The sequence below is a fragment of the Nocardia iowensis genome, from assembly GCF_019222765.1.
GTDB classification, from domain to species: Bacteria; Actinomycetota; Actinomycetes; order Mycobacteriales; family Mycobacteriaceae; genus Nocardia; species Nocardia iowensis.
In genome coordinates this window covers 3,666,660-3,724,330 of sequence record NZ_CP078145.1, presented here as the reverse complement: position 1 = coordinate 3,724,330, position 57,671 = coordinate 3,666,660, and the positions used below count along the sequence as shown (strand labels likewise).

Genomic DNA, 57,671 nt, shown 5'->3' with positions numbered 1-57,671 from the left:
GATACCGGATCGGCGACCGCCGCATCGTGACCGCTCTCAATCTTTCGCCGCCTTTTACCGACAGCGGAGAGAATCTCATTCTCTGCCGATCCGGCACCGGCGGCGGTGCATACCCGGTCATCGCGAGCAGGGACGCTGAAGGAAACCTCACCGGCCTGCACATCGATTTCGCGATCGTGGGGCCTGTCGATCGGAAACAATGGTGGAAGGGTCGACACAGCCATTGAAATCCGCCCATAGCGCCGACCCCCCCGGCTTCGCCCATTCCGGAACTCGGAGCCGGCTGGCGCACCGAATGCGGGGGCGGTCTAGTTCACGAAGTCGGTGACGTCGGTGATCCGCAAACGTTCACCCATTTCGAGAGTCCTTCGGCGAATAGTTGACGCTTCCAGATCGGTACTTCATGCTTGATCCGCTCCACCAACGCCAGACAGGTGGCGAAGGCCTCGGCACGATGCGGCGCAGCGACCGCTACTACGATCGCGACATCGCCGATTCGCAGACCTCCCACGCGATGCAGCGCAGCCACGGGCAGGCCCGAGACGTCGGCGACCTCGCCGCAGATGTTGCGTAGGAACCGCTCGGCTTCAGGGTGGGCCGTATATTCGAGCGCCGAAACCGCCTGTCCGCCGTCGTGGTCGCGAACTCTGCCGGTGAACACCACGGCCGCACCGAAGTGCGATCCGATCACCGCGGACTCGACCTCAGCAGGATCGAGCGGCCGGGTACTGATCCGGCTGAGCCGAGCGTCTGCGCGCGTCGATGTCATGTCCTGTTTCCTCCGAGATTGATTCGGCGACAAGTTCTTTCGTGATCAGCTGCGCCGCAGTCATGGTGGCGCCCGGGGTTGACCGGCTTCACCATGTCCTGCGTGGTCAGACCAGCGATGGCGACCGCTGTCGGCGCCTCCATCTCGACGTCGGTGGGGTCCTTTGGACTTTGCCGCCGCCTCGACGCTGATGGTGGCCTCGATGAAGCCGAACTTCACGCGCACCGACGACAGTGCCTGCTGGTGGCACAGTGGGAACGACAGCTCAGGCGTCTTCTTGGCCGCAGCGATTCCGGCTATACGCGCGGTCGACAACACGTCCCCCTTCGGCATGTCGTCAGTGCGCATCAATGACAACACCTCGGCGGTCGTCTGCAATTCATTTGCGGCGATTGCCATCCGCGCGATGTTGGTATGCGAAAAAGCCATTTCGTTAGCGTAGTCCCGAGAAGAACCGTTCCCAGCGATGGCAATTCGTTGTGGAGTCGAGCGCCCGCACAAAACAAACCCAGCCCTCGACCGGAGGGGATCGACCGAGGGCTGGCGCTTGCATCGGATTTCGAATGCGAGCTCCACACTACCCAAACTCCGATTCCGCACAACTCCCAATGGCGGGAAACCGGACGCACGACCAACGCTACCCGGACTCGTTCGCTAGACTTTCCCCTGGAAAGGTGCAGTCATGTCGGAAATCAACAAGGACATAGCACGAATTCCCTTCGAAGTGTGGAACTCCGGCGAACTCGAGCGACTCGACTCGGTCGTCGCCATAGGCGCGGTGCACCACGATCCATACGATCCCAATGGGGCCGAGGGCCTGGTCGGCCTGAAGAAATCGATTGCGGCCAACCGCGCCCGATACCCGGACCTGCACATCGACATCGATGACCAGGTCGCCGATGCCGACCGCGTTGCAACCCGCTGGACCGCCCGAATGACTGTCGACGGCAAGCCTGCGACGATGAGGGGTATCACCCTCGAACACATCCACGACGGCAAGATCGTCGAAACCTGGCGCAGCATCGACATGCTTGGCTTTCTCCAGCAGCTCGGCCAGTTCCACCAGCCATGACATGCCCTTTCCAGCTACCCCCCGACGATGAGATTCGCGGTGACTGAGCCGTCAGGCTGTTTGTCACCATGCACGACGATGAAGTCGCCAACGGACACATTGCGCACCGCTTTCGCGCCAGGTACGAGAACCACAGTGTCAGAATTGGTGCGCACAACGGAGACTGCACCGAGGAGGCCTTGGACTGTGAGTGTGGCGCCGTCGTTCGTCAGGACCTTGCCTGTGGCCAGCCCCCGGTTGACCTGAGTAGCCGACGCGCTGGCCGGAACGTGGTCGGTCAGCTCACTTGACGATGCGGATTCAAAAACCCGAATTACGATCAGCGCCAACACGATCCCTACAGCGACGCCCAGCAACACGCCCGCGCTCAGCCGGAGCAGACCGTTAGATCCGCGTGGCGGAGCGGGCACGGAAGGTGGCGGCTCCGAGCCGGGTTGCCGGAAATCGTGCTCGGGTTCACTGTGCCCACTCGCGGCACCTCCCAATAGGCGATCCGGACTGTTCATCGGGCGTTCCTCGATGGCCACTCACCGAGGCGTTCAGGAACCGCTTCCGGTTGACAACGGGCCCAGCCACGTTCCCCACCACGGCACACACCACCCGCCGTGACCGTGGCGGCCATGCCCGCCGCCGTGAAATCCACGATGCCAGCCTCCGTGACCGTGACGACCGTGGATCGCGTCGCTCCGATCAACGTCGGTGATCGCCGGTTCCCATACCACCGGTTCGGCAGAGGCGGGGACAGCGTCGGCGATGGGCGCCAGCAACAACGCGGATACCACAGCGACACACGCAGTCACAGGCCGGACATGGGCGTTGACCTTCTGTTGACCCATCGGAACTTCCTCGTCTGTGCGGATCAGCCAAGTCAGCCCCACGAGGGGCTCACCGATGCGCAAGCAGAACGCACCGGCAGTTAACGTACCACTGTTTAACGGCGCACTCAACAGGTAGATAGGCATCGCAGTCGACTCGTTGGTCCCCGCGCGTCAACGATTCCGGCGCGATAGTGGAGGCTCTTCCCGCGTCTGGGAAGCAAAGTGATCCACTCGTCTCCGGCAAGCGAGGTAGTGTCCGCGATCGAGCATTCCCGATTCAACTGGAGGGCGTGAGAACGTCACGATACGGAACGACAAGTGTATGAGTTCGGCAGCATCTCGGTTGGCCCGCCCTCATCAGACCAACCGGAGGTGTGTCGGTATTGCTCCGGCAGGCATACCGACCGACGTCGTTCCCATCGTGGCCCCATCCCGGGCTACGTGTCCGCTACTACCGTAGCCCGGGATGGTTTCACGCCGCGCCGTCACCACCAGACCCACGGCGGGGCCAGACGATCTCGGGTTGTCCATCCGAGACACCGCGCCGACGGCGGGACTGCCGACAAGTCCGCCATTCCTGATGAGCTCATCAATATCTTGCATACGGAGAAACCCGCTATGGCACCACGAGTTTCGCTACAACGAATGGCAACACACAGGGGCCTGTTCCTCACGATCTTCATAGGAGGGCTGGTGATCGCGCTGACGGCGGTAGCGATCGTCTTCGTGATGCACCGCCCGTCCGGGCACGCGGGGGCTACTGCGTGCCCAGACGATGCCGAGGCGGGACGCCCGGGCTGGACATTCTCCGGTACCGATCCGGACGCGGCGTACGACCAGCATCCGTTCGTCGGCAACGGCTATCTCGGACTGCGCGTACCGCCACACGGCGCAGGGTATCTTGCGACCGGCGAGCCGAGCGGATGGCCGCTGTACACGCCCAGATATGACGGCGCTTTCGTGGCCGGCCTCTTCGGCCGCTCCGCTGGTCTCGCCGATGATCGTGAAGTGACCGCAGCCATCCCGAACTGGTCAGGCCTGACGGTCCGCGTCGGGAATGAAACGTACTCCCCCGCAACACCCTCCGTGCAGCTCGCCAACTTCGCCCAGACCGTTCATCTGCGCTGCGGCCTAGTACGCACGACACTCACTTGGACCACACCCAACGGCAGGACCACCGATCTCGTTTACGAGGTACTGACCGATCGCTCCGATCAACACGTCGGCGCAGTACGCCTAACGGTGGTGCCGCGATGGTCAGGTGAAATCGTGCTGACCGACGTGCTCGACGGCGCGGGGGCTCGCCGATTGGTTCATGCAGACAGCGGCGACCGCGGCGACGGCGCCGTCGGAGTGGATTTCCGCACCGAGGGCACCGAAATCGCCGGGACGGTGGCGTCCATATTCGCCACACCATCTCCTGTGGCACAACAGGTCTCATCAGCCCACGATCTGAGCGTCAGTAGCGAAGTGCGCCTTGAAGTACAGGCCGACAGCAGTTACGAGGTGACGAAGTACGTCGGCGTCGACACCGCGCTCACCGCAGCGGATCCGACGACAGCAGCGCTCGACGCTGCGCGACGAGCGGCCGACCGAGGCTGGTCGTCGCTCTTGGCCGACACCAGCGCCGCGTGGCGGATGCTCTGGCACGGCGATATCGAGTTACCACAGCAGACCGAGCTGCAGACCTGGGCGCGGGGCTCGCTCTATTCGCTCTACTCGGCAACGAATTCTCAACAGGACAACAGCATTTCACCCGCCGGGCTCAGCAGCGACAACTATGCGGGCGCAGTTTTCTGGGACGCAGACGTCTGGATGTTCCCCGCGCTCGTGCAATTGGCGCCGCAGCTGGCGAAATCCATAGTGGAATACCGGTACAAGACCCTGCCTGCCGCACGATCCAACGCCCAACGACTCGGGTTGCGTGGCGCCTTCTATCCATGGACCAGCACCAGCCGCGGCGAGCTCGCGGAGTGCCACAGCTGGGATCCACCACACTGCCTGACCCAGATCCATCTACAGGGCGACGTCTCCCTCGCGGCCTGGCAGTACTACGTGGCCACCGGCGACGCGGTACACCTGCGATCCCGCGTCTGGCCGATCATGCAGAGTGTCGCCGAATTCTGGGCATCCCGAGTGACACAGAACCCCGACAGTACCTACTCGATCGCGAACGTCGCAGGTCCCGACGAGTACAGCAACGGGGTCACCGACGCCGTCTACACCAATGCGGTAGCGGCCCTGGCGTTACGCAATGCCGCCCGTGCCGCCGCCGTCCTCGGCGAACGGCCGCCTGCAGAGTGGACAACTATCGCTGACCGGCTGCGGATCCCGTTCGACCCTCAGCGCAATATCTTCTTGCAGTACGACGGATATCCGGGCACACCGATCAAACAGGCGGACACAGTCCTGCTGATCTATCCACTGGAATGGCCCATGTCTCGGGAAGTCGCCGCTAACGTCTTGGAGTTCTACGCGGAACGAACCGATCCCGACGGCCCGGCGATGACCGACTCGGTACACGCCATCGATGCCGCCGCTATCGGGACGCCGGGCTGTGCCACCGGCACCTACCTCCAGCGGTCAGTCCGACCATTCATTCGCGGTCCGTTCTGGCAATTCGCCGAAGCCCGCGGCGAGAAGGCTGGGGCCAAGGACCCGCTGGCCGGAGCGCCCGCGTTCACATTCGCCACCGCCGCAGGCGGATTCCTTCAGACATTCACCAACGGGCTACTCGGCCTGCGGCTGCGGGACGACCACATCCGCATCGATCCGACGCTGCCGCCGACGCTGAAAGCGGGCCTGACCATCCGTGGCATCCAGTGGCAGGGACGAACATTCGACGCCCAAATCGGTCCGGACCGAACACAGATAACTGTCACAAAAGGGCCGTCGATGCGGTTCGAAACATCCACCGGAACCCATTCTGCCGGTCCGGACCAACCGTCGTTTACCGTCAGCACTCGCCGTGCCGACCTGGAGCCTTCCGACAACATCGCCCGCTGCGCACTGGTATCCGCCAGCTCCGAGGAACCAGGGCGATACGCTGACGCTGCGGTCGATGGCAGCCTCGGCACCAGCTGGGCACCAAACGGCGTGCAGGGCAGCGTGACCGTCGATCTCGGCGTGGATGCGCGCATCGGCCGGATTGTCCCGCAATGGACCGACGACACGCCGCCATCCCTCACCGTCCTCGCCTCGTCCGACGAACAGAACTGGACCATGATCACCCTGGATTCTGCTGGTGCGCCGACAGATCCGATTTCTGCCCGCTATCTCCGACTCGACGTAACCGGTTCAGATCCCGCGGCGCACCCCGGTGTACGCGAACTCGAGGTCTTCCGCCGGTAGTGGCCGGACCGGACCTCTCAGCGGGTACGTGCCTGATCGACGGCGACCGCCCACGTGCCTCGCCCTGCGGACCGCGTTGCCGCGCTGTGCCGATGAGGGGTCGACGCAAAAACAGGCCGAGCGGCCTTCCCAGCACCGGGACTGCAGACTGAACATCCCTCATTGGAGAGACGACCATTGGTTTGAATCCCACGCGCTCGGCACCAGGACGCCCGGGAGCGCTGGGACGAGGTCGGCGCAAGAACGTTTGCGTGGACTCAAACATCTAAGGAACAGCGGCCAACTTCGAATCGATAGTCGGCCGCCAACTCGGTTTGCAACCACTGCGGCCATCCCGCCGTAGTTTGGCCCGAACACGTCCGGTCAGCGAATAGACGATATCGAAGTCGCTCTATACCGCCAAAGTGTTCAAGCACGGGTTTTCCGCCCCAGACACCCAGAAGTCAGGTGGCGGAAGACCCGCCAACCTGCCGACCACCAGGAGCCGTCATGACCACGTCAAGGCCCACGATCCCAACGGCACCGGGGGCGGTGCCGGTACTGGGACACGTCGTCACGATGCTCCGAAATCCGTTGCAATTCCTCGGAACCTTGCCTGAGCACGGCGATCTGGTACGGCTGCGGTTAGGTCCGGTCGACGTCGTGGTGGTGTGCGACCCCGGACTCACCCAGCAGGTCCTGCGTGACGACCGCACCTTCGACAAGGGCGGCGTCCTCGACAATCGGGCGCGCGAACTGCTCGGCGACGGCATCGCCACCTGCCCGCACAGCAGACATCGGAAATCGCGGCGTCTTATGCAACCCAGCTTCCACTCCTCCCGGCTCCCTGAATACGCGAACGTTATGACTGAACGCGTAGCGGGCTTCACCGACACCTGGTGTGACGGGCAAGACTTGGACGTGCTTCCAGAGATGATGCTGCTCACCGCTGGAATCACCATGGAGACTATGTTCGGCGCCGTGCTTCCCGCGGCGCAGCTACGACGCGCCTTGGACGATCTCGAACAGCTCGTGGTGGGAATTTATCTGCGGACGGTCATACCCGGCTTCCCCAAATTACCGCTGCCGATCAACCGGCGATACAATAGAGCGCGCGCGCACCTACGGCAAGTATTCAGCGAGATTGTCGCCGTCCGTCGCTCCGAAGAACACCCTGGTTCGGATCTACTCTCGATGCTTTCGTCGCTGGACGGCGAGAACGCCATGAGCGACACCGAACTCACCGACCAGGCCTTGATCTTCTTCCTTGCTGGTTCCGAAACCGCGGCTTCCGTTCTTGCATGGGCGCTACACGTGATCGCCGCCGATCGGCGACTCGAGGAGCGAATACACGACGAGGTCGACCGCATCCCAGGCGGCCGGCCAGCACGCTTCGAAGATCTACCGAACCTGAGATTGGTCAGCAGTGTGGTAACCGAGACCCTCCGGCTCTATCCGCCCGTCTGGATCACAACGAGGACGACAGCTGAGGACACCAAACTCGGCGGGAAAGCCGTACCCGCGGGCACGACCATCGTCTACAGCCCCTACATTATTCACCGACGACCTGAGCTCTATGAGGACCCAGAGCTTTTCACCCCCGATCGCTGGGGAACCTCCGGCGAGTTACCTCCGCACGGAGAAGGATTCACCGCCTTCGGTGGCGGAGCCCGCAAGTGCATAGGCGACCAGTTCGGAATGATCGAGGCCACTCTCGCGCTGGCCATCATCACGGCCCGCTGGCGCCTGACCGAGATCCAGGGCCGTAACGTCCGTCCCTCTCTCGGACTGGCGTTCACCCCCAGGGACCTACATATGCGCGTCTTCGCTCGTCAACCAAGATCCGCCTCGTCGGCGGGCCCGACCACCCGTGAGCGCTGACCGCTGTTCCCCTCGGTTTCGGGCTGCACATATCAGCGGAGGTGCGAAATGTCTTGTGCCACCATCGTTCGACGGGATTGATTTACGATGAGCCACAGCTTCGACGGGATTTATCGTCATCCGGGCGTCATGTGTGGGACAGTAGCGATCCGTGTGGGACGCACGATCTGCTATCGCTGCGGATGGTACGTCGGGCAGGTGTCAACAACCACTATCGACGTCGCCGCGCTCAACGGCACTCCACGAACAGACACTGTGCCGTCCGAGGCGAGGGTGAGCATGCCGCAGTAGGCATTTCCGTCTACGACCATGATGACCGAGGACGGTTTGGCAGGCGACTGCTGCTCGTCGACGAACACGACCGAGATCGCCGCCACGCCGAACGCCAGCACCGCTATCGCTCCGAAGAAGATAGACCAATACAGCCGTCGTTGGATCCAGTCCGTCTCTTCGCCGTCCGCGTCGCCCGACGAAGCCGCGCCGATGGCTGATCCTGCCAGAGTCGCCGCCACGAATGCGGCGGCCACAGCGACCGCAACATCTATCTGCACAAAGGTTTTCGTACCGCTGGTCAGCTCATCGAGACCGACGACAACGGGAAAGAGTGTTACGGCACCGAGGATCCCGGGGACAACGACCACCAGCGCGGCCCACTTCGCGGCGCATCGCTGTGCCGAGCAAAGCTGGACGTCGCCGTGGTTGTGCGGCACGGGATCTCCGTTCTCGTCGAAAAGGGTCCACCCCCGGGTTCCGTGTGGGGCCGTTGGAACCCGGGGGTGGGATTTCACGAGCCCCGAGCTGTCCTCTGCGTGATTGCCCTACACGCTCACAAGCGATGACCAGAGGGATGAGGTTTGGGAGGCCATCTGGTCGATGCGATGGACAGGACGGCTACTCGTGAAGATTTGCAGCGGATTTTGGTCGGGGACAACGATACTCGGATAACAGCCGGACATCCTCGTCCGAAGCTTCCCACTACCGGGAATCAGTGCAACACATTGCTGCCGCGGTGATCTGGGCCACCAACGGGGCAAAGCGTCCACACGGCCGGTTCCGACAGCGATTTCGATGGTCGCGAAGCCCGCAGAACCCTTCTCGACCTGCGTTCGTTCAATCTACAGTCCTGTGCGGCCGGGCGATTCGTCGGACGACTGCCGTCGCACCGACGGCAGGAGATCGTTGGATAGCAAGTACTCACATAAATTTGATCGAGGAAATCCTGTCGTTCCAACTGGGGAAGAAGTTGATTTTCAGGTTGTTCCTCCGCTCGCCGGACCATATCCTGATGAAATCGCCTTGACATCCGGGTTGATCATAAACATACGCATCGGCGCTTCCGTTGTTGTTGAGCGATGAGGCCTTGTTGTCGAAAACTCCCATGTCGTAGCACTGCCCAATCGGGCTGGTGTCGCGATAGGCGGCCATATACCCTTCGTAGTTGATGTGCTCATAAAGGCAGAACCGTCCCGAGTCACACGTGGCCCCCTGGGTTCCACGAGGCTCAGGACTCGGATCGGTGACAGTGGGCGGTGGAACAGTTTTCGACGGTGGCGCGGCAGCAACTGGGGCGCTTGCGCCCAATACGAGCGCCAGCATGACGGCCGACCATCCGGGGATTTTCAATGTGGACACTCCTAGATAGATCTTCGGTTCGTTCTCGCCGAAACGCTTGATCCAACCTATATACACTCAACTGATGAGCCGTTGGCTAGCGTAACATCGATGGAGTCACGACGTCCGAATTCGCATCTCGAACAACCCGTTACGCACTGCCGTCCGATCGGGACGCGGAACGGCGCCGCCAGCGTGCTTCGACAGAGACGTATGCCTAACGGTTGCAGCGGCCCCGAACGAATCCCCGGATCGAGCGAGGGTGGAGCGAGCTGTCTCGGGATGGGTCGGTGCGGTAGGCGGAAGGGCCGACAGCGCTTCCGTCCATATCGGTAGCTCGTTCGGCTGATTCGTCTGTTTTTGCTGGGGATGGATAGTCTCAGTCTGTACCTGCCGATAGTCCCCGTGAACGTAATACGTCGCTGACAGCAACAACCGCGTGGCCGCGCACCCCCGTATGCGAGCCGAGCGTCACCGGGTTCAAGGAGGTACGTTCGGCGACCGTGGCCGGATCGCACGTCGGCCAGGTCGCGAGTTCCTCCGGCAACGGTGGCCATGACGTGGGCGGCCAGCTGGGGGCTTCGGCCGGATGCGGCGGGCCGATTTCGTCGCGGCCGAGCTCTCCTTCTGCAAAAAGCCTTGTCAGCTCGCCATTTTCAGCCAGTGCCCAGCCATCGAGCCCGTAGTCGGACCCATACCAACAGGCGGTGCCGAACCGACGGCTCAGGTGGCAAAGAAATGTCCGCAGCGGTTCAGACGAGTTGCCGATGCCTGGCAGTGGGTACCCGAAAACCAATGTCCAGCCATCCAACTCGGGGCTGAAGTAGGTGACTGAAGCGCTGCCGGGCGACCAAGCGCCGATCAATTCGATACCGCGGCGCATGGTAACGGACCTGGCGTCCACCATGCCGAAGGCTTGTGCCAGAGCATCCTGATTTCCAGTGGATACCGCGTACCACTCGCTGATTTCAACTGGCTCCGGTGTCTCGTCGCGGAGCATTGCTCAGTACCTCGGATCGGCCGTCATGGAAATCACGACCAACAGTCTGTTCCAACATCGCTGTCCTTCGGCACGGCCCCACCACCAGCTCTGGGAAGATGCCCATCCGAGTAGACCCCACCAGCCAGACCGGTGACGTGAGAGACCAAGCAAACCCCGACCGCTATCTATGCGCTCGCGCCAGCAAATGGCTTGGCGGCAACGGAACTCGAGGAGGAAGCTGGCGTAAGGGGCGTCCACATCGACTTTTCACGAGCCGAGTGCCTTCGCGCAGGTTACACACCGGATACACGAGAAACAGACAACGCGTGGATGGAAAGCACAGTATTGCACTACCACATGAACCCCTACGAGGCCGCTAACATCCGGATTCAATCAGGCAGGTCATGGCAGTTGCGGAAGTGGTAGCCACCACGGCTGGGATCTGCTAAGCGTGAGCGACTTCAGCCTACTGCCGCAGCCGTGCGGCTGCCTCACGCACGGATTGCCCGTGGTTGCTGAATAGATTCGCGTAAAGTTGCTCGTTAACGTGCGCAAATTCTGCTCGTACCGCATCGCTGCCTGCTTGCTGTTTCCCATGCCTGTTCGCCCGGATCGACCTTGCCGCCGGGCAGGGCCCACTCGCCGGTGTCGCCGCGTTGGATGAGTAGAACTTCCAGATCGCCGTCGTCGTTGTACCTGGTAACGAGCGGATCGGCTGCCTGCGTCGGACCCCAACGATTCAGCATTCCGCGCCCACGTAGACCAGTTCTACCGCGCGGGTTCAACGGATACCCTTCCGCCTCTCGTTGCACTTCCGGCACTTCTAGGCTGAAAAATCTTTCGATCTCCCGAGGATCAGCGGGGTCTGGCTGGTCCCCTTCTTCACGGAATCGGGTGCTACCTCGCGGCATGTCGACAAACGGAGGGTTATAGCCGGGAAAATCAACGGTCCAAGAAACCTTCTCCGGTGGAACCGGAAAGCGTCGAAGGTTCTCGATCCCTAGTTCTACTTTCGCCATCGCAACGCGTTTCTTATTGATGGTCGGATCCGGAAGCTGCGCCACACCTGCTTTTCGGCCGGGCCGTGCCCCCGGGCACGGATGGTGGACGCGACTTGCTCATCAGCATCTTGGTGTAGCGCCTTTCCTCGCCTCAGTTCGCGAGCGTTGTCCCGCATTGGGCGGGCCGCCGATTCGGCCGCTTGACGCAGCAACTTGTCCACCTCGTCGGTGATCCGCCGCAGAAGGCGAGTGAGTTCTCCGAATATGGTGATAGCTCCTTCCAATACGGCGAACGTCAGTGCGTCAACGGGTGGGTGTGGCGGCTTATTGCGGCCAGGCGGGTACGAGTCGGCGTCGGCTCATCGATATTGCCGCCGAAGGAGAGTCGGTCGACTATCACGGCGCAAAGCCAAGGCGCGGCCAGCGTTTCATCGCATCCACTTCATGCTACGGAGATCCGTCCGCTGGGTGGTGGCATTGGGCCGTCCGTGATCAATAGCCGGCAGTGGCACTCGTGCGATGTTCCCCTTGATGGGAAGCTGGCATCCTCAGGCAAGCGGAAGTTACGGCCGGCCGAGCCTGCATGCCTATCCAAGCCTCCCGAACAACTGGACATCGCGAAGTTCGCGGTGGGCCACGCCCGTGGAGGAGACGGGATCGCAGAAGAGGCATCGTTCTACGCTGCGAAGCAAGGTGTTAAGGCATGGCACCAGCTGGTGCGCCTGAACGGAGCGGACAGTCGATCGTGTCCGCCGAAACACCACTTTGCCATGGTGACGCCCCAGTTCACCGATATCGATTCCGGAGAACCTAGAGATGACATCCGAAGAGTTCGATCCACCGAAAAGACCGACCATCGTTTCAGTCATTATTCCCGTCTTCAACGGGTTGCCCGAACTGGACGAGCAACTCCAGGGTCTGGCTGAACAGGACTACCCCGAACCGTACGAGGTACTCGTCAGCGACAACGGCTCCACCGACGGGCTTCATGACCATATCGTTGACCACCCGCTTACCACAGTGTTACGGCTGCGCTACGTCGACAGCTCCGCCAAGCGGGGCGCACCTTACGCACGTAACAATGCTGCGCGAACAGCTGGCGGCGACTTCCTGGCCTTCGTCGATCAAGATGATCGAGTACATCCCGGCTGGCTCAGCGCACTCGTACGGACCGCTGCCGACTACGATGCGGTCGGGGGCGCCATCGAAGTAGACACGCTCAACACCCCGGAGGTTGCGACTTGGCGCCCGATACCGGCACCGACTGCTGGATTCCCGACCCATTATCTGCCCTACGCGCACGGCAACAACACCAGCTATTGGCGTACCGCATTCGAGCAGATCGGCGGCTACGACGAGAGTCTGGTCCTCGCCGGCGATGACGTCGATATCACTTGGCGCCTGCAGCAAGCCGGCCTTCGTTTCGGGCACGCACCCGACGCCCTGGTCGCGTACCGGCTGCGCACGAACTGTCGCGACATCTGGCGTCAGGCAATCAATTACGGTCGGGGAGCCACCGAGGTCTACGTCAGACACCGCAGCCGCGGTTGCCCCCGTCTCCCATTCCAAGACACCCTCCTGTCGCTCGAAATTGTGTTGCTACACAATCCGTTTCTCCCGCTCGCCAAAAATCGGGTTCCACGCGGTCTGTGGACCCTGCATGCAGGTGTCGCGATTGGCCGTTGGCGAGAAAGTCTCCGGCAACGCGTCTTCTACGGGTAACTGGCGCTGCGACACTAATCAGTGAGGACAGGAGGTAGCGGTTGATACCTCGGCAGCTCAATTACGTAGGCGCCACGGCGGTTTCAGCCCCATGGGTCGTGCGCATGATCGTTCGAGGTAGCGCGGCCTGGACAATCGGGCCCACGGTTAACGCGTAGAGCAGCGTGCCCACCCCGACTGTACCCCCGAGCAGAAATCCACCCGCCAGCACCGTCACCTCTATCATGGTTCGCACCCGACGCAACGACATCCCCAAGATTGGCGACAAACCGGTCATCAAGCCGTCGCGGGGTCCGGGTCCGAGGCGTGCGCCCACGTAGATCGCAATCGAAAGACCGTTGAGAAGGACACCGCTGACCAGAAACAGGATGCGCAGCAGTAACGCCGCGGGCGGATCGATGATCATCAGCGTGATGTCCGCAGCTACGCCGACGACGATAACGTTGGCGAGGGTTCCGATACCGGGTTTCTGCCGCATCGGAATCCATACGATCAACAACACCGCACCAACGATGATCGTGACCAATCCGTAGCTCGCTCCCGTCTTGTCGGACAGACCCTCCTGAAACGAGCCCCACGGACTCATACCGAGCTCGGCGCGAAGTAGAATGGCCATGCTTGCGCCGTAGAGGGTCAGGCCCGTGAGGAGCTGCGACAACCTGCGTACCGGCTGGATTGTGATTGGCAGGACGGTCAGCGGAATGTTGTTCTTGATCATGGTATGCTTTCCAACATTGCACAGCTAGCTTTTTCAGGAGCGCGAGAGAACTGCGTCCAGGACAAGTTTCCCCGCTTGAGAGTAACCGCCAGGCCTTCATACTCCGGGCTCGTCTCGGTAAAGTCGTCGCGGTAGTGGGCACCACGAGACTCTCTACGCAGCAATGCCGCTTCGACAATTACCCGTGAGACCAGCAGAAGGTTACGGAGATCCAGATACTCCTCTACCTGCTTGGCGGCGCGCGCCCCAGTCGAGAACTTCAAGCGATCGCAGCGTCTCTCGAACCGGGCGATGGCATCGAGCATGTTCCGGAGGCCAGACTCGGTTCGCACTGGCCCCGCATTCCGATACATTCTCCTACCCAGTTCGTGGATCACGACGGATGGGAATTCTCCTGTCGGACAGGACCTCACGCTGAGCGGCTGGACCGCCTCGATTGGATAGCTTCCGTACCGACGCCCGTGTGTATCCACGTACCGTGCGGCACTGGCTCCCGCTACTCTGCCGAACACCAGCGCTTCTGCTAAACCGTTGCCGCCCAGCCGGTTCGCACCATGAACGCCTCCTGCGGTCTCCCCGGCAGCGAAGAGACCGTTGATGGTCGTCGCTCCCTCGGCTCCGATGCGCAGTCCACCCATGAGGAAGTGCGCTGTCGGGCGAACCCGCAGCACCGGGGTCCGGGCAAGATCGTAACCGGCCTGCGATACACGTTCGTCCATCGCCGGATATCTCTCATGAATAATGCCACGACATGCGCTGACGTCGAGATCGACACCCTGCTCGCCGAACGCCGCACCTCTGAGCATTTCGCGGAATATTCCGCGGGAGACGATGTCTCTGGTCGCCATCTCCCCGCGCACGTCGTACTGGAACATGAAGCGCTCACCGGCGTGGTTGCGCAAAGTAGCGCCGTCGAAGCGCAGCGCCTCTTCCACAAGGCTCCCATCGAATGGAGGCACGCCAGACACGATGCCTGTGGGGTGGAACTGAACGAACTCCATGTCGACCACTTCCGCGCCCGCGCGCAGACCTAGCGCGATGCCGTCACAGGTCTTGTCCGCAGACGCTGCGGAAGGTAAGTACATACTGGCCCCGCCACCGTCTGCAAGCACGACCGCGTCGCCCCGGACACGATGCGTTTGGAGAGTGTCGACTGAAACGACGACGAGCCCTTCGACTTTTCCGCTGTCGTCAGACAACAGCTCGGTCGCGCGCAGCCCCGTGAGAACAGCGACCCGCCCGGTGGCTACATGTTCGAAAAGCCGACGAGTCAGGGCGCTCTGGATATGAAATCCCAGCCGATCCCCTAAGTGGACCGCTCTGGGCCGACCACACCCGCCAAAGGGGCGGGTGACAAACCGGCCATCTGCATCCTTCTCGAACGGAACTCCTAAACCTTCGAGCCAGGGAACCAACTCCACAGCTCCTTGGCACAACGTCTCCACGAGTGCGACATCGTTAGCCCCGGCCCCGCCCGCGATCGTATCTCTGACGTGGTCGGCAATCCTGTCGTCCGGAGACACGGCGGCATTGAATGCATGTGTCTTCCAGGTACATCCGCCATGTGACCTCCACCGGTATTCTGAATCCCGATAGAGCGCCTTCGTTACAACGATGACGTCTGCCCCTGTGTCGGCCGCTTCCACAGCCGCAGCGAGTCCGGCGCCACCGGAACCCGCGACGATCACTCTGCTCATCACCAGCTACCTCACTACCCATCGAGTCTGGTGTGTCCCCAGTATTGGGAATCAGGGGATATAGCCAGATGAAGGGTTCAGTGAGGCCTCGATGGAAGCGGTCGGTGGGTGTCGCCTGTATTGCCAGCAACCGTGTTGGCAGGGGGTTGTCCCGCGGTGCTCCCGTCAGTAGGAACATGGCGGCCGACCGCGCTCAGTAGGCTAGGGGATCACTGAAAGGCGGACCACCAATGTGTTTCACTATGCTGATTTTCTCAGCCGCATCATTCGGATAACACGATGCACGTCGACCTCGGAAGGCTTCGGACGCTAGCAATGTGGGTGCTGCTGGACAGCGACGACATGGAAGCACTTGGACCGGTGGCCGCAGGGCTACGTGAACAATTGGCGACCGAGTTGTCCGGATCCAGGCTCGCGTTCCAGCTCAGGACGTTGCTCAACCAAATGGACAATAGGATCGAGAATCGCGCTGACAACTTGGCCGACTTCGGACATGCGCTGTCCGCTCTGGCGGACGAATACGAGCGGGCTGATCATGAGAGCGCCAGTCGACTACAGCGCAACACCGACATGCTGGAGAACCGATGAAGGCCAACTCTACCGACTGCGTCGGCTGAGATCCCGCCAACTCAGGTTCGCTCAGCCAGACGGTGCGTTGCACCCACCGTGTCGGCGTGAAGCGATCGTCGGTGGGGAAACCAAAGACAATCGACTGCCCGCGGCTGGTATACCCAAGGGCGGCGGACCAGCGGTGGGGGCCCACACCGTCGCGAATCGTCACGGTCCAGCGTATTTCACGGCGGACTCACCGCTATACGCCGCAGTGTCGCCTCGTCGTGGACCCGTTCGGGAACACCCTCGACGACCAGATCCAGTCCATCGTGCCGAGTCGATATCGCGCAGTTCGCGTCAACCGTCAGATTGCGGCGCTTGCAGGTGGCGGCCTGGCTGCGAAATGCAACCTCGCGTTCATCCACGCCGAGTACGGGTACGAGGTGCGGGTGTCATCCGCGCCCGTCGTCGCAAGCCGTTAGGTGTCGGCGCCTGCGAGGCGCGCCGTCGCTTCGGCCCAAGGGGTCACCAAACTCCTGCAAGTACCTGTCGAGGTCAATCAGGCGAGCGATCCGGCGCACTCGCCCGGCCACCTGCTCTGCCACGACGGTGCCATAGTCCTGCCCCACCACGATCACACTGCGAGAAGTCGGACTCCGACGTTACGGCCTGTGGCGTCGGCTCAGTCCAGCGAAATTGTCAGTCCCCCGTGTCCTGGGGTGCCAACCGTCCACTGTTCTAGCGCGAGTCGCCACCATGCGTCCTCGTCCAGGGCCGGGCTATCCCACGAGATCAGTCTCGCTTGGATGGTTTCGAGTGTGGTGATGATGTCCCTGCATGCCAGCAGCCGATTCAGGTGGCTGTACTTGCCCGGTCGCGGAATACGCCGGAACAGCTGCTGCACGGTGGGTACGAACAGGTCGAAATACCCTGCAAAGGCAGCGAATCGAGTGATATCGGTGTTCACGAAAATCGGATTCATCGGTGCCGCGTCGTAGTCGGAGATGGCCCACAATCGGTGGTCGAGGCGATCGATGCCGAAGGTCCATCCGGCATAGTGGCGCATAAATGCCAGGTAGGTGTGATCACCCAGAGACACGGCGGCGAGCAGTTCGCTGCCTGTCAGCATCCGGTAGTCTTGGCCAGCGAATCGCAGCGCCGTCGGCAACCCGACATCTGTCAAGAACTCCGCGGTACTGCCATTGAGATCCCGGACTCGGTTTAAAGGGATCGGCACGAGCCGGTCCTGCCACAGTTCCCGCGCCGCCGCGGTCGGTGTATCGACGTGCGTATCGACCATCCCGGCAGCCTAACCAACGGTGCTTCCCCCCAGACTGATTCCTACCTCCACGGTTGAGAAAGCCGCTGGCCTTGTAGTCAGCCCCGCGACCAGAGCGGCATCGACGAGGCCGGGCTGCTATCGGCGTCCGGCCGTGCCGAGGGCTTCGCCACATGCGGGCGCTGTAAGCGTGAGCAAGCAGGTGCTTGTCTGGAAGCGCCGAATGTTCACCGAAGGTCCCTCGGCATGCGTTAACCCGTGCGGCTAGCTCGTGCTATACCAGCTTGGTGAAGAAGTCGCGGATGTCGGCGAGCAGAATATCGGGAACCTCATAGGCGGCCCAGTGGCCCCCCTGCTCGTATTCGTTCCACTGCACGATATTGGCGTGGTCACGCTCGGCGAACTTGCGGGGCGGTCGATAGTCGTAGCCGAACGAAGCCAGCCCGATCGGAACCGTCGTCCGCTCGGACGGCAGGGGGGCGTGGTGGTTTTCGAAGTAGAACCGCGCCGAGGAAGCCGAGGTGTTGGTGAACCAGTAGATCGCGACATTGGTGAGCAGGTCGTCGGGTGCCACCGAGGCGAGCAACTGTGCACTCCACGCCAATTGACCTACCGGCGAATCCGACAGCGCGTGGGCCAGCGTCTGCGGTTGTGCGCGCTGGGCGAAATCGTGGATGGAATGCTCCAGGAATTTCTGCCCGAACTGCAGGCCCGCGAGTTCCTGTTCTGTCAGGCCCTCGAACTCGCCTGGATCTCCTTTGGGGAACGAGAAGATCTGGGTGACGTGCACCCCGAGCACTCTCTCCCCAGCGAGCCGTCCCATCTCGGGTGAGACTATGGCGCCGCCATCGTTGCCGTGCACTCCGTACCGCTCGTAGCCCAACCGCCGCATCAGTTCGGTGAACGCCGCCGCTATACGCCTGGCACCCCAGCCGGTGTCGTGGGTAGCCCCAGAGAAGGCGAACCCCGGGTAGGAAGGGATTACGACATGGAACTGGTCAGTGAGTCCCTCGACGAGGCCGAGGAATTCGACGAAGGAGCTCGGCCAACCATGAGTGAGCATCAGGGCTGTCGCATCCGGGTTCGCCGACCGGACGTGCACGAAATGGATACTCTGCCCGTCGATTTCGGTGACGTACTGGGGGTAATCGTTGAGCATTTGCTCACGTGCCCGCCAATCGAATTCATCGCGCCAGCGCTCGACCAGCGGTCGTACGAACGACAGCGGGACGCCGTACTCCCAGCCGGGCGGAATCGGGATACCGACATCTAGGGTGCCAGCGAACTTTTCGGGTGGGATCTCGTTGACCAGTCGGGCATGGGACAAGCGATAGGCGAGGTCGTCAAGGTCGTGCTGAGGGATCTCGATTCGGAACGGTCGGATGTCGTTCATGATTCTCCTTCTTCTCATCGTCGGCAAGAGCCGGTGGTTGAGCGGCGAGAGGTGCCGATTTCAGCGGATGTGCCGACCCTTCGTCCACCCTTCACGTTGATCAGCCCGCGATCGCGAAAGGGATGTAGCGCTTTCTGCGTGAATGGCAGCGGAAGATTCAGTGCGGCCGTGATGTGCCCGTAGGCGATACGGTGTCGCCGCAAGATAACCGGATGGCTCCGGACGGGTTCGGCCACGCCTGCGTCCAGCAACGCCACGACTTCGCCATCGGCGCGGACGAAACTGTCGGCGGGCGCACCGTTGCGTGATTCGCCTCCTTGGACGATCGCATTGAAACCATCAGCGGTCGGCACGAATGTGGACGTTACGCGGAACAATCAACCGATCTATCCCCAACGATGGGGAAGGTTCGGCTCGCCGGTACCTCACGGGCACTGATGGAAACGACATGGTGACAAAGCGATTCATCGAGGTGGTGATCTCGGACCGATCGATGAGGCACTTCAGCCAATGCATCGAGCCGGCCACACGGGAGTGGTCGACCAGCAGTTGATGAGCTCGGAGGCAGCACGTGGCCGCCCCCGGCAACGTCGCCAGGACAACCTCCACCACCACGTGGAAGCCGGCGGTGCGCACGATCATCCACGCTGTCGCAGGTTGCGCGGACGGTTCTCGGCTTCGTGCCGTACCTGAGCCACCAGTTCCGCAGGAATGTGGCGGACTATGTGCGACCGCGAGGCGACCGACAGCTTCTGACGGATGGTGCTGACTTGTGCGTCCACGGTTCTTACCGAACTGCCCCGGCGAGCGGCGATCGCACTATTGGGCCAATTGGCAGCGACCAGGACCGCGACATCGCGTTCGGCTGCGGACAGTCGGTGCCACCGGTCCTCGATCTCGACGAGTTCCCGATCGACGGTCACCGAACCGAGTACGTAGCGCGGCAGGTCGTCGTGCTCAGGGCGCAGCTGGGAACCACGTATCGCGGCGGCAACGGTTTCCGCCTCACCCAGCACAGCGTTCGTGGCCTCGATGATCGGCCGCATCTGGGCCGTGATCATGGGAACGCGGTCGAACTCGATGCCGAGCGCACGGTAGCGGGCGGCGAAGCCTGCGCCGATATGCACGATCTCCCTAGCGATCGCGGTCAGTTCGGCCGGGTTGGCACCCGCCGCCTGTCGATCGGTGAGCTTGCGGCCCAACGCTATGAGATACGCGCCCATTGCGGAGTTCGTTGTCCAGACATCGCCGGTCGGGTAGCTGCGCGCGACCGCGTCGCGCGCGATCTCCTGCGCTTCTTCGGGCTGACCGTGGTTCGCCAAGGCAATCGCGCGCGCGATCTCGGCCCAAGAGATGGCCCACACCGAACCCGAAGCCAGCACGGACTCCAGCTGGTGCCGGGTCACGTCGAGAGCTTGTTCCGCGGAGCCCAGGTACGCGCAAGCGAAGGCGATGAACAGTTGACTGCGCTCAGCACCGCTCCCCTCGCCCGCGGCGGCAAACTTCCGCTGGGCACGAGCGAACACTGTCATCGAGCGCAGGTCCATATGAATCAGCAAAAGTTCGAGGGCCCACGTGCATTCGACGTCGGGTGGCAAGCCGATATCCACTTCGGGATTGACGCGCCACCCTCGGCGGGCGTCGTCCTCGGAAAGCCAGGCTGTGGCGCAATCGTCGAGGAGCTGGGCCGCATATGCCTGCCTGCCCTGCCACAGCGCGCTCCACGCGATGAGTGCCATCGCCTTGACCCGGAGTCCCGTCGGCGCGGGTTGTGCCCCGCCTGTCGTCCGCAGAGCGTGCTCGGTGAGTCTAATCATCGCCCGGTGTGCACCCTGGACGAACGGGACGTGCAGCGACATCAGCGCGACCGCGATCTCGAGACCAATGACCGCTTCGTCGGGATCGTCGAGGCTTTGTTCGATAGCGAGCAGTACATTGTCGAAGGCAGGTCTGGCCCATCTCAGCCACTCGTCCGGTGACTGGTCCCAGAGGGCGCCTCCGGCGGTGACCTTGTCGCGGTAGTACCGGCGGTGCCTGTTCGCCAGCGTCCGGGCTTCGGATACGCCACCGAGGCTGCGCTCCCGCAGTCGTTCCCACGCGAACAGCCGCACACTTTCCTGCAGATAGAACCGTACCGTGGTCGTGGTCAGGTGAACTGCGACCAGCGAGCGTTCCACCAGGCGCTCGAGCAGCGGTTCGATTTCGTCCGGCATCAGCCCGCCGCCCGCGCACACGGCGGAGACCGCTTCCAGCTCGGCGCCGTTATGGTGCGGGTCTTCGGTATCCGTTTCGAAGCCTGCAGCGAACACCGCCATCCGATCCAGCAGCAGCCGTTCGGGCTCCGGGCACAAATCGTAGGACCACGCGATAACGTCCCGGACGCTGCGGTGGCGCTCATCGACTCCGGCCCGCGCACCGTAAGACCACCGCAACCGGCGGTCGTCCGCGCCTCCGGTCAGCTCACCCAGCACCCCGGCGGGCGGTCGGTGCAGCAACCGCGCGGCGGCCAGCTGCAGGAACAGTGGATTGTGGTCGACGTGACGGCAGATCTCCTTGGCAATTGCGAGCTGTTCTGGATCGTCCAGTATCGGTCGGCCGGTGAGTTCGGCGCGATGCCGGAACAACGCCAGCGAATCACCGGGCGGCAACGCCGCGACGAGGACAACCTGTTCGTCCATCCAACCGATCGGCTCGCGACTGGCCGCAAGGATCGTCAATCCCGGCACGACCTCGAGTAGTTTCGTAACCAATGCGAAGGCACCCGTGAGCACATGCTCGCAGTTGTCGAGCACCAGCACAGTCGGTCCCGGATCGCTGGCACCGAAAGTGTCCACCAGCACGTCCCATGCCGATCGGCCCGCGACATCGATCCTGGCGACCGACCGCACCACCTCCTCCAACACGTCGTCGGGCCGGCGCAGCCGAGCCAAACGCGCCCAGAACACGGGGCGCTGCTGTTGCGCCCGGAAGCGACGCATCGCTTCGGCGGCCAGCCTCGTCTTACCAATGCCGCCAGGCCCGACCAGAGTAATCAGACGAGTGGTACCGGACAATAATGCGCTGATCCGTGCCAACTCCGCGTTTCGACCGACGAATTCATCCGTCGGTGTCGGCAGTCCATCGCCACGGCGCGATTCCGCAGTGGGCATGACATGTAAGCTAGTCCACTCTCCGGCGATTCGCATGATGCTTGCCGAACAACTCGGTCCGAGTCACGCACGGATGACGATTCGGACGCACAGTGCTCGACCACCGGCTTTGATGTCCATCCGACGGCCGCGGTGCCGCGGACTGACCGCGTCATACGCGCATTGGCGGCGCGGGCAGCTCCTGTCACGAATCCGCGCTATCCCTAGTAACTCCCGGGGACATTGAGGCCAGCAACCTTGCGGGTTCGGTTACGCCGAACGTCATGCCTTCGTACTCCACACCCCCCGATACCGCTCCGCAATCGTGCAGGACGCGCATGCGAGGCGCGGAATTCGACTCCCAACCTAAACTGCAAGTCGTGGATGTACCCAACGAAGTACATTTACACTTCCACGTCGAGACGTTGATGCCTCGATATAATTCGCTCACACATCGAGATGTGCCGATCGTCCATCTCAGCGAAAAAACATCCTGTCGCGGGTGTAGTGACCGGTGAGGGTGCTGAACCCGAACAATCTGCGATAAATGCGGCTGCGCGCGCCTTGCTCACTGCCGGGTGAAATATTGCGCACCTGGTAGCAATACCCCAGCGGAGGTCGACGACCATCGACCGGATCGGGTACTCGGCACCGGGATGCCGTCGATGCACGGTATGTATCCGATCGGCTCCGAGCCGGCCAAGCCACCGAATGCCGCAGCGGGGATGGCGGCCCCCGCCTTGCCACCGATGCGGCAACCGACTGCGCCGCGGCTAAAGCCGACAGCTACGTCAATGGTCGCGCCGACCCGCAAGGTAGTAGCTAGGCGAGCGTAAGCAGCTGCCCTACGCCTTGCGAACGGATCCTCCGGGGACCACCAGAGCGGCCGGAAGGCTGCGTGGGTGAGATCGAACTGCGGCGTTAGTACCGCCCTCCGGTGGTCGATTTCGGTGGCTACCGGGAAGACAAATTCATCGACCCGGAACCACAGTGCCGCACGGGCAAGCAGATTATCGGCGGCGTCTCTGACGGCGAAGAAACCATTTGCCAACGCCATGGATCCACTGTCGGTTCGGATTGTGACCGATTCCGCGGAGACGTCGAGGGTGTATTCGACGGTATTCGGTACTGACATTTCGCGCACGGAAGTGCCTTCGATCAAGAGTGGCCGTCCAGGTAATTCTCGTGCCATATCCATCATTCAGCCCTCCTCTGCCTCGGGCCCAGCCTGCCGGTTGACACACTGGAGCCGATCTTCATTCACCGCTCATAGCTTGAACCCCACAGATGCCAGGCACTTCCCAATGTTAGGAATACCTCTACTTCGGGCCTGACTCGCAGCGCCGGATTGCCGCCCAAGACAGTCCAGACCCTCGGAACACGGCGAGTCCGGGCGGTCCGGTCTACGCGACATCGGCGCGAGTTGCGAAGCGCCCGATGCCCGCCATATACCTATTGGCCAATCCTCAGAGCCACCCAAGCTTTCCTGTGCACCTTGGCCACGTTTGGAGTTCGGATTTGACGACACCACCGCCCGAGAGTCACCCGGTTCCGCATCACGAGTCGCCCGTCGAGGTCGACGACCACCTAGTCTCGATGTATTCCCCCGAGTTCGCTGCGGACCCGCATCGCGCCTACCACGAGATGCGAGACCGCTACGGTTCGGTCGCTCCGGTTGAGCTCGCGCCGGGCATACCCGCGACGCTCGTGATCGGATACCGCGACGCGGTGCGGATTCTCCACGATCCCGAGCATTTCCCCGCTGACCCCCGTACCTGGCAGCGGACCGTCGCGTTCGATTGCCCGGTACTACCGATTCTGGAGTGGCGTCCGAACGCATTGCGCAGCGCCGGATTGGAGCACGTCCGGTACCGAGAGGTTATTTCTGCCAGCATCAATAAGGTCGATCTACACGCCCTGCACGCCACTGTGGAGGAGATCGCCGTTCCGCTGATCAACTCCTTCAGTGGGTCGGGTGCGGCCGACCTGGTCAGCCAATACGCCTTTCCCCTCTCCTTCGACGCGGTCAACGCCATGCTCGGGTGCCCGCCCGAAATCGGTCAGCAGGTGGCGGTCGCGACAGCCGCGATCTTCGAGGGAATAGATGCCGACAAGGGCAACGCTATGCTGACCGAAGCTCTGATGGAGCTGATCACCTGCAAACGAGCCACTCCTGGCGATGACGTCACAACCCGATTGCTACAGCACCCCACCAAACTCAGCGATGCCGAATTGCTTCATCAGTTGGTCATCCTCTACGGCGCAGGGATCGAGCCGCAGCAGAATCTGATCGTCAACACACTACGGCTGATGCTCACCGACGATCGATTCGCCGGCGATATCCTCGGTGGCAGCCTGTCGACCCGCGACGCCCTCGATGAGGTGCTGTTCACCGATCCACCGATGGCGAACTTCTGCGTCACCTATCCACGGCAACCGATTCTGCTGAATGACATTTGGCTACCGGCGCACGAACCGGTCGTGATCAGCATGGCCGCCTGCAACAACGATCCCGCGATCAACGCAGGCACGCACACCGGCAATCGATCGCATCTTGCGTGGGGCGCCGGGCCACACGCCTGCCCCGCCCAGTCCGCAGCATATTTGATCGCCCAGGACGCGATCGACCAACTTCTCGACGTCCTGCCCGACATGCGACTCGCCGTCGGTGACCACGAATTGGTTTGGCGGCCGGGCCCTTTCCATCGGGCACTAGCGACTCTGCCTGTTACCTTCCCCGTCCAGTCTGCGACCGACAGCGCAGCGATCACTTCACCTGACCCGGGAACTGTTACATAGGTGCCCAGATCATCCGAGTCGGTGGTGCGCCGTGGCTGAAGCTCGGCGCGTATATTCGAAGGTCAGCCAGCCGCCGTGTCCGGTGCGTAGCCCGCCCAGCGAGTACATGCCCCCAGGCGGGCCACTTCCCATACACCCAGGAACGCCGCCACGTCCACAGGGAACACTCACCGTTACCTGTGCGAACGCCCACGCCCGGCACACCACTCGGATAACTGTATTGTTGCCGCGCCGCCGCATGGGATCCCCTTTACGGCAGCCGCATTCCTCAATTGCATGGGTTCGGCAGGGTCTCCGCTCCCGCTCTTTCACCCGCGCGTCCCATACCGGGCATTTGTAGGACCAAGCGCCGAGGATCCGCACACGAGCTAAAACCCACTCGCACACTCGTCTTCTAGCAGGAGTGTTGGCGACAAGCCATGGACGCGTCGGCGGCCTGTTCGGTCCGTCCGCGCTGCCGCGCCGACGGCACCCATTGCCTTCCGACGTCAGAGCGGTTGATGCCGCTCGGCTTGCTCGCCGAAGTATCGGGTCGACCGTCTGGACATGAATGACAGCACCTCGCCGAGCGCGTTGCAGCGCTGCTGGTCGGGTGTCCACAACCACAGTTCTCGCGGCCTCAGGCTTGCGCCACGCATCAACTTCCCACGAAAACGCCCATCAGACAGAGCAATGTGAGGGTGGGACCGGTCCGTTGGATGAGCCAACCGGCGATGGCCGGTCCTATCAAACGTCACCACGGACACGATGGCCTGTAGCAGCCCAATTCCGCGCGTCAAATCCGATCTCGGGATGAATCCCGAGATCATCATTTGGTAGGCGACGTCGGAGAAGGTAGTAGCCGAGCCGATCAGCAATGCAATCAGCAGGACCGGCGAGAACTCGATTCTCGACAGCGCGTACAAGATACTAAGCAGCCCCAAGCTACCTGCGCGTACCAGATTGCAAACCAGTAGCACGGCCCGCGACATCTTGCGTGCGGCAAGCCCCGCCCACAACGAAAAAACAACCACGGGCATAGACAGTCCCGCCGACACAAACCCGACCTGGATTGCGCTGCTCTGGCTTTGCATCAAACAAGCATCGGTAACGCAAACATCGCCGCCTGATAGCCGAGCCGCATCGTCGCTTCCCCCGTCAAACCCAACGGAAATCTGCGGAACGCAGAAGCGTGCGAACGCCCACGAATTCACATATGTGTCTCGGCGCGGGGCCGCCAGATAAGTCCTTGCAAGTGCACCAGCCGGCACCCAAACGAGACCTTGTCCTGCCAGTTCAATGTCCCGTAGTCGATACGGGTAACGCCAAGTCGCAGTGCTTGTTCAACCAACTCGTCGAACAGCAACACGAAATATGCTCCGTACGCCTGTGGTTCACGTCCCCACCAGACGGCTCGCAGCATTGGACCATGACGCAGCGACAGGCTGAACGCGACGATCCGTTCGCCCTGCCGCACCGTATTAAACACTCGATCCTCCGGTGAATATCGACTCAAGATCCGGCCGAGTGTGCGTGCCTGCATCGCCCGATCAGCTGGTAGTCCGAATTTGCGGAGGAAGGACAATCGCAGCTCCAGCACCTGATCTCGAACGAAGGCCAGTTCCTCCGCGCCGATAACAAGTCCGGCCCGATAGATGCGACGGCGGAGCCGACGCAGATCTTGCCGTCTGCCATGCGAAAGTTGATTCCGATATTCGTCGATTGTGGTGAAATCCAGAGCCATCTCACATGACGGGTACAACTCGACCGGCCTGGCACCGAACTCCAACAGGGCTGTGTTCAGAGCATGTTCGCTGTCCGGAATGTAGAGGAAGGAAACAGACCGAGCAGAGACACTGTATGCCCATCGATTTACGGCTTCGAGCGCTGCCGCCAATGTGTCAGGTTCGGCGGCACCAGGCCCCACAGCCCCACATGTCCATCCCGGCAGCATCGCCAGTACGGCGGGGTAGCAGGTTCCGCTCAGTTGATCTGGCGGTGCGGTGACCATCCGCGGTTCGAGCGTCGGGATGTCACCGCGCAATACCGCTTCGATGTCGTATCGCGATTCGCCCGGAGGGGCGTCCAGCAAGCGCACGTGCAATCCGAGTCGGGGCACGCCTTCTACCGAGTAAATGAGCCAGTGCGGCATACCGGGAACCACCGGACCAATCGCTTCGAGCCACTGCGGCGTGACTGCGAAATTCGTTGCCTGCGTAGCCCATTCATCCCAAACAAATGGACGTCTGTTCGACACCGCCAGCACGCCACGGTTCTCTTGTGACCTGACGGCGGCCGTGGCGTGCCGACGGTTCATCACCGGCCCACGATCTTCGGCAAGTTCACCGTGCATACCAACGCATCTCGATGTGCGCGTAATTGGCCGGGCAGTGGGCGCAGAGGTGTCGCTTCGTGCAGGAATTTTACATCGTCGAACGCCAGCAGCTGGCCGGGCCGCAGCTCGATGCCGAACACGCGATTTCGCGGGCCATCCCCGGAATACAGTATGGTCTCGCCACCCTGCGCATGCTTGTCGAGCACATAGACGAACACGTACTGCTCACCATCCTGGTGAACGCCGGTCACCACATTGGTAAAAGTCCGCAACAGGTGGATTGCGAACGTCCCACTGCCCTGTCGGGATTGGGGCGGTATCAGCTGAAGCATCCTCTCGACGAGGGCCTTGAAGGCTGGATCCGTTAACACCGTGACGCGCCGGTAGGTCCTTCGCTGGAGGTGTGGGTGCCGCCCGGGAACGCCTGCAGGCACCACGATCGTGGTGTCGGTGTGCTCCTCCAGCACTGGTACATGCTTCCGCCATTCATAGCGTAGGACATCTCGCGCTCGCGCTCGGTCACTCGGCAGAGTGTCAGGATATGACTCGACTTCTAGTGTGTTGGACCCGAAGTAGCGTTCGGCCAGTCGATTGCGGATCTCTACAGTGATTCCGAGTGCCTCCTCCGCGACGACCGAAAAACCTTGTCGCACGAGATCGCTGCGAACCTGCGCAGTGTCACCACGAACAATCCCGCCGGAGCGGAGGCCGCCCTGTAGGGGTGATTCAAGCGCCCCTCGAGTCGTCATCACAGCGTCTTCGCCCGCCACCTTCCACAGGTCATATCCGCAAGTTTCGCCGTCTTCAGCCACTTGCTCAGTGTATCGTTATTTAACGGCACGCTCAACACCGGCAAAAGCTGCCACTGTTCGGAACGTTTGCGCGAACTGACGCAAAACAGGTCCCCATCGCACCCCGGCCCGACAAGATTGATGTGCGAATGCGGTTGCTGCGCTTCAACATCAGCCGCCAGCCGCGTCGCCCGCGTGCTCATTTGGCATCTTCTCCTCGCCGTCGCGTGGTCTAAGACGACGAGCCAGCGCTTGCCCGGCGCTATTGGGTCGGTTCAAACGGGGGTCTAATCGAGGAAGTGCCGAACCCGCGGACTACGCTCCCCTGCGTACCGATGACATAGGTAGGTCCGCCTTGCGATGTTCAACGGCCTTGCGCGCGAGGGTAGGCCACGGACGCTGTGGCGCCGAGGGCGAAGATCAGGTTTCATGGAGGCGGAGGAGAATCAGGCAGGACGGTGAGAGAGTGACTTGCCGTGCCTGCTATTTCCTACTCGTCGTCCGCTCCCCCGCTGCTGCCTAACCTTGGGGGCAAGTTACGCGGCCACGAATCGTCATGTCGCCGCGAGCGGCTGCACACCCTTGATCTGGGGCCATCATGACCGGCGGCGAACGCCGCTACCCTGCAGACGGCTACGACCAGAACAACTACGACGTCACGGTCGTCTGCCCAGACAGCCCGCCGCTGCTCGACTCACCGGCAGCCAAGGCACTCATGCAGCTGATCCTCCGTCACGCCCGCGAGCACCGCAGCACAACGAATAGGATCGATCAAGCTCAACGCATCGATCTCGAATCTCTGCCCGACACCATAGATTTGAGCGCGCAGCGAACTGCTCGCGCTCCGACAGGGCCCGGCCGAACGCTGGTATCGGGCACGTCCCCGAGGACCGGAAGGCGGCGTAGCAATGATCCGATTCGCATTCGCAGGACGGGTATCGACCGAAGATCAACAGGACCCCAACGCCTCCCGCAACTGGCAGCTCGGCCGAGCGAGGGCCCTCATCGACCATCATGGACAAATCGTCACCGAGTTCTTCGACGTCGGACAGTCCCGGTCTGTTCGAAACGTACGGTGGTACCGCCGACTAATCCTTTGCCCGAGGCAAGTTGTGTCGTAGAGGTGCGGCCGGTGCCCAGTCCCGTCATCGCGGTGAAGACCTGCGAGGGATGGTGACGCAGCATGCGCCTGAAAGTTCGAGCAGAGGATGGCCATGGGTTCGTGACGCGCCCGCTTGGATGTTTGTACCAGCTCGACACCGAGTATGGCCACACTGTTTTGGCCAGAGTCGTGCGCATCCACTCCTGATGGTGTCCCATCGCGTCGGCGCTGACTTCCACTGTGGCGGCTCCGGTCTCCTCGCGCCATCGCAGGCATTTGAGGATGTAGTTGATCTGGCGTTCCTTCATTTCCGGGTTGCTGCCTGCGGGGTTGAACGAGTTGGAGCCGGCAATCAGGAAGGCATTGGGATATCCGGGTACTGCGAGACCCATGAAAGCCTGTGCGCCCGTAGACCATTGCTCGTGTAGCAGCCTGCCGCCTCGGCCGCGCACGGTGACCGGCACTAAGAACTCCGACGCGTGGAAGCCTGTCGCGTAGATGATGGCGTCGGCGTGGTGGTGTCGGTTGTCGGCGGTTTGAATGCCGGTGGTGGTGATATTGGTGATCGGGTCGGTGATCAGCTCGACATTCGGTTCGTTGAGTGCCTGGTAGTAGCCACTGTCGACAAGGATTCGTTTGCCGCCGACGGGATAGTCGGGTGTGAGTTTCGCGCGCAAGACGGGGTCTGAGATCTCACGGCGCAGGTAGCGACGGGCAGCCCATTCGGCAGGCCGGGCTGACCAGCCGCGCCGCATTATCGGTGCCAGCACGGCGTCCGCGCCATAGGCGAGCGCGTGCCGGTAGAGCTTGTGGCCGAACGGCACTGCTAGCGCGATTCTCGCCAGTGGTCCGAAGTGTGTGGCGGGCTTGGGTAGCACCCAGTTGGGGGTGCGTTGAAATACGCGCACGGTACGGGCGAGACCCGCCAGGGCAGGTATCAACTGGGCTGCGCTGGATCCGGTGCCGATGACCGCAAGGTCGAGCCCGTGCAGGTCTTGGTCGTGGTCCCAGCGCGCCGAGTGGAACGCGGGTCCGCTGAATTCGGATTGTCCGGGGAACTCAGGGATGTGGGGGCGGTGCAGCTGACCGACAGCGAAGACCACGACCTCGGCGACGATATTGTGCCCGCAGGTCGTTGTCAGCCACCAGCTGCCTTCGGTGTCGAGGTAGGTGGCTTCGCTGATGGCAGTGTTCAACTGCAGGTGCGGTTCCAGTCCGTGCTCGCTGACAACGTTTTGGAGGTAGGCAAGGATCTCGGGTTGGCCGGGGTACCGGGTTCTGCGATCTCGGTAGGGGGCGAAGGAGAACGAGTAGAGGTGCGACGGTACGTCGCAGTTGCAGTCAGGATAGGTGTTGTCGCGCCAGACACCGCCGACAGTGTTTCCGCTGTCGAGGATCGTGAAGTTCTCGGTCCCAGCGTGTTTGAGCGCGACGGCCATGCCGATGCCACCGAATCCCGCGCCGATGACGACCACTTTGAAGTGCGGGATTCCGTTCGCCGGTTCGCGGTGGCGGGTGCTGCGTTGAGTAAGCATCGCGATGATTCCTTGTCTTGGATGTCGCAGCGCCCGGTGACTGCGAGGCTGGGATTCGTCTGCTCGGGTGCGCGGGTCCGGGTCAGCGGTCGCTATAGGGGCCGTGAGTTCTGCCGCGCTAGGAAGTGGCGGTGGTGAGCCAGTTGCTCACGGCGGCGTGGTGGTCGCCGGTGTTGGAGGCGAGGTTGAGGGCGTGTCCGGCGTCGGGGAGCACGAAGGCAGTGAGGATGCCGTGCGCGAAATACGGTGCCTCGGCGGCGTGCAGGGCGTCGGTGTTGGCGCAAACTTGTGGTGCGCAGAGCTTGTCGGCGGAGCCGTTGGTGAGCAGGACCGGCACATTGATTTGGTTGGTCAATGCCGTAACCACGGTCGGGAGTCCGTCGAGGAGTTCGGTGATGGTGAATACATCGGCGGACTGTTCGGCGATCTCCCGGGTTTGCGGCGGGGTGTCAGCTGGCAGGAATGAGGCTGCGCGCGTTCCGGGTGCGGTGGTCAGGTAAGCCAGGTCGTAGCCTCGGCCGGCGAATCGCGGGTCGATGGCGGCGGGCACGAAGGTGATTGCTGCGCTGAGTGTTCCGAGGATGTCGATGTGGTGTGAGTAGCCGCTGAGGAACACCGCGTCGACGTCGTGGTAGGTGGTGGCTTCGAGGATCGCGATCCCTGCACCGAGGGACACCCCTCCCAGGATGATCTTGGAAAACGGTTGGGCATCGGGCAGTCCGCGGCGTAGTTCACCGACGATCTGGTGGATTCCGGCGGCTTGCCCGATCGAGGTGACTGCGGTGCCGGGCGGGCGGCTGCTGGTGCCGGTGCCGAGGCGGTCCACGGTCAAGGTGGCATAGCCCGCAACGTTCATCGCGCGCCGAAAGTTGTGCGTTTCGGGTTGATAGGTTGAGTCCCAATAGTTTTGGTTGATGCTGGCGCCGGGTATCAGCAGCATGACCGCCTCGGCCGCCGGTCCTGGGGCGCAGAGCGTCGCGCCCATGCGTCCGCCGGGGATGTCGAATGCTGTGGCGGTGCATTTGACGGGCTCGGGAGTTGCGTGTGCGAGGCCGGGGGCCATGCTCAGAGTGGCGGTGACGACGAGCAGTCCGATTCCGGTTCGGATGCGATGGTGATCTTTGGTGGTGAACCGGGAATGGAACCGGGTGCTGTCGCCGTGAGCGTGGGAAGCTGTTCGGTCCAATCCTTGTGCTGCGGTTGGCGTGGTGCCTCTCATCGTGATTCACCTGGAATTCTCGGCGATCCACCGGCGGCCCAGGCTCGTCTGGGTGACGTGGCCGAGTTGGACGTCGGCGAAGTGGAGTCCGAAACCGGTGGTGTCGTCGCGGCTGAGTTCATTGATGAGATGGCGCGCGGTGGTGACCGATCGAACGGGATCGTCGTCGGAGGCTGAGGTCAGATGTGGATGGCTGATCTGGATGGGGCTGGCGATGGCGTCACCGAAGGCGAGGAGCCGACGCCCGCCCGAGCCGATGCTGTAGGCGATGTGGCCGAGGGTGTGCCCGGGGGTGGCGATGGCCTCGACCCCGGGCAGGATTGTTTGGCCGTCGGTGATGGTGTGGACTTGGGAGGCGAAGACATCGAGCATCTCGTTGGCGACACCGTCGGTGTTCGCGAGTTCGGGGTGAGACCATTCGACGGCACCGACGAGTACCTCTGCGTGTGCGAAGGGGCTCGCGGATTGCCCGGGTGCGCTTTGCCATAGCCAACCCAGATGGTCCAAGTGCAAGTGCGTCAGCGCGATCAGGTCGATGTCGTCCGACGATTTGTCGACTGCGGCAAGGCTTTCCAGTAGTTGCCCGCCACGAAGGAGCCCGAATGGGGTGGGCAGGGCAAGAGGCCCGACGCCGGTGTCGATGAGCATGGTGTGGTGATCGATTTCGATCATGAGGGCACCGACACTGGCGACGAGGTATCCGTCGGGGTTGATCAGATGTGTGTGGTCGAGCCACATCTCCTCATCCGCTGCCGGTAGCCAGGCGCGGGGTTCGACCAGCGCGACGCCGTCGGGAAGATAGGTGACGCGGTGCGCGCCGAATTGGTGGCTGTAAACGGTTGCCGGTCGGGTGAATCGATCGAGGCTGATGGTCATGGGGTTCCTGTTCTCGGTTGCGCGGATGCTCGGCGGTCGCAGCGAGCGAGCGATAGGCGGGCTTGGGCGCCGGGGATCATGGCGGTGTCGTGGACCGGTCATGGCCTCAGATCGGGGCAAAGGTGTGGTCATGGTCGGCTCGTCGCCTGAGCAGAATCGGAGCGTTCGTGTTCATCCCGTGCTGCTGGTAGCCAGTGATCGGAGAAGGCGCGCCGGTTGCCGCAGTGGTGGCGGCGGCTTGTTCGGCGCCGGCGAGGGCGAACAGACTCCGGTCGAGTGAATTGGATTGACTGAGTCGAAATTTGATGTTTCCCAGCTCGGGGCGTTCTTCGCGGAGTTTTGTGTATTCGTCGACGGTGCGGGCGGTCTTGTCAACGCGACGCATAGCGACATGATCTGGTTCGAGGGTCATGCCGGTTCGGATTCGCCCCGACGGCATGTGGTTGTAGTCGGCGTAATCGTTTGTGTTGCAGTCGAAGTCGAGTACTTCGGAACGAGTGTTCAGATCACGCAGGTACCTGATTATCCAGTGGGGGTCCAGATCGCACGGCAGTGCGGTGAGTGGTTGCCCGCCACTGTGATCGATGATCCATTCCATCGCGTCGCACGGGCTTGTCATCAAAGCCTCGGGCAGGCTGGCGACGACGTGTAGGCGTCGTTTCATGATGAGATTCCTTTCTGGTGGACCACGTTGGTTGTGATGAATCCGAGGCGGGTGAACCGCGGTCTCGGGTTGCCGCGAGCGGCGGGGCTCGACGGTGGACGAGACGGGCTACGGGTCAGGTCCGCAGTCACCGAACACGGTGTCGGCCGCTTCGCCGGGTTCGGCTCTAGCCACGGTCTGTTCGGGGTGCACGGTGTCGTCGAGGGTCGCGTCGATGATCGCGGCGTCGATGTCGGCTCCGGTGTCTGGTTGCTCGCTCAGCAGGGTGTGTAGGGCGTGGTGAGCTCGTTCGATCAACGACGCCGGGTCCGGCGGCTGCCGAGCAGCTGGATCGGGGGTCGTGATGTCGTTGCCGGGGTTGGCGCGGCGCAGGTTCTTCAGCGAGCGCCGTACGCTCGCGGCAATCGACTCCGCGGCGTGGCGCCGCCACACCATGTCGAGGTCACCGGGGCTGTAGCGCAGGAAGTCGCTGACGCGGTCCCGAAATTCCTCGTCGCTGACCGTGAAGATCTCCTCGCGGTCGCGCCCCGGTATGCCAACCGCGTCGGCGGTGCGAGCCGCGCGCGTCCACAGCGCCTCGAGGTTCCTGCCGAACTGGTGCGCCGCTGCGGGATCTGGAGCTGGTGAGCCTGTCGTTGCGGCGAGCAGGTGTGCGCGCACGGCGTGGACTGCCGCCATTTCGGTCATTTGGCGGGTGTCGTCGACGACCCGGCTGGCGGTGCGGCGTCGCGGTGGTGTGCGGGCCGCGGGTAGGCGCTGTTCGGGGGTCCAGTCCTGACCGGCGTGGCCTAGCTGGCGTGCGTGTTCGACCCAGCTGGGCGGTATACCGTTGCCGTAGGCGCGGGCCTCGGTCAGTTTCCGGTCGCGGTCGACCTCCCACAGCCGCATGAACTCGTCGTTCTCCTGCACCGCACCGAGGTAGCCTTTCTGTGCTATGCGGCCCAAATATCGCGCCTGGCTGGCTAATTCATGGATTCGGCCCAGGATTTCGGCTTGTTCAGCGGGTAGGTCACGCACCCGAAGCGCGGGGGGTGGCCCGGTCATCGTCCGAACAATTCGGCCGCCGAGGAGAACTGCGGGGCAGGGATCTCCCAGTCGAGGCCGCCGTCGAAGCTCCAGGAATCCGGCTCGGGGGTTTGGCTGAATAGTGGTGGCCCCGTGCGGGTTTCGACGCCAGCACCGGCAGTCGATACCGGTTCCGCGGCCGTGAGGGCAGAATCGATCGCGGCCCCGTCGGTCGCCGCTCGAAACTGTGGTTGCACCGGTGGCAGTGCGCTGCTGATCGCGGTAGCCAGATTCTGCGCCGAGGGCAGGGCCTCAGCGGTATCGGTCACGATGCCGGCGGTACCGAGCGCGATTGCTTGCAGTGCGTAGCGGCGGGTATCGGTGTAGGCGGCGATGGTCCAGCGGTTTATCACCGCCTCGGCCGACAGCCCGTCCACCAGTGCCGCCCCGGCGTGCGCCCAGTCTGCGGTAGTGCCCCAAAGCTGTTCGCCGAGTTCGGCGTCGAGTCCAAGCAGGTTCGCGATCCCGTGGGTGCGGGCGCGCAAGGCACGCAGGTTTGCCTCGAGATCCCCGGACGCGGGTGGCCCCGGTGACGGATTGATCGTGCGGCGGGCGATGTCGAAGACGGTCCAGTCCTGCAGCAGTTGCACGTCCGCGGTGAGCTCGCCCAGGACCCGGTCCAAATCGAGCGGTTCGCCAGCGCGCAGGCCAAGATCGGCGCGCCAGGTGATGCCGTTTCGTCCGCGTTCACGCACGTGATCTATCCACGCCTGGGGCACTCCGCCCGCGTAGGCGGCCTTTTCCAACGCATCGTGCAGGATTGCGACGCCGTGATAGTCCTCGAACCAGGACGGCGGTGGGCGTTGTCCGGTGTCGGCTATGCGTTGATTTGCCGTGTTGATCATGGCGGTCAGCTCGACGGCCCGATTCTGTAGTGCTTTGAGCACGTGCCGTTGCGCGGGTGTCGGCTTGCTCATGAGGATGCCTGTCGGGGGATGGCCTGGGCGAGGGTGCGGAAGTCCGGCCCGAAGCCCAGCCGCTCGGTCGATGTTTTCGCCCCGGGCGGGCCGAACCATGCGGTGGGGATCGGCGCGCTGGGCAGGCCCGGGCATTCGGTGTGCTGGTCCGGGGTGCAGCGGTACAGCGGACCCCTGGACGCCTCGAGGACCTCGCGCAGGTGTACGTCGATGTGGCGCAAGAACAACGTGCTCATCGCGGCGGGGTCATCGGCGCGGACCGCGGCTTCGAAGGCGCGATGCATGGCCGCGAAGCGCAGGACAACGTTGCGGTGACGCCACCACTGCCGACACCAGCTGTATTGCCCTTCACGGTTATTGGCCGCGATCCGGACCGAAGTCACCGGCAGCAGCCACTGCTGCACGAAGTCGGAGTAGTGAGCGAACAGCTTCGGCGGAGGCGGCTTTCCCCCGGACGGTGTCGGTGTCGGTGCGGGAGGCGGGCCGAACCAGCCCGGCGGCACGGGATCGAATGGCAGCGACGGGGTGCTCACGTGGATCAGGCGGGTGCAGCGGTACAACGGGCCGTTGGCGGCATCCAAGATCGTGCGTAAATGCCCGTCGACCGAGAGCAGGAACGTGCTCAAACTGGTGCCCGCACGAGAGCGACGTTGGCCTTCGAACGCGGTGTGCAGGTGCGCGATACGCACCGCGACCGCCCGATGCGCCCACCACTGCGGACACCAGGTGTAGGTGTGTTCCCGGTTCGCCTCGGCCAGGCGCACGGTGATGTAGGGCAGCAACCATTTCTCGGCGAACTCGGTGAAATGGCTGTAGCACGGTGGGTTCGACGACGATCCGGTGTTGGTGCTCATAACGGGTCTCCCCCGTCCTCGAAGGCCGCTGGGGAGGCAGGTAGTGCGATCGTCGCGGTGGCGGCGTTCTCGAATCGGGCCAGCGAGGCCTGGATCAGCGGCGCGTATTCGGTGTCCTGCCACCAGTTCTTGCGAACCACGACCGGTCCGTAGCCCGGCAACCGCACCAGGGCCCGGTCTTTGGGCAACGCCGCCAGCAGGGAAACATCCAAGATCGGCTCGGCCCGCCAGGCCAGTGTCCGGTTCGTCCCGCCGGCGCCGTGGCTGCGGGAGCGGTCGGCCACATCGTGCGGGCCGCTCATGGCTGCCCAGTGTTCGAGGTAGTCCACCGTGGCCACCCCACCCCCGTACACCTCGATACTTTGAGCCCGCATGGTCCTCAAACCGTTTGCACCCCACAGGTCTTCGCCTTGCTCCAGCACCTGCAAGATGGTGATCAGCACGATGCCGCAGCCACCGGCGTAGGTGTAATAGGAGGGCAACTCGGCGATGCGCGCACAATTGGCTGCCTCGTCGAGCACCGCGAGCAGAGGTACTCTCAATCGGCCGTCGGGTCGTGCGCGTGCGGTGGTGAGGGCGGCCTCGCAGATCTGGCCGACCAGCGCCGCGGTCAAGGGAGTGGCGCTATCGGGTCCTGCCATCGACAGCGCATACAACGTGTCGGTCGAGGTGACGAACTCGCGTGGCCGGAACTGCGGCAGGTTGTGGGTCGGGTTCTGCTCGGTCCGGTCGATCACCACCGCGGTACCGCCACCAGCCTTCGGTGCGGCTTCGCGCACGCGCAATTGGTAGCGCTGCGGCGGGGTGACCATGCGGGCGTAGCCCTCATCCGAGAGCGAACCGAGGAACCGCCGCGCCATGTCATAGAGACCGTCTCGTTGACGGGCGTAGAGGGCTTGCGATTCGACGATGCGCTCGGCGGCGCGCTGATGGCCGTAGTGGCGCAGGATCAACGCTGGGGTGAGATCTTGATCGCGGCCGAGCCATTCCGCGACGTGCAGCAGATCGCCTTGCACGCAGGCCGCAGCATAGATATACAGCGCCAGCAATTCTTGCGCCCCGCCATCGAAATAACTGTCTACCTTGGCATTTGCCGCTTGCGTGGCCGAACCCGCGGCGGCGGAGACGAAGAAACTCGCCAGCTTGCGCGCGGCCGGTAAGGTCTCGACCTGGGCGAGCAGGTCGACCCAAAACCCGCACTCGACGCGACCGGTGACCGCTTGCAGGTCACACAGCCACACCCGTCCGCGCTGTTCGCGCCCGAACACCGTGTGCCGGTAGAGATCTGGCTTGTTCGACGTCGCCAGACACGGCCCCCACGCCGCCAGCACCGCGGGGATCGCCCACGCCATCGTCTTGCCGGTGCGTGTACCCGCGGTGATGGTCACTCCGAGTTCCGCGGGCACATACAGCCCCACTCCCCCGATCACGGTCGTGCCCAGCGGTGGACCCTTGAGCGCTTGGATTTCCGGTGCGGCGTCGCGCAGCAGCCGCTGGTTGGCCATCGCGTTGTCGCGCGCACGCGCCAACCGGATCTCCCGCGGCCGCTGCATGGTGCGCGCCGCCCCGTCGATCTCGGTGCCCGCGTGCAGCATCCGCCAGCACCCGAACGCCACGGAAGCTCCGGCGGCGGCGAAGACGACCGCCATTACCGTGGCTTGCCACGGCCACGATTGCCGCCCCGACAGCACCCGCAGTAGCGCGGTCACCGGATGGCCGGCAACCGGCACCCCGGCCCACCAACAACCGACACACAACGCTGCCCACATCCCTACAGCGGCGACTACCAGCGCCATGAACACCAGCAGCAGCGCGGTCTCCTCTCCGATCCCGCGTTTGGTCCGGCGCCGGGTCTCCCGGGTCGCGATCATGATCATTGCTCCTAACTTGACGAAAACTGTTTATTGTCTTGGGTTTTCAGGGATCGATGTCTTTGGCTGCGTCGTGGGAGGGGGATGATCGATTCACGTCGAGTCCCTCGGGGGCCTGCTGCCAGTCGGTGTGCTCGGCGTCGGCCGAGGCGGCGTCGACGGCTTGGCCGATCGCGACCCCGCCGTTCGAGGCGTTCGGTGCGAGCGCGGGCGGGTCCGGTGCGCCGAGGCCGTCGTGGCGGCGTGGCGCGCGGTCGAGCTGTATCGGGCCGGGATCACTGCTGCCGGTGGCGGGGTTCAGGCGCGGATCACCAGGGCCGTCACGCCAGTAGGTGCCGGTCTGCCCGGCCAGGCACACACTTCTGATCACCTCGGTCGGCGCACCGGCCAGGGCGGCGGCCACGCGAGCGCTGCGGTACTCCGCGCTGATCTGCTCCAGCGCAGCGACTTTGGCCAGGTTGTACTCGACGGGATCCGCGGCGAGGTCGTTTGTGGCCTCGACCGTGCGCGTGTGCTCGGCATACAGGTCTTGCAGCACCTGCAACGCCTCGCGCTGCGTGGCCGGGAGCGGCTCGACTGCCGGTGTGGTTGGCACCTGATCCGGTATCGCGGCGGGCCCCGGGGCATCGGGGGACTCGAGGTCTTCGGCTATCTCGGGATATCGGCCGGTTCCGGCGATGATCGCGCCGACCTGCTCGAGGTCCAGCAACGACTGAGGGGTTCCCAAAGCGCGATCGAGCACGTTTCGTGGCGATGGCGTCGAATCGGCGACGTTCGCGGGCGCCGGGTCCGGCCCGTGGTCAGCGCTCGCGTCGACGGTCGTGCTCGGCGCTTGAGGCAGCGGTTGCCAGCGGGCGCTGTCCTGCTCAGAACCGGTGATGCCCGGTTCCCAGCGGCCGGTCAGTTCACCGGCCTGGCGCAGGTTGCGCAAACCGAACTCGTCGACGCCTTGCTCACCTGCGGCGTGGGCACGCTCGAGTTCGCGCAGCTCTTGGGCAGCCTGATCGGGTGTCATGGACCATTTGAGGAACGCGTCGCGCAGCCGGATCCACTGGTTGCTGCGGACCACTGACTCGTGGCGGCTCCATTTCGCGGCCAGCTCGCCAGCCCGCGTTCGCAGTGCCGCACCCTGCTGGGGAGTCTCGGCACTCGCAGCGATCTCGCGCAGGTAGAACCAGTGCGCTGCATCGGCACGCAGTTGGGCTTCGAGACTGTCGGCCGCGTCGGGGTAGTACTCAGGGCTATTGGGACCGCTTTGCCGCTCGAGCCAGCTCATGAGACTGGCCTCACGTCGATGAGGCCGTCACCGATGCCACGGTGAGGCGGGCGCGGTGATCGATTGAGCGCGTGCGGGTTTGGGCAGGTGGGGGTGGACATCATCGACCTCCTGTGGAGGGTGCGTGCCACTGTGTTGTCAACGCGAGGTGGCAGCGGTGTTCAGATGTCCCCGGCAATCGGGTTCGGCGTGCAGGTCAGTACCCTGTGACCAGCCGCCGACGAAAAACGCAGGCGGTGCAGGTGTTATTCGGTCGGGTTCGTCAGCGGCTCCGTTCTTCGGCGGGTCAGATGTCCACACCCGGGTCCGGGTGGGAAACCTCGGGCAGGGATGGGCCGTCGTCACCTTCGACGCCCCAACCCGACGGGCCATCAGGCAGTGCGAGGTTCACGGCCTCGGTCGCTGCCGCACTGGGGCCGAGGTCGTGGTGTGCGGTGGCCTCGACGAATTCCGCGCGCAGCGCTGTCGCGGCGACGTCGAGCATTTGCTGCGGGGTCGGCAGGCTGACCCCAGCGTCCGCGAGGGTCTTGGCGACATCGAGATCATCGGAAACATACGGTGGGCGTGCGGGTTTCGGGCTCGCTATCGCGTACCGGCTCCATTCGGCAACCACGCTCAGCTCGTCGAGCCGTTCGATGGTGACCGTATGAAGCCGGCGAAGGCCCTCGGCCGTGGCGCTCCACAGCGTGGCGGCCTCAGTAGCGGTGATCCGCGCTCCCGCCGCCAAGGCATTGACCCGCTGGAACTGGCGGTGGGTGTTCTCCGCGAATTTCCAGACCGCCAGCGGGTTGTTCCCGAAATTCCAGCGGCCGGTCTTGATGCGATCCCGTCGCAGGGCTTCCAGACTGACCATGCGTTCGAGGTCCCACAGTTCGACCTCGAGCATGTCGTGGCACATAGCCTCGATGGAGTCCCCCCGGCCCGGAGCTCGTGGACCCGCGCCGCGCCGGGGCACGGGTCGCCTACCGGTGTGTCCGAACTCGCGGACATCATCGATCACCTGCGCGGGGATACCGGCACTCAACGCCCGCTGTTCGAAATGGGCACGTCGGCGTTGCAAGTCCTCGAACTTTGCGATGAAGGTTGCCTGGCGATCTCGATCCTCGCTCGGGTCCTGGCTGGTCTGGTATCCGGCCCTCCGGACGCGGGTTTCCTCCGCGGCCAGCTGCTGGATACTGCGCAGCAGCTGGTCGCGCCAGTCGCTCACCCGCTCCGGGGGCGAGGGTGGCAAGGGGTTGGTCATGACCGCCGCCGCTCACAGCTCGTGGCTGGCGCCATGACCGGGGTCGCGGCTGATCGCGTCACGATCGGCACTAGGCTCGGCGGTCCAGGTCGTCTCCGGCGGGTTGGCCAGGGCGGCCTCGACCCCGCTGTCGGCGCGTTGACCTGCCGACTGCGTGGACAAGGCATCGGTGGCGTTGTCAATGAGGACCGCCGGTCGCGGGGGACCGAGGCCGGATAGATCGGTGCCCGAGGACAGGGCGAGGTTATCGGTGTCGCGGCGGGCACTGTGTTCGAGGCCGCGCCAGGTGTAGGTGCGCCAGCGCTCGTAGAGTTCGGCGTCGTCATAGGTGTGCACAGTGACCGCGCTCAGATGCCTCCAGCCGTGGTGATCGCGACCCCAAATCTCCTGGGCTTCCATGCGACTCAACTCCACGACCTGGGCGACGGCGGCCGCTCGTTGCCACAGCGCCGCCATGTTGCGGTCGAATTGCGAGGTGGCGGCCGCGTCGTAGGGGAATCGGTGGTCGTGGTTGCGGATCTGGTGTTCGACCCGGATCACGGCCATGTGCTCGAGCTGCCACACGTCCTGCGCGATGCCGCCGACCATGTGCGCGCGCACGGGTTCTTCGCCGTGGCGCATTGCCGGTGGTGAGTGCATGCTGTCGCCCCACCGCTGACCCCATTCCCCGGCCTCTCGGGCCGCCGCGATCGCGGCGCTCGGCACGCCCACTCCCGTAGCGTGCAGTTCGATCTCGCGCAGGTCGGAGCGGAGCACCATCAGATGCGTGCGCCAGGTCTGGACCTTGATGTTGGCGGCGCCGTCGGGCGGGTCGTAGTCCGGGAACGCGTGTCTCAGGGCTTTGGCATGGTCGGCGGCGGTGTTCTGGATCTTCTCAAGCAGCCGCAGCTTCCAGCTGGGCAGGTCCTGCGACGCTAATATCGGTCGAGTCATCGGTCATGCTCCGATCGGCAAAATAGGGTGACAACAACGTGTGTGAGGGAGCCGTCCAAAGCCGGTCATGGCTCGGCCCCGTAGTCCCGAACGCGCGGCGCAGCGTCGAGTTCTGCCTCGCCCCAGGCGGATTCGTCACGGACATGCTCGGTGGCGGGGTGTTGGCGCAGCGTGGTGGCGGCGACCGCGTCGTTGACCGAGAGGCCGTCGCGGGGCGTGGCATCGAGTGCGACGTCGACGAGCTCGACCATTCGTTCCGCGGAATGCGGCATCTGCGTGGCGATGTCGTGCACCGTGATACCGGATTGCAGCATCACCACCAGCGGTGTCGCTGCCTCTGAGAAGTCAGCGTTCGCGATGGCGTGAAATCGGGCGCTCAGCTGCTCATCGCCATGGCCGTTCAACTCGTGGGCGACAATGTTGGCCCAGTGTCGGCTGCCGTGTCGTGACCACATCTGGTCTCGTTCTCGATCGGTCACACCGAGCTCGTGGGACACCGCGCCCAGGCGCTGCCACACCACCCCCATCACCGCCTGGAATCTTGTGCGCTCGTCGCGGTCGAGATCGTGGTGGCGCAGGGTGTGTGCGGCGAGAACGCCTGCGCTGTCCTGTAAGTCGTGTATCTGCTGAGCTAATGCCGTGATCAGCGTGGGCCGTGGGACTTCTTCGGGGCTGTAGAACGATCGTTGCGGGTTCGAGGGTTGGCCACGGTCGCCTGCTGTGCGGGCGTAGTGAAGCCAGGAATGCGGGCAGCCCACCAGCGAAGCCAGCTCTTCGAGCTGTGCCAAGGTGCGCTTGTTCATCGTGATCTGCTCGGCCACCTCCAGTGGAGGTGTGTCATGGCCTGCGGCAACGGATTTGCTGACCCTGATCCAGTTGTCGTGGGCCAGGTTTTGAATACCGTTGAGCAGCAACGTTTGTAGACGGGTCGGGGTGTGCATGTCAGCGCCCTCCGCCGTCATGCGACCCCGCTGGAGTGGGTGCCTGGTTCATGGCCCGAACTCCGGTACCGGTGCGGCCGACGACGGCGAGGGCGGGTCGAAACCAAAGTCCAGTCCCGCATCCGCATCCACCGACACGCCCGCGTGCACCGGATCTGCCTCGGCGACGGCTGCCTCGAACCCGATCCCGTCGGCAACCGGTTGGGCGGGATCGCCGCCGGTGCGGGGGAACTCGTGCTCGAGGTGGGTGAGCACCGTCAACGCTTCGGTCAGCCCGGTGACGTCGGCGACAAACACCCTCGACGCCACGCTCCCCTGCCCCGTCATGGTGGCCTGGTCGAAACCCTCGACGACCTCGGCATCGATCACGTCCTCGACCGGGACCTCCGAGTCGGGCACGACCGTGGCGTCGATGAAGTCATCAGGATCGACACCGGTGTCCTCGGAAAAACGCCGATCGAACGCGTCCGCGGCCTCGGCATTCTCCTCGGAAAGCCCCTTGCCGGCACGGGCTGCGGCGTGCGCGGCCGCCGACACCCCGCCCGCGCCGTCCTTGCCGCCGTGATCGGTGAGGGTGTCGGTCAATCCTGCTGCGCGGCGGCGGACCTCGATCTGCAGCTCTTTGTATTCTTTGTCGAGCTTGTGGAGGGCCTTCTTGTGTTTCCGTTCGAGCTTGCCTGCTTTGTCGCGGCGCTCCAGATCCTTGTCGGCACGGTTGATCCGAGCCGTCGTACCGCGCAGCTGTTCTTTGTGCAATTCACCAGCGTTCGCCGTACGTTGTTTGACTTCCGCGATCCTGGCGTCGGTGAGTTCGATCTGCTGTGGCACGGTGATGAGCTTTTCCTGCACCCGCAGCCAATGTTCGAAGGCGGAGCGTGCCTCCTTGTTCTCGCCGATGCGCATCCGCTGGAGGAATTCGGTCCGCGACCGTGCATCCCCGGCGCGCCGCTGAAACAACCCCGCCACCATCGCCGCTGTCTGCATCGACTGCACAAAGCCTTCTCGGACTGCCTTTCCGCCTGCCTCTACCGGGTCCTCGCTCATGCGATCGCCTCCAATCCGGTCAGCAACCACGCCGCTGCCGTCGTGGTGCGGGCCGCACGGACATAGACGGCGATCCCGATCGGTGGTTGGTCGGCGGGCCGGATGTCCACCCCCAGTACCCGGGCGGCCATGGTGGGGGTGTCGGGTGGGTGGTCATCGCGGGTGAGGCGCACCAGGGTGGTGATCTCGATGCCGTCGCGGCGCCAGTGCTGCCATTGCGCGGCGCTGATCGGTGCCCATACCAGCGCCGACGGTTCTGCCTGCTCAGCGAAACCCGGTTCGATCAGTTCCCGGGCCGCGCGGAACGCGGCTCGCTGATCGGGTTGTTCGATGGGCCGGTACTCGAAGATCGCCTCGACCGCCGCGAGCAGGACCGCCTCCGCGGAGCAGACGTCGATCTCGCCGGTCCCGGGTTCGAGATCCGCTGTGCGGCACTGCGATATAGTGTGCGGCTGTACGGCAGGAGCTTGGGTGCATCCGCTCAGCCCCGCGCCAACAGCGAGGCTCGCGACGAGTACGGTGATCGGCTTGTTCATGCTGACTCTTCGTCGGTGTCGAACAGAGTGGCCAGATCCGTGGCGGCCCAGTCGACGGCGTCGCGTCGGGCTCGCTGTTGGGCGGCGGGATTGTGCCGACCGGTCGTCGACACCTCCACGAGCAGTCCCGCGGTCTGGGCGGCGTGGTGAAGTCTGCGGGTGGTGATCTCGTAGCTGTGTGCCATGACCAGCCGCAGCCTCGCCGCCGGTGCTTCAGTGTGGGAACGAGCCCGCCAGGCAAGCCAGATCGCTTGCCGTGCCGCGGCTTCCGCGGCGATGGCGGGAGTGCCGATGGACGCCGGGTGCCGGAAGATGTCGTGCCAGACTAGGTGGCCGTCGCTGCGGCAGATGGTGAAGCTGGTCATGGTCGCCGCGCAGAACAGGCGAAGCCGTGGCCCTTTCGCTGCCAGCATCGCCAGCTTGCCGCCGGCTTGCTCGGCGGCCCACGTGGCCTCGGCCTGGCGCAGCGCGTCGTAGTCGATTCCCATCTCGAGCAACGCGAGTACGTAGCGGTCGAAACTGGCCGCGTCGCTGAAGCGGTGCTGGGCCGCGACGCGGTCGAACTGACTGGTGCGGGTATAGGTGTGCAGTTCGCTAGCACGCACACGAACGACCATTTCTGGACTGACCGTGGCGTCTGCGGCCGGCGACCAACGCGTATTCATCTCGACCTCCGGTGTCGACGGGATTGGGTGTCGGCCGTTGCTCGTTCCGCCAGACGCCCTGCGATGGCGAAACCTGTTGTCGCGCCATGCTTTTGATGCACGTTGCTCACGGTTCGATCTCCGGTTGCGATTGGGTGATCTGTGGCGTCGGCGCTAGCGTTGCGCTGTCGGTATCGGGCACGTCCGCGCCGGTGTGCTCAGGGGCCGCCGCTTCGATCGCTTCTGCGATCCGCGCGCCCCGATCACTACCGGCCGTTGTCGGCGGCTCCGCACCGCGCACATTGTTGGCAGAGTTCGTTGTGCGCCAGGCGGTTTCGGCGGCCTCATTAAGCTCGTGCGGGTGCGGTGGGGTGGGTGCTCCGGCAGGGTCCAGTCCAGCCATCCGCAACGCGTGGTACCGCGTTCGTGCGTGGGCTACCGCGACCGCTGTCGTGTAGGACTTCCATCGTTTGAACAGCTCCGATGGTCCGGCCGACCGGGTTGCTTCCAGCAGCGCAGTCCACCGCTGGGCATTGTTGGACCACCGCGTGCCGACCTCGGCGCTGGTGACGTTGAGTGCTCGCGCGACCATCGTGACCCGCAGCCACTGCAGCCGCTGGAACTCGTCGAAACGCTCGGCGGGCAGCGGCGCGATCCAACCGAGGTTGTCGCGGTAGATCGTCGCGACGGCAGTCATCTCGAAAAGCTGGTCCACTTGAGCGTGCAGACGCGCCAGCTGCTGTTCGCGCGCTTCGGCGCGGCCCGCGGGCAACTGCTGCCAGGCGCTCCAACGCGTGCCCGCGTTGCCTTGCGCACGGACGTGGGCAATCCATCGCTCGGGGATGCCGATCTCGCGTGCCTGCTCTTCGAGCACTCGGGCACCGGCGAGCAGATCGCGCATGATCTGCCGGTCCCAGCCAGCCGAGTTAGTCATACGTTCGAGGTCGGCAGTCACGTTCTGCAGTTGCTTGAGCATGCGCTGCTGTGCCTCGGTGGGGACTGCGCTCGCGCCTCGCTTCGATCCTGAACGCGCCATGGCGTCATCCCCGTTTGCGAAGCTGGCAGGGACAACCCCCGGCCTGCGCTCGTGCTTGCTCACGCCGACGGCAGGTGCCGTCTGTGTCTATGTGAGGACCGGCGCGACGAGAGTCGGCGAGCTGAGGAGCGCAACGATCAGTCATCACGCACCGCCGAAGGCTTCGGTAGTGGTCGGGGCCGGATCGGCAGATCCCATCCGGCGAAGGCGATCCATCGCGCGGTGGTGTCCCCGGCGATCGGTGCGGGAAGGTCCTCGGGTACGGCGAACGCACGCGCGAGGATCGGCAGCCGGTGTTCCACCGCCGCCGCACGAGAGCACAGATTGCGGTGGAGCCTGGCAGCGCGGGCCCGGCCCAGCAACCCGTGGGCGATATACCAGTTCGCGTGCTCGCTGACGTGCCGCAATCCGTAGAGCGCCATCAGGTCATACAGACTGCGTTGTGCGGCAGGGTCATTCATGTCCGCAGCCGCGGTACACATGGCGTCCACGGCGGTACGGACCGCGACGGCCGTGGCGAGTTCTATTGCCGCACTGTCAGGGTGACGCTGCGAGCCGGCGTCTTGCGCCAAGCTTCGCTCGCGTTCAACAAGCAGCCGGTACCACCACTGCCGCGGTCGCTCGTCGATGCCGCTCAGGTGAGGCACTTCTGATCGGCGCAGAGCGCGTCCGGCCGCGCCGAGCATCGCCCAGGTTTCGCCTTCGGCGGTCAGGATCCCTTCGCAGAGCGCGACGTAGTCGGTGAGATAGTTCGCACGCAGAATGCCCTGAGCTGCCAGCCGTTGCCGGCACATCTCGATTACTGCCCAGGAGGTGTAGGAGGCGACCGGTTTGGTGAGCATCGCCCACAGCGCCACCTCGCCGCTGTCGACGTCGCCGCGCGCACAGTGTGCGCGTACGGCGTTCACCAGGCACGTCATCGCCCACATATCCGACATCGCATGCGTCAGCTGCCCGGCCACATGGTCGTGAGAAATCATCGAGGAGCCATCGGGACCGACCAGACGGTGGCTGGCATAGCCAACCGCCAGCTCCAGTCCGGCGCGCGCCGCTGACACCGCCGCACCGGCCATGCACAACCGTGCCGAATGCAACGGGCTCGTCGTGCGCGCGAAGCGTTGCCGCACTGTCAGCTCGCAGCGAAACCGGCCCGACGCATCGAAACCGGCGACGTCCCCGCCCAGCAGCGCCGATTCCGGGATCAGCGCGCCATGGAATCGGGTCATGGCGTTGTCCATCCACAAGCCGAACCCGTTGTCGGGCAACGGCTTCACATCCACCCCTTCGACCAGCCCCTCGGCGGTGCGCAGCCGCATCAGAAACGGCCACACTCCTTCATCGGCCCGGTCGACGATCAAGCGTGCGGACACGACAACGCAGCGGGGAACCGCAGTGGCGAGGTTGGGCATGAACTTCACCGCCCCGGCGGTAGGAGTATCGAGGCGGAAGGAGCGCTGCTCGGGCAGCCAGGTAGCCGTGGTTTCCAGGTGGATCGCGTCGCTACCGTGCTCGAGCTCAGTGACCAGTCCGACTCCCGCCGCTGCTCCGGTATCCAGGTCGCGCAGGCATTGCTGTTGGAATGGTGAACCGTCGCCGAGTTTTTCGATCGCGGCGATGCTGAGTTTGAGATGGCCCGCCAGCACCACCAGTAGCCGTGGCGCCAGCGCCGCCGCCCAGTCGAACAGCGCATACGACGCGCCGTCATCGGCGGCTATCGCGCGTGCCGATCCGCCCAACGCGGCGATGGCGCGTTCGAGCAGGGGGTAGCTGTACAGAGCTTCCTCGGACTGAGTCTCCCCGCTGCCTGGAACATCACCCAGTGCCGCGACCACATCGCGGATCCGCACCTGATCCATGTAGTCGCCATCACCGAAAACCGTCGCTGTCAGCGAAGCGAGTGGCTCGCCAGCTCGTGTCCGGCGCGGCGCTATCGTTGTGGTGTGGTCGAGTCGAGTTGTGGTCTCGATCGTTGTCATGGGAAAGGCCCTTTCGGTGTGCGGCAGCAGAGTGAGCCGGTCGTATAGGCGCTGATGGTTCGAGTTCTCCCGGCCGGCATGGCGAGAACGCATGATCGCGGAGGCGAATACGGTTCAGCGCGTTCATGGTCGGTCGGCTGGACTGGCTGTCGGCGGTTGGTAGCGGCGGATGTCCATGCGCTCGCCCTGCCATGCCGACAGCGGTGTGAGGGTGACCGTTTGCCCGGTTTGCGGGGCGTGCAGCAGCAGGTCGCGCCCCTGTTCGTCGCGGCCGTAGTAGATCCCGACATGGTGGGAGTCGGCATCGCCTGCGGCGGTGAAGAAGATCAGGTCGCCAGGGGCTTTCTGGTCGAACGGAACTTGTTGCGCGGTGGGGTGGTCTTGTTGGGCTTGGGTGTAGTGCGGGAGCCGGATCTGGCCGCCGGATGCCTGGTAGATCGCATACAGCGTCAAACCGCTGCAATCGAACCCACCACCGGTCGGGCCACCGCTGTCCCCGCCGCCCCACACATACGGCGTGCCCATCCATCGGGCGGCGTGTTCGATCACCGCCCGCCCGAACGCGCTCGCCGTAGCCGGCACCGGCGTCCCGGACCCCGTTGGCCCGCATCCGCTCGCCGCGGCTGCAGGGTCGGTGCGTGGCATCGACCGCGCATCGATGCCAGAGAACATCGCGTACAGCCGCCGTGCAAGATCCAGCTGTGCCCCATAAGCATTCGGCGCCGAAACTTCGATTGCTTGTGCGATCTCGGCCGCAGACATGTGCTGCGCTGCGGTGCCGAGCTCGGCGGCGCGATCGTAGAACCAATTGATCTGATATACCGGGTCCATCAACCGAGCGATACCGACCGATCCGTGGATGCTGAACCGGATCTGGTGCGGGCCAACCGAATCGTGGTCGAACCCGAGCCCATCGTTGGCGTAACGCAGTGATTCCGGCACGGCGGGGTTGGCCAAGTTCCTGAAGGTCGATTCGGTCGCCTGCGCGGCCAGTTCGGCGATGATCACCGATTCGCCCATCCCGCGCTGGAGGCCGATCGCGACCCCGTTGCGGGCCAGTTGCAGCTGGCGCTCGCTCAGCCCGGTCACACTGTGCCCGGTCGGTCCGCTCACGCCGCCCGCGCTGCCCACCGGTAGCGGCGTCGCACACGACAGCGCTGGGTCGGCGCCGACGATCACCAGCAGCAGCAACAGAAGCAGCGCGACCGGCAGCCCCACCGCGGTCGCGGTCACGGTCTTCGCGGAGAAATCCATAGATGTTCACCAACGGTTCTCTCCATTGCGTCCACCCCTGGACGTGATTCGGCGGGCAAATCATGTTTTGTCTCAGCGGTTTTAAGGCGCAGCGCGTCATGGGTCGCGTGCTTCGCCGGGCATCGGGGTTTGTTGATACCTGGATGCAGGCCGTCGGAAGCCCGGTAGTCGCTTGGTCCAAGCGCAGGGCCGCGGCGAGTCCCGGGCAGGAAGGACGGCGGCTGATCGGTGGGTGATTGCAATCGTCATCGCGTGTCGGCCTCGTCATTCGGGCTCGGCTGAGGTGTCGAATCCCGGTGGGCGTGTGAGTGATTCGCCGACGGGCTCGCTTCCCCAACTCGCCGCATCGGTGCCGTCGAGCGAGTTCGCGCGGGTCGCGGTCGGGTAGTTGAGGGCTTTCTTCCCGGAGATGGATGGATCGAATCGCGCCTTGTTGGCTATATCGACCGCCATGGCGTGGGCGGCTCGGTCGATGAGCACGCCCGGCCAAGGGGCCTGCACGCTGGACTCGATGAGCTGGACTCGGTCGGCCGGGAGGTTGGTGCTCGCACGATGGGCGTCCCACTCGATCCCCGGCCAGGCGTATGCGTGCCAGCGCTCCTCGAGGGCGCGATCGCCGTAGCCGTACACGGTGCGCGAGAACACCCGAAGCCAGCCATCCTGGTCGCGGTGCCAGATCTCTGCTTGCTCGGCTTCAGTCAGCTCGGCCGCCGCGGCGGTGGTGTTGATACGTTCCCAGACCGCGATCATGTTGCGCTCGTACTGCTGCCGCGTCTGGGGGTCGAGGGTGAAACCCGCCCCCTTGTTGTCGCGGTATTGACGCGCGACAACGACTGCGGCCATGTGCTCGAGAGTCCACATATCCTCTGCGATCGCATCGAGCAGTGGTGCGCGACCCGGATTGTCATCTCGCACAGTGGGCGGGGAGCTCACACGGTCGCTCCAGTGCTCCCCCCGTTCCCCGGCATCTCGTGCCGCGTCGATCAACTCGGTATGCACGCCGACCAACTCGGCACGGATTTCGAGTTCGCCGCGGATTGTGTCGAGATCACGCAGCCGGGAGCGCCAGGCCTCGATCGCCACTGCCCCGCGGCCGTCACTGTGCCGGTAGAGCGGATAACCCTCGTGCAGGACAAGTGTGTGGCGAGCTGCGAGGTCCGCAATTCGGTTCAGCATCCGCGCTTTCCACCCGGCGAGCTGAGAGGGTGGGGCGTGTACTTCATGGTCAGCCATCACACGTTTCCTTCCGTAATTGCTGCAGCACTTGGTATTTCGGGCCGTCACCGACGCTGGAGGGGCCGTCCGGGGACTCCGGAGCCATCGGCTTCGGGTCTGTGAGAGGCGTGGAGTGCGGCGCAAACATTCGTGTCCTCCTGCGCCTACGGGTCCGGCCCGTGATCGTTGGTGCTGGGCGGAAAGGACCCGTCCTGTTCCATGGCGGTGTCGGGTTGCGGTTCCCATTCGGGTTCGGTGTTCTCGACGGCGTCGAGGACGAGGTCATCGCCCGTGTGGGCGTCGGCTGAGCTGGTATCGAGAGCGGCTTTCAGCGCACGGACAGCAGCGGTCAACCACACCGACGGCATCGGTGGCCGCATGCCGGTATGGCTGTCAGCCGGCGAACCTGGCCGGGACGCGAGTTCGGCGTACAGCGAGAGGTTCTCAACAAATGCACCGACGTGAGCGGCGACGTCAGGGTCGGTGTAGACCGACCACCGCCGGTTGAACTCGGCCGGTTCGGTATTCAGGTGCAGGCCGATGTCGCTGCGCCATCGATCTTGCGGTACATGCCACAACTGGCGGCACTCGTCGCTGTCCGCACCGATCGCTTCGGCGGTGCGGGCCGCGCAGGCCCAGATGGCTCTCATGTTGTGCTCCAACTGATCTGGGATCGCTGCCTCGTCTAGAGCACCGGCTGCACCGCTGCGGTAGGCCCGAACAGCACATGCCGAGGCCATGGTCGTCAACCGCTCGATGTCGGCACCGATACTGCGCACCAGCCGCGCCCGGTGATCGACCCACGGAGTCGGCAACATGTGATCGGGGCGCATACGCACACCACGCTCACCCAGGCCTCGTGCGTAGTTGATCCATTCCGGTGGAATGTTGTCCGCCACAGCGTCGCGTTCGATGCGGTCACGGCCCCAATCGACGTCGGCGAGGAGTTGCTCGGCCGCGGCACTGAGAGCACCCATCCGACCTCTAAGAAGCTCTGCCGTGCCAGCCAAGTAGTTGATCGTCCGCAAGGCCGACCCCACGTCGCTATCGATCGCATCGACTCGCACTGCCGCAAAGGTCGGCTCCTGCGACCGGAATTGGCCTCGCCGCAGGAACAATTGCGTCGCCACTCGGTCACGGTCAGCATTCGAAGTCACTCTGACGCACCCATCCCGTGGTGGGTTCTCGCCATTTCGTTTCGGTCCGGTCGATGCGACGGGAGCGAAACATGGCTTTTCTCAATGGTTTTGCATGTTGCCGTCTGGTCGGTTGGTCGCTTTCTACCGAATTTGACGCATCTACCGGTCACCGCCCGGGGGTCCTGCGGTTGGGGCGAGTCCCGCCCGTACCTGTCCGCCGGAACGGGCAGGTTGCGCGTGGGGTTCGTGTCCTGGCTCATGAGTGGTGTCCCGCGAGCATGTCGAGCATCGCCCCCAACACCGGCAGCAGCCGATGCTCTTGCCGGTCGCAGGTTGCTCGCGGGTCGATGATTGCGGCGGCGTAGGCGATTTCGCATCCGCGCCGCGTCGCCTCCGCGTCGCCCAGGTCGAAGAGCCGATCGATCCCGCGGTGGTCGATGTCGGCCAGGCTGGGGCCGAGCAGTCCGGCGTAGGTGACCGCGATGTCGACCGCCGCGCGGTTGGCCACGGCAAAGTTGCCGAGATCAGCGATCAGTAGGAACCGCGTCTCCACCGGAGTCGGCTCGACGCCGTGTCCCTGTGCCCACCGCTTCCCCTGGTCGACAGACACCCGCCGCGCCCAACTCCACGCTCGCGCGACCGCATTCGGTTCCGGTGTTACGGCGACCAATGCCAGATAGTCGGCCCATGCCCGCGCACCCGGATTGCCGAAGTCGTCGGCTCCCGGGTCGATTGCAATGGCGATTCCCCGCTCCACGGCCTCAAGAACTGTCGCGTTGACACGCGAGAGCCAGCTGCCAGGTTCCCCGAGACCGGCGTTACCGAAGAATTGGACCACCCCCTCGAGCCTGCGCCAGGAGTCGGCGCCGCCGAGCGCAGCGCCATGAATGTCGCTGAGGCAGCGCAGGAACTCGAGCCGATCACTCATCGGCATCAGGTCGATGTCGGCCGCAGGTGCGTCGAGGGTGGCCGCGGACAGATCCGGTCTGCGGGTGCTGATCGAATCGATAGTCATGTCAGACAAGCCTTTCGGGTGGTAACAGCTGTGATGGTCGTTCGCTGCGGAACCGGCGTCCGGCCCCGTGCACGAGCCTGTGGCTGTCCTCGCACGTGTGTAGGAGCCATTGCGCTGGCACGCGGCCGACGGTCCCGTCGTGCACGGTGGTTGTGAAGTCGGCTGGTGGCGGTTGCCCGCGTGCTGGATGTGCGCAGATCCCGGTAGGTACTCCATCCGGTACGCCGACCCGGAATCGCGCCACCGCATTCGGAAACGAACAGACAGAGATTTATTACTGAGACAGTCGAGCTCAGTCATGAGATCCCACACTCCCCCGGCGCTTTGTCGGGCGTGGTTCCGGGGAGGTTGTCGAAGCGTCGGTTGGTGTTGTGCACGTCAGCGGCGCGTTCTGTAGGGGTGAATACCATGCGGAACGGGATGCCGGGCTCGTTGGATTCGCCGGCCTTGAGCAGGAAACACCCTGTGCCAGGAGGTGTTTCACGCCGGGACGGGTCCAGGTCGTCATCGCTGGGCGGTCGTGGGGCCGCCCACGAGGTGACCAGAAGTTTCTCGGTTTCAGTAATGCCCACCGCGGCACGGATGCGGTTGATCTCTTCCGGGCCGACCGGGCCGATCAGTTTCGCGCGGGACCTTTCGAAGAAGCCGAGTGCTTTCGCTTGTGCGGCAACGGAATCGAACGCTGAGAGGTCTTTGATCGTGTGGGAACACATGATCAGCCCGGTGCCCAGCGGCCGGTTCAGCCTGGTCAGCGCATCGACCCGGTCGACCATGAACTCTCCGACACCGAGAACCCGCCAGATCTCGTCCATGACGACTTCAAAAGCGCGTGGTGGTGCGTGTCCGGCATCGGCGAGGGCGTGGGCGGCCGCGACCGCGCCGAATCCGTCCGACCAGCACACCATCAGCACCGCCGCCAGCAGCTTGGTGTCCCCTTCGGGGATACGCGACACATCCACGCAGATCGCCGGGCTGGTGAGGTCCAAGCGGGTCGTGGTTTGGCCGTTGAATACCGCACCGAACGGCCCCTCCACCAGCGCGCGCAGGGAACGGCGCAGTGTCTTCGTCGCCGCCCGGTAGCTGGGCTCGTCGTCTTCTTCGACGAATTCGCGCAACCGGTCTCCGCCGTCGGCGATCACGTCGAGCAGATCCGCGAGCACTGGTGGCCGATCGTGACTGAATGTCGTTGTGGCGTTGTAGAGTTCGCGCAACCCGGCGGCGAGGAGGACTTCTTCGTAGTCCGCGACGCGCGCGCCGCGGACGAGTTCGATGAGGCCGGCGACGATGTTGACCTGTCCAGCTTCCACGCGGGCGGTGATCTGGCGACGTTGATCGGGGTCGGTGAGCCGAGCGACGACGGCGCCGAGAGCGCCGACATCGAGGGGGTTGAGGGTGCCGTGGCCGTAGCCGACATCGACGACTTGGCCGCCGAGTGCCACCACCAGGTCCCGATAGTCCGGTTTGGTATCACCCAGACACAACGTGGTGCGCCCGGCCGCAACGGCGCCGGTCACCAGGCGCCGGATGAGGCTGGATTTTCCGAAACCGTTGAGCGCCAGCACGAAGGCGATCGGTGCGGTGAGGAACCCTTTCAGGAACCAACTCATCGGATCGAAATGGACCGGCCCACCGGTGATGTAATGGGTGCCGATTGGAGTGCCGACTGTGGGTGCGCTCGCACCGACCGCGTACGGCCACAGGCCGGCGACCTGGACGGTGGTTCCCCGCCATTCCGGTGTCGCGGGGACTACCGAGGCGCGACCGCCACCGATGCCGCGGTAGCCGCGGTCGGTCAACGGTGCCAGCGATCGGTCGAAGCCATCGTGGCCCGAACTCTCCGTGCGGCGCGCCGCTGTAGACCGGCGGTGATCATCGCTCGATATCGCCAGCCGTGCCCGCCACCCGGGGATACCGGGTGTGGTGGCGGCCGCCTCGGTTGCGGCGCGCGCCCCGGGACTGAGCACCCGCACACCGCCAACGAGCTCGGTAGGCATAGGACGAGACGTGTTGGGCTGCTTGGACTTCGTCATGCCGAGATCCGCTTGGAGATGCTGGCGTGCTCGGGCAGGATCAGCCCGATACCGAGGCTGGCGGCGAACGCGGCGGCTTGGCTGCCGTAGCAGCGGCGCACACCGAGTCGTGATGCCGCCGCCATCCCTTTCACCGAGGCCTCGATGCCCGGCAGGTCACCGTCGAGGTGATCGGTCACGGTGAGCAACAGCCCGAACCGGGTCAGCCCGGCTCCGCGGGCTTGTTCCTCACGCGCCGCGCCGGTGTTGCCGACCCTGATCCGTGCCGAGGCCGAGGCGATGCCGCGTTCGGTTTGCTCGGCGGCGACTGCGTCGCGGAAATCGGAGTCCACCAGGGTGGTCGCCTCGGCGGCCGAGTGCAGCCGGTAGACGATCGCGATCCGTTTACGTGGCACGTCCGCGCGGGGGCGCAGCAGTTCCTCGAGCCCGGTTTCCATGACCGCGCCGCGTGGTGCGGCGTCCATCTCCCAGGTGATCGAGCGGGCCCCATCGTGGACGTAGTGATCCCACCGGTCCTGATGCGCGATCGGCCCGACGCTGTCCCACGACTGGGTGCTGGTGATATCGGAGCCGGCGGCCTCGCAATCGCGTTGGGAGGCTATGTCATAGCGCGAGCGCACCAGTCCGAGGACCTCCCACGCCTGCAGCGGTGTTGCGGGCAGGCCCGCACGCGCCAGTTGGGACAGCACGCCCTGGAGGCGTTGGCCGATCTCGCGGGCTTGCTCGGCCTCGTCGCGGCGGATACGGCCCTTGCCGATCGCGCGGTAGGTGACCGCGATCCGGGCCTCGATCCGGACCCCGACGCTGCCGGTGTCGGCGGCAGCTTCACGCATCACAGCCTTCGCGTAGCGGGGTGCGTCAGGGCGTATGAGCCGCGCGACCTCCCGCACCTGCCGCAACCGGGTTTCGACGACACTGTCGAGCACCGAGGTGACTGCGACGACTTCCCCGCCGCGGCCTTGCGCAGCAAGGAAATGGCCGTAGCCCTCTATCCAGGAGTCGATTTGGGACTGGTCGACCAGTTCTTTGCCGCGCGGAACAACCCGCACTACCACCGTGTAGTGATCGGTGCGGCGGATATGGATCATCCCGAAGCGTCGACCACCTGCTGTCTCGTACTCCGAAAGCTGCGAATCTGCCAGCAGCCCTGGCAGTTTCGCGATGCCGGGGATCCTCGAAAACCTGCCCGCCCGATACAGGTGCTCGCCCCGGTAACGCGCAGCGACGAATTGGGCCCGCAGCAGCGCTATTTCCCAGCCAGTGCGGCCATTTCGGGTCACCGCCACCGGCACGAACACCACCGCGGACACCACGATCAGCATCCCCGCCACCGATAGCGACCGGGTGATCATGAACCCGACCATGATGGTGATGATCAGCCCGAGACCAGCCATCGACACACCCCAGGTCAGGCCGAAAAAGCCTGCGCTACGTGGGCGTTCCCAGCGGCCATACATCCGTGCCGTCATCGCCGCACCTCCCCCGGACCCAATGCATCCGGATCCAACCCGCCGCTTTCGGTGGCGTCGCGCGCCTGCCCCTCAACTGCGGAGACCGAGTGCTCGCCAGCGGATTTCACCGCTTGCCCTGCCATCGCAGCTGGTCCTGCTCCAGCGGCAACCGCCGCACCACCACGGTCGGCGCTCGTCGCATCGGGAGTCTTTGCGCCGCCGCCTCCGGCCGGGGGCGCGCCGCCACCCGAGGGTCCACCCCCGCCTGGCCCGGGCCCCCCGCCTGGCCCTGCTCCTCCACCGCCGTCGCCGCTGGAGCCGCCGGACATCGGGCGCCCGCCCCCGCCTCCACCGCCGGGCGGTGGCGGCGATGGCGGCGGCCCTCCACCTGCGCCTGGTGAGTTCTCGCCTTCGGCGACCTTGCGTCCTTCCGAGCGGCCACCACTGCCCGCTGTCGCCATCGCGACACCCGCGAGCCCGCCCGCGATCGCTGCTCCAGCTCCTCCCCCGCCTCCGAGGGTGGCAACGGCGGGTGCGACTAGTCGCATCAGCGCGGGCAGCACGACCACGGTCATCACCAGAAGGATCAGCCCCAGCAGGACGAGTTGTGGATCTTGCGGATCGCGCCCGGCCACGGTGAACGCCAACGCATACACCAACGCCCCCACCGGTTTCCACAGCATGAATGCCAGTGACCAGCTCAACAGCTTCTTATAGCTCTGTGAGCCTGGCCCGGTTCCTGACGCGGCGGCAGCTATGGGCAACACAGCGACGACGAGAATGAGCAAGGCTTGGCGGATGACCAGCATCACTACCTGTACCAACGTGCTGATGATGCCCAGGAGAAACAGCACCAGCAGTAGCCCCGATCCCAAACTCGAGCCCTGTTTGAGGTCGAATTCGATCAAGTTGCCGACGGCGCTGTTCAGGTCGCCGCGGCTGGCATCTGAGATGACCCAGGCCGCGAAGCGATCACCGGCGCGAGTTCCGGCGGTGATCACTGCTGCGACGGTCATGGACGCGAACACGGCCCGCGCTAACATCAGAAACGATTCCTGCGCCTCGCCGGCGGTTCCGCCGCGTTTGGCCATCGCCAAACGCGCCGCAGCGAACAGTATTCCGGCCGTGAGCAGCACAACTTGCAACCCGCTGGTGTAATCTCGGATCCCCACCAATGCCGCTCCCGGGGTCCCGTCGCTGGATGTCAGCTGGGGTGATGGGATTGCAGTCCACCACGTCATCAGTAGCCGCAGACCTCCCGCAAGGCCGTTTCCTAACGCGGTCACCATGTCCTCGAAAACCAAACTCGCCGCGCCGGTGACCGCTTCTCCGAGTGATTCACACGCCTGCTGGGGTCCTAGCGGGAGGTCGCAGACTCCGGGGAGTTCAATCTGGGCGCGCAAAGGCTCGCCGGTTCGCGCATAGTTGCCGAGATGGTCGGGGCTGGTCATGGCTGGCTCTTCCATGACCCGAATCCAGTCAGTATTGGCACCGATGTCCCTGGGCCCCAGAGCTTTTCGAAGTCATCTGACACTCGGACACGCCAATCCCCGTCGATCCACGTCATCAGCCAGGTCGCGGCGGTGTAGCTGCCCTCAGCTCGGTTGGCGATCTGAACGATTGCCAGATCGTCGCGATATCCCTGTTGCACGCGGACGCCTTCGGGGACGACGACGTAGCGAGCGGAATTGGGGGTGTGTTCGCGGGAACGGGCGAAGCGCGACACCAGCGCGGGCCCGCCACCGTAGTACCGCTCAACCACCACCTGTTGCCAGGTCCCGTCCGGTGCAGCTAGCGCTCGGCCGAGGGCGTCTAGTGCGGCCAGCGCCGCACCTTGGGGTGTGCGTGCGAAGCCGCTCGCGACACCGTGCCGGATTCGTGTCGGGCCGTCACTGCCCGATACCGGCAGCGCCGCGCCACCCCAACCTCGTTGCCACTGCAAATTCGCCGGTGCAGCAGTGAGGTAGTCAGGGCGGGA

The 57,671-nt window shown here is 64.2% G+C and carries 49 protein-coding genes and 1 pseudogene (2 of these 50 cut by a window edge); 7 read left to right on the top strand and 43 right to left on the bottom strand.

The window, feature by feature from the left end:
• Positions 1-227 carry the end of a hypothetical protein gene (locus tag KV110_RS17185; RefSeq protein WP_218477256.1) on the top strand. 487 nt of this gene lie to the left of the window's left edge, so the window shows 227 of its 714 coding nt (coding positions 488-714); the start codon falls outside the window, past its left edge; it ends in the stop codon at positions 225-227.
• Between the two features lie 86 nt (positions 228-313).
• Here KV110_RS17185 and KV110_RS17180 read toward each other — a convergent pair whose 3' ends face one another.
• Both KV110_RS17180 and KV110_RS17175 read right to left on the bottom strand, forming a co-directional pair.
• Positions 314-769 carry a molybdenum cofactor biosynthesis protein MoaE gene (locus KV110_RS17180; RefSeq protein ID WP_218477255.1) on the bottom strand — a complete coding sequence of 152 codons (456 nt, stop codon included), beginning with the start codon at positions 767-769 and terminating at the stop codon, positions 314-316.
• Positions 770-803: 34 nt separating this feature from the next.
• Positions 804-1,198, bottom strand: a pseudogene (locus tag KV110_RS17175) (cyclic pyranopterin monophosphate synthase MoaC); the annotation flags it as partial.
• Positions 1,199-1,451: 253 nt separating this feature from the next.
• Here KV110_RS17175 and KV110_RS17170 point away from each other — a divergent pair.
• On the top strand, positions 1,452-1,841 hold the full coding sequence (locus KV110_RS17170) for an ester cyclase (RefSeq protein ID WP_218477254.1): 390 nt from the start codon (positions 1,452-1,454) through the stop codon (positions 1,839-1,841).
• Positions 1,842-1,855: 14 nt separating this feature from the next.
• Here the strand turns inward: KV110_RS17170 and KV110_RS17165 are convergent, their stop codons facing one another.
• Complete coding sequence (locus KV110_RS17165; RefSeq protein ID WP_218477252.1) at positions 1,856-2,200, bottom strand: hypothetical protein; 345 nt, start codon at positions 2,198-2,200, stop codon at positions 1,856-1,858.
• A 1,104-nt stretch (positions 2,201-3,304) separates the two neighbouring features.
• Between KV110_RS17165 and KV110_RS17160 the strand changes: the two genes are divergently transcribed.
• Together KV110_RS17160 and KV110_RS17155 are read left to right on the top strand one after the other, a co-directional pair.
• On the top strand, positions 3,305-6,010 hold the full coding sequence (locus KV110_RS17160) for a discoidin domain-containing protein (RefSeq protein WP_246634598.1): 2,706 nt from the start codon (positions 3,305-3,307) through the stop codon (positions 6,008-6,010).
• 489 nt (positions 6,011-6,499) lie between these two features.
• Complete coding sequence (locus KV110_RS17155; protein ID WP_218477251.1) at positions 6,500-7,870, top strand: cytochrome P450; 1,371 nt, start codon at positions 6,500-6,502, stop codon at positions 7,868-7,870.
• Between the two features lie 170 nt (positions 7,871-8,040).
• Here KV110_RS17155 and KV110_RS17150 read toward each other — a convergent pair whose 3' ends face one another.
• The 4 genes from KV110_RS17150 to KV110_RS17135 all read right to left on the bottom strand — a co-directional run bounded on the left by KV110_RS17150 (position 8,041) and on the right by KV110_RS17135 (position 11,527).
• Positions 8,041-8,580 (bottom strand): hypothetical protein, encoded by a 540-nt coding sequence (locus tag KV110_RS17150; RefSeq protein WP_218477249.1) that lies wholly within the window; start codon positions 8,578-8,580, stop codon positions 8,041-8,043.
• A 484-nt stretch (positions 8,581-9,064) separates the two neighbouring features.
• Positions 9,065-9,493, bottom strand: coding sequence for a peptidase inhibitor family I36 protein (locus KV110_RS17145; RefSeq protein ID WP_218477247.1), 429 nt, complete (start codon positions 9,491-9,493; stop codon positions 9,065-9,067).
• Positions 9,494-9,860: 367 nt separating this feature from the next.
• A complete protein-coding gene (locus KV110_RS17140; protein WP_218477245.1) occupies positions 9,861-10,481 on the bottom strand; it encodes a hypothetical protein in 621 nt (206 codons plus the stop codon).
• Positions 10,482-11,005: 524 nt separating this feature from the next.
• The gene (locus tag KV110_RS17135; RefSeq protein WP_218477244.1) at positions 11,006-11,527 is read right to left on the bottom strand and encodes an NUDIX domain-containing protein; all 522 of its coding nucleotides are present in this window, start codon (positions 11,525-11,527) and stop codon (positions 11,006-11,008) included.
• Positions 11,528-12,280: 753 nt separating this feature from the next.
• On the opposite strand from KV110_RS17135, the gene KV110_RS17130 reads away from it, so the two are divergent.
• Entirely contained in the window at positions 12,281-13,186 is a 906-nt protein-coding gene (locus KV110_RS17130) for a glycosyltransferase family 2 protein (protein ID WP_218477242.1), read from the top strand.
• Positions 13,187-13,247: 61 nt separating this feature from the next.
• Here KV110_RS17130 and yczE read toward each other — a convergent pair whose 3' ends face one another.
• Both yczE and KV110_RS17120 read right to left on the bottom strand, forming a co-directional pair.
• A complete protein-coding gene (yczE, locus tag KV110_RS17125; protein WP_218477240.1) occupies positions 13,248-13,904 on the bottom strand; it encodes a membrane protein YczE in 657 nt (218 codons plus the stop codon).
• The gene (locus KV110_RS17120) at positions 13,901-15,601 is read right to left on the bottom strand and encodes an L-aspartate oxidase (protein ID WP_218477239.1); all 1,701 of its coding nucleotides are present in this window, start codon (positions 15,599-15,601) and stop codon (positions 13,901-13,903) included. Before KV110_RS17120 ends, yczE begins: the two co-directional genes overlap by 4 nt.
• 279 nt (positions 15,602-15,880) lie before the next feature.
• On the opposite strand from KV110_RS17120, the gene KV110_RS17115 reads away from it, so the two are divergent.
• Positions 15,881-16,189 carry a hypothetical protein gene (locus KV110_RS17115; protein ID WP_218477238.1) on the top strand — a complete coding sequence of 103 codons (309 nt, stop codon included), beginning with the start codon at positions 15,881-15,883 and terminating at the stop codon, positions 16,187-16,189.
• 646 nt (positions 16,190-16,835) lie between these two features.
• Here KV110_RS17115 and KV110_RS17110 read toward each other — a convergent pair.
• The 5 genes from KV110_RS17110 to KV110_RS42165 all read right to left on the bottom strand — a co-directional run bounded on the left by KV110_RS17110 (position 16,836) and on the right by KV110_RS42165 (position 23,088).
• Positions 16,836-17,453 carry an SUKH-4 family immunity protein gene (locus tag KV110_RS17110; protein WP_218477237.1) on the bottom strand — a complete coding sequence of 206 codons (618 nt, stop codon included), beginning with the start codon at positions 17,451-17,453 and terminating at the stop codon, positions 16,836-16,838.
• Positions 17,454-17,706: 253 nt separating this feature from the next.
• The gene (locus tag KV110_RS17105) at positions 17,707-18,825 is read right to left on the bottom strand and encodes an epoxide hydrolase family protein (RefSeq protein ID WP_218477236.1); all 1,119 of its coding nucleotides are present in this window, start codon (positions 18,823-18,825) and stop codon (positions 17,707-17,709) included.
• Between the two features lie 14 nt (positions 18,826-18,839).
• Complete coding sequence (locus KV110_RS17100; RefSeq protein ID WP_218477235.1) at positions 18,840-19,178, bottom strand: hypothetical protein; 339 nt, start codon at positions 19,176-19,178, stop codon at positions 18,840-18,842.
• A gap of 285 nt (positions 19,179-19,463) precedes the next feature.
• Positions 19,464-21,974 carry an ATP-binding protein gene (locus KV110_RS17095; protein ID WP_218477234.1) on the bottom strand — a complete coding sequence of 837 codons (2,511 nt, stop codon included), beginning with the start codon at positions 21,972-21,974 and terminating at the stop codon, positions 19,464-19,466.
• 547 nt (positions 21,975-22,521) lie between these two features.
• Positions 22,522-23,088 carry a DUF8020 domain-containing protein gene (locus KV110_RS42165; RefSeq protein ID WP_478359941.1) on the bottom strand — a complete coding sequence of 189 codons (567 nt, stop codon included), beginning with the start codon at positions 23,086-23,088 and terminating at the stop codon, positions 22,522-22,524.
• A gap of 383 nt (positions 23,089-23,471) precedes the next feature.
• Between KV110_RS42165 and KV110_RS17090 the strand changes: the two genes are divergently transcribed.
• Positions 23,472-24,752, top strand: a complete 1,281-nt coding sequence (locus KV110_RS17090) for a cytochrome P450 (RefSeq protein WP_218477233.1) — start codon at positions 23,472-23,474, stop codon at positions 24,750-24,752.
• 488 nt (positions 24,753-25,240) lie between these two features.
• Here KV110_RS17090 and KV110_RS17085 read toward each other — a convergent pair whose 3' ends face one another.
• From KV110_RS17085 to KV110_RS16945, 29 genes are all read right to left on the bottom strand, one after another.
• Complete coding sequence (locus KV110_RS17085) at positions 25,241-25,825, bottom strand: MFS transporter (RefSeq protein WP_218477232.1); 585 nt, start codon at positions 25,823-25,825, stop codon at positions 25,241-25,243.
• Positions 25,826-25,941: 116 nt separating this feature from the next.
• Entirely contained in the window at positions 25,942-27,084 is a 1,143-nt protein-coding gene (locus KV110_RS17080; protein WP_218477231.1) for a GNAT family N-acetyltransferase, read from the bottom strand.
• On the bottom strand, positions 27,048-27,533 hold the full coding sequence (locus tag KV110_RS17075) for a 2OG-Fe dioxygenase family protein (protein WP_218477230.1): 486 nt from the start codon (positions 27,531-27,533) through the stop codon (positions 27,048-27,050). The genes KV110_RS17080 and KV110_RS17075 overlap by 37 nt, the downstream gene beginning before the upstream one ends.
• A gap of 281 nt (positions 27,534-27,814) precedes the next feature.
• A complete protein-coding gene (locus KV110_RS17070) occupies positions 27,815-28,060 on the bottom strand; it encodes a hypothetical protein (RefSeq protein WP_218477229.1) in 246 nt (81 codons plus the stop codon).
• A gap of 823 nt (positions 28,061-28,883) precedes the next feature.
• A complete protein-coding gene (locus KV110_RS17065; RefSeq protein ID WP_218477227.1) occupies positions 28,884-30,494 on the bottom strand; it encodes a flavin-containing monooxygenase in 1,611 nt (536 codons plus the stop codon).
• Between the two features lie 118 nt (positions 30,495-30,612).
• Entirely contained in the window at positions 30,613-31,713 is a 1,101-nt protein-coding gene (locus tag KV110_RS17060; protein WP_218477226.1) for an alpha/beta hydrolase, read from the bottom strand.
• A 6-nt stretch (positions 31,714-31,719) separates the two neighbouring features.
• Positions 31,720-32,589, bottom strand: a complete 870-nt coding sequence (locus KV110_RS17055; protein ID WP_218477225.1) for an MBL fold metallo-hydrolase — start codon at positions 32,587-32,589, stop codon at positions 31,720-31,722.
• 106 nt (positions 32,590-32,695) lie between these two features.
• Entirely contained in the window at positions 32,696-33,187 is a 492-nt protein-coding gene (locus KV110_RS17050) for a hypothetical protein (protein WP_218477223.1), read from the bottom strand.
• Between the two features lie 174 nt (positions 33,188-33,361).
• Positions 33,362-34,297: a hypothetical protein gene (locus KV110_RS17045; protein WP_218477221.1), complete on the bottom strand. Its 936-nt coding sequence runs from the start codon at positions 34,295-34,297 to the stop codon at positions 33,362-33,364.
• Positions 34,294-35,235 (bottom strand): hypothetical protein, encoded by a 942-nt coding sequence (locus KV110_RS17040; RefSeq protein WP_218477219.1) that lies wholly within the window; start codon positions 35,233-35,235, stop codon positions 34,294-34,296. The genes KV110_RS17045 and KV110_RS17040 overlap by 4 nt, the downstream gene beginning before the upstream one ends.
• The gene (locus tag KV110_RS17035) at positions 35,232-36,089 is read right to left on the bottom strand and encodes a DUF4913 domain-containing protein (RefSeq protein WP_218477217.1); all 858 of its coding nucleotides are present in this window, start codon (positions 36,087-36,089) and stop codon (positions 35,232-35,234) included. The genes KV110_RS17040 and KV110_RS17035 overlap by 4 nt, the downstream gene beginning before the upstream one ends.
• The gene (locus KV110_RS17030) at positions 36,086-37,960 is read right to left on the bottom strand and encodes a type IV secretory system conjugative DNA transfer family protein (RefSeq protein WP_218477215.1); all 1,875 of its coding nucleotides are present in this window, start codon (positions 37,958-37,960) and stop codon (positions 36,086-36,088) included. Before KV110_RS17030 ends, KV110_RS17035 begins: the two co-directional genes overlap by 4 nt.
• A 46-nt stretch (positions 37,961-38,006) precedes the next feature.
• Positions 38,007-39,236, bottom strand: a complete 1,230-nt coding sequence (locus KV110_RS17025) for a hypothetical protein (protein ID WP_218477214.1) — start codon at positions 39,234-39,236, stop codon at positions 38,007-38,009.
• A 286-nt stretch (positions 39,237-39,522) separates the two neighbouring features.
• A complete protein-coding gene (locus tag KV110_RS17020; RefSeq protein ID WP_218477212.1) occupies positions 39,523-40,479 on the bottom strand; it encodes a hypothetical protein in 957 nt (318 codons plus the stop codon).
• Between the two features lie 12 nt (positions 40,480-40,491).
• Positions 40,492-41,412, bottom strand: coding sequence for a hypothetical protein (locus KV110_RS17015; protein WP_218477210.1), 921 nt, complete (start codon positions 41,410-41,412; stop codon positions 40,492-40,494).
• A 65-nt stretch (positions 41,413-41,477) separates the two neighbouring features.
• A complete protein-coding gene (locus KV110_RS17010) occupies positions 41,478-42,353 on the bottom strand; it encodes a hypothetical protein (protein ID WP_218477208.1) in 876 nt (291 codons plus the stop codon).
• Between the two features lie 48 nt (positions 42,354-42,401).
• Positions 42,402-43,397, bottom strand: a complete 996-nt coding sequence (locus tag KV110_RS17005; RefSeq protein ID WP_218477206.1) for a hypothetical protein — start codon at positions 43,395-43,397, stop codon at positions 42,402-42,404.
• On the bottom strand, positions 43,394-43,933 hold the full coding sequence (locus KV110_RS17000; protein ID WP_218477204.1) for a hypothetical protein: 540 nt from the start codon (positions 43,931-43,933) through the stop codon (positions 43,394-43,396). Before KV110_RS17000 ends, KV110_RS17005 begins: the two co-directional genes overlap by 4 nt.
• Positions 43,930-44,538: a hypothetical protein gene (locus KV110_RS16995; RefSeq protein ID WP_218477203.1), complete on the bottom strand. Its 609-nt coding sequence runs from the start codon at positions 44,536-44,538 to the stop codon at positions 43,930-43,932. The genes KV110_RS17000 and KV110_RS16995 overlap by 4 nt, the downstream gene beginning before the upstream one ends.
• 166 nt (positions 44,539-44,704) lie before the next feature.
• Positions 44,705-45,511, bottom strand: coding sequence for a hypothetical protein (locus tag KV110_RS16990; protein WP_218477201.1), 807 nt, complete (start codon positions 45,509-45,511; stop codon positions 44,705-44,707).
• A gap of 239 nt (positions 45,512-45,750) precedes the next feature.
• On the bottom strand, positions 45,751-47,589 hold the full coding sequence (locus KV110_RS16985) for an acyl-CoA dehydrogenase family protein (RefSeq protein WP_218477200.1): 1,839 nt from the start codon (positions 47,587-47,589) through the stop codon (positions 45,751-45,753).
• A 123-nt stretch (positions 47,590-47,712) separates the two neighbouring features.
• Positions 47,713-48,843, bottom strand: coding sequence for a C40 family peptidase (locus KV110_RS16980; RefSeq protein ID WP_246634597.1), 1,131 nt, complete (start codon positions 48,841-48,843; stop codon positions 47,713-47,715).
• Positions 48,844-49,107: 264 nt separating this feature from the next.
• Positions 49,108-50,076: a hypothetical protein gene (locus tag KV110_RS16975; RefSeq protein ID WP_218477198.1), complete on the bottom strand. Its 969-nt coding sequence runs from the start codon at positions 50,074-50,076 to the stop codon at positions 49,108-49,110.
• A 146-nt stretch (positions 50,077-50,222) separates the two neighbouring features.
• Positions 50,223-51,188, bottom strand: a complete 966-nt coding sequence (locus KV110_RS16970; RefSeq protein ID WP_218477197.1) for a hypothetical protein — start codon at positions 51,186-51,188, stop codon at positions 50,223-50,225.
• A 265-nt stretch (positions 51,189-51,453) separates the two neighbouring features.
• Positions 51,454-52,212 (bottom strand): hypothetical protein, encoded by a 759-nt coding sequence (locus KV110_RS16965; RefSeq protein ID WP_218477195.1) that lies wholly within the window; start codon positions 52,210-52,212, stop codon positions 51,454-51,456.
• Between the two features lie 296 nt (positions 52,213-52,508).
• Positions 52,509-54,242 (bottom strand): hypothetical protein, encoded by a 1,734-nt coding sequence (locus KV110_RS16960; protein ID WP_218477194.1) that lies wholly within the window; start codon positions 54,240-54,242, stop codon positions 52,509-52,511.
• Positions 54,239-55,711, bottom strand: coding sequence for an SCO6880 family protein (locus KV110_RS16955; protein ID WP_218477192.1), 1,473 nt, complete (start codon positions 55,709-55,711; stop codon positions 54,239-54,241). Before KV110_RS16955 ends, KV110_RS16960 begins: the two co-directional genes overlap by 4 nt.
• Entirely contained in the window at positions 55,708-57,144 is a 1,437-nt protein-coding gene (locus tag KV110_RS41800) for a TrbL/VirB6 family protein (RefSeq protein WP_218477190.1), read from the bottom strand. Before KV110_RS41800 ends, KV110_RS16955 begins: the two co-directional genes overlap by 4 nt.
• Positions 57,141-57,671: the 3' portion of a DUF8175 domain-containg protein gene (locus tag KV110_RS16945; protein WP_218477188.1), read on the bottom strand. It continues 276 nt past the right edge of the window; the window shows 531 of its 807 coding nt (coding positions 277-807); its start codon lies beyond the right edge, outside the window; its stop codon occupies positions 57,141-57,143. The genes KV110_RS41800 and KV110_RS16945 overlap by 4 nt, the downstream gene beginning before the upstream one ends.

Bases quoted from the DNA above. Each gene is read 5' to 3' on its own strand.
- KV110_RS17045 (WP_218477221.1), bottom strand. From the start codon at position 34,297: ATGACCGGGCCACCCCCCGCGCTTCGGGTGCGTGACCTACCCGCTGAA.
- KV110_RS16975 (WP_218477198.1), bottom strand. From the start codon at position 50,076: ATGGCTGACCATGAAGTACACGCCCCACCCTCTCAGCTCGCCGGGTGG.
- KV110_RS17140 (WP_218477245.1), bottom strand. From the start codon at position 10,481: ATGCTCCGCGACGAGACACCGGAGCCAGTTGAAATCAGCGAGTGGTAC.
- KV110_RS17180 (WP_218477255.1), bottom strand. From the start codon at position 769: ATGACATCGACGCGCGCAGACGCTCGGCTCAGCCGGATCAGTACCCGG.
- KV110_RS17130 (WP_218477242.1), top strand. From the start codon at position 12,281: ATGACATCCGAAGAGTTCGATCCACCGAAAAGACCGACCATCGTTTCA.
- KV110_RS17115 (WP_218477238.1), top strand. From the start codon at position 15,881: ATGCACGTCGACCTCGGAAGGCTTCGGACGCTAGCAATGTGGGTGCTG.
- KV110_RS17000 (WP_218477204.1), bottom strand. From the start codon at position 43,933: ATGAACAAGCCGATCACCGTACTCGTCGCGAGCCTCGCTGTTGGCGCG.
- KV110_RS17025 (WP_218477214.1), bottom strand. From the start codon at position 39,236: ATGAGCTGGCTCGAGCGGCAAAGCGGTCCCAATAGCCCTGAGTACTAC.
- KV110_RS17110 (WP_218477237.1), bottom strand. From the start codon at position 17,453: ATGGTCGATACGCACGTCGATACACCGACCGCGGCGGCGCGGGAACTG.
- KV110_RS17095 (WP_218477234.1), bottom strand. From the start codon at position 21,974: ATGCCCACTGCGGAATCGCGCCGTGGCGATGGACTGCCGACACCGACG.
- KV110_RS17085 (WP_218477232.1), bottom strand. From the start codon at position 25,825: ATGCAAAGCCAGAGCAGCGCAATCCAGGTCGGGTTTGTGTCGGCGGGA.
- KV110_RS17080 (WP_218477231.1), bottom strand. From the start codon at position 27,084: ATGCACGGTGAACTTGCCGAAGATCGTGGGCCGGTGATGAACCGTCGG.
- KV110_RS41800 (WP_218477190.1), bottom strand. From the start codon at position 57,144: ATGACCAGCCCCGACCATCTCGGCAACTATGCGCGAACCGGCGAGCCT.
- KV110_RS17010 (WP_218477208.1), bottom strand. From the start codon at position 42,353: ATGCACACCCCGACCCGTCTACAAACGTTGCTGCTCAACGGTATTCAA.
- yczE (WP_218477240.1), bottom strand. From the start codon at position 13,904: ATGATCAAGAACAACATTCCGCTGACCGTCCTGCCAATCACAATCCAG.
- KV110_RS17060 (WP_218477226.1), bottom strand. From the start codon at position 31,713: ATGAGAGGCACCACGCCAACCGCAGCACAAGGATTGGACCGAACAGCT.
- KV110_RS17035 (WP_218477217.1), bottom strand. From the start codon at position 36,089: ATGAGCACCAACACCGGATCGTCGTCGAACCCACCGTGCTACAGCCAT.
- KV110_RS16990 (WP_218477201.1), bottom strand. From the start codon at position 45,511: ATGACTAACTCGGCTGGCTGGGACCGGCAGATCATGCGCGATCTGCTC.
- KV110_RS17065 (WP_218477227.1), bottom strand. From the start codon at position 30,494: ATGCTTACTCAACGCAGCACCCGCCACCGCGAACCGGCGAACGGAATC.
- KV110_RS16985 (WP_218477200.1), bottom strand. From the start codon at position 47,589: ATGACAACGATCGAGACCACAACTCGACTCGACCACACCACAACGATA.
- KV110_RS17020 (WP_218477212.1), bottom strand. From the start codon at position 40,479: ATGACCAACCCCTTGCCACCCTCGCCCCCGGAGCGGGTGAGCGACTGG.
- KV110_RS17040 (WP_218477219.1), bottom strand. From the start codon at position 35,235: ATGAGCAAGCCGACACCCGCGCAACGGCACGTGCTCAAAGCACTACAG.
- KV110_RS17070 (WP_218477229.1), bottom strand. From the start codon at position 28,060: ATGAGCACGCGGGCGACGCGGCTGGCGGCTGATGTTGAAGCGCAGCAA.
- KV110_RS17155 (WP_218477251.1), top strand. From the start codon at position 6,500: ATGACCACGTCAAGGCCCACGATCCCAACGGCACCGGGGGCGGTGCCG.
- KV110_RS16955 (WP_218477192.1), bottom strand. From the start codon at position 55,711: ATGACGGCACGGATGTATGGCCGCTGGGAACGCCCACGTAGCGCAGGC.
- KV110_RS16965 (WP_218477195.1), bottom strand. From the start codon at position 52,212: ATGACTATCGATTCGATCAGCACCCGCAGACCGGATCTGTCCGCGGCC.
- KV110_RS17170 (WP_218477254.1), top strand. From the start codon at position 1,452: ATGTCGGAAATCAACAAGGACATAGCACGAATTCCCTTCGAAGTGTGG.
- KV110_RS17160 (WP_246634598.1), top strand. From the start codon at position 3,305: ATGGCAACACACAGGGGCCTGTTCCTCACGATCTTCATAGGAGGGCTG.
- KV110_RS17050 (WP_218477223.1), bottom strand. From the start codon at position 33,187: ATGGAATGGATCATCGATCACAGTGGCGGGCAACCACTCACCGCACTG.
- KV110_RS17030 (WP_218477215.1), bottom strand. From the start codon at position 37,960: ATGATCGCGACCCGGGAGACCCGGCGCCGGACCAAACGCGGGATCGGA.
- KV110_RS16980 (WP_246634597.1), bottom strand. From the start codon at position 48,843: ATGGATTTCTCCGCGAAGACCGTGACCGCGACCGCGGTGGGGCTGCCG.
- KV110_RS16960 (WP_218477194.1), bottom strand. From the start codon at position 54,242: ATGACGAAGTCCAAGCAGCCCAACACGTCTCGTCCTATGCCTACCGAG.
- KV110_RS17015 (WP_218477210.1), bottom strand. From the start codon at position 41,412: ATGACTCGACCGATATTAGCGTCGCAGGACCTGCCCAGCTGGAAGCTG.
- KV110_RS17055 (WP_218477225.1), bottom strand. From the start codon at position 32,589: ATGACCATCAGCCTCGATCGATTCACCCGACCGGCAACCGTTTACAGC.
- KV110_RS42165 (WP_478359941.1), bottom strand. From the start codon at position 23,088: ATGTCAGTACCGAATACCGTCGAATACACCCTCGACGTCTCCGCGGAA.
- KV110_RS17105 (WP_218477236.1), bottom strand. From the start codon at position 18,825: ATGAACGACATCCGACCGTTCCGAATCGAGATCCCTCAGCACGACCTT.
- KV110_RS17005 (WP_218477206.1), bottom strand. From the start codon at position 43,397: ATGAGCGAGGACCCGGTAGAGGCAGGCGGAAAGGCAGTCCGAGAAGGC.
- KV110_RS17120 (WP_218477239.1), bottom strand. From the start codon at position 15,601: ATGAGCAGAGTGATCGTCGCGGGTTCCGGTGGCGCCGGACTCGCTGCG.